This window comes from Clostridium neonatale (assembly GCF_900465025.1).
In the GTDB taxonomy this organism is placed as follows: Bacteria; Bacillota; Clostridia; order Clostridiales; family Clostridiaceae; genus Clostridium; species Clostridium neonatale.
The window spans coordinates 67672-125342 of sequence record NZ_UICR01000001.1 but is presented as its reverse complement, the minus strand read 5'-3'; the positions used below and the strand labels follow the sequence as shown (position 1 = coordinate 125342).

Here is a 57671-nt window from a genome sequence, read left to right as displayed (position 1 = left end):
TACATATTGCATAATTGAAATCACCGAAGAAAATACAATAAGCGCTAAGTTTAAAGAAATTTCTTATGAAGTAAAGAAAATAGTAAAAGATATGACTATGTTAAACTTTCCTCCTACATTAATTCAAAGCTTTGAAACAGGAAATGAATAATCCTATTAAATGCTGAAAAAATTATAACTATAAACTTATATAGAAATATCATTAATAATTGGGAATTGCATTCAATAAGAAAGTATTGTAAAATCTAGTTATTGCTTATTTTAACAATTTTATTTTTAATATTTAATAAAGTAATAATAAACATATTAATTCAAACGTAAAATTTTTTACATCACAATGTAAAAAATTTTACACATGTTATATATTTATTTATAATAACGGAGGTCATATAAATGGCAAAATCAAATTTAATTAGAACTCTTTATAGAAACACTGATGAGTTCTTATCAAAAGAAGTAACTATCTCTGGATGGATAAGAACTTTAAGAGCATCAAATGCTTTTGGCTTCATAGAAATCAATGATGGTTCTTTTTTTAAAAATATTCAAGTAGTTTTTGATAATAAATTAGAAAACTTCAAAGAGATTTCAAAACTTCCTATAAGTTCTTCAGTATCTGTTATTGGTACATTAGTTGCTACACCAGATGCTAAACAACCATTTGAAATTCAAGCAAAAGAAGTTATTGTAGAAGGTATGTCTAATTCTGATTATCCTCTACAAAAGAAAAGACATACATTTGAATACTTAAGAACAATTGCTCACTTAAGACCAAGAAGTAATGCCTTTTCAGCTACATTTAGAGTGCGTTCAGTAGCTGCATACGCTATACACAAGTTCTTTCAAGATCAAGACTTTGTATATACTCACACTCCATTAATTACTGGTAGTGATTGTGAAGGTGCTGGAGAAATGTTTAGAGTATCAACTCTTGATCCTAAGAATCCACCACTAACTGAAGATGGAAATATTGATTATACTCAAGACTTCTTTGGTAAAGAAACTAACCTTACTGTTTCAGGACAATTAAATGGGGAATGTTTTGCTTTAGCTTTTAGAAATATTTACACATTTGGTCCAACATTCAGAGCTGAGAACTCTAACACAACAAGACACGCTGCTGAATTCTGGATGATAGAACCTGAAATAGCTTTTGCAGATTTAGAAGATGATATGGAACTCGCAGAAGCAATGCTTAAGTATGTTATTAAATATGTTATGGATGAATGTCCAGAAGAAATGCAATTCTTCAATCAATTTGTAGATAAAGGATTACTTGAAAGATTAAATCATGTTGTCTCATCAGACTTTGCTAGAGTTACTTATACTGAAGCTGTTGATATACTTCAAAAGTGTGGAAAGGAATTTGATTACCCAGTATCTTGGGGAATCGACCTACAAACTGAACATGAAAGATATCTTACTGAAGAACATTTTAAAAAGCCTTTATTTGTAACTGATTATCCAAAGGATATTAAAGCATTCTATATGAGAATGAATGATGATAATAAAACAGTTGCTGCTACAGATCTTTTGGTTCCTGGTATAGGAGAAATTATCGGTGGTAGCCAAAGAGAAGAAAGACTTGATGTATTAGAAGCTAGAATGGCTGAATTAGGTCTTAACAAAGAAGATTACTGGTGGTACTTAGAACTTAGAAAATATGGAGAAACTAAACATGCTGGATTTGGTTTAGGATTCGAAAGATTAATCATGTATATCACTGGTATGGGTAATATTAGAGATGTTATTCCATTCCCTAGAACAACAGGAAGTAGTGAATTCTAATATAAAAAATAAGAAGTATCCTTTCTACTTTAGGATGCTTCTTTATTTATAACACTGTCTTTTCAATCATTTTTGTATGACGTTTTGTATATTCAATTATCTTGGATAATACCTTATAAGTATTACTTTGGCTGTCCCTAGCATTATTATAAAATCTTCCTTGCAGATCAATAAATAACGACTGCTTATCTCGTGCTAATTCTAAAAATATTTTTAAATATTCTCTAGGTGAAACCTTATTTAAGTTTACAGAATGCATTCTAATATTATACTCATTCATAAGAAATGCTATCTTATCGTAAGTTCTAATATCTATCTCTTCAAGTTCATATTCAAGTATTTCTTCTTTTAATTGATTATAATAATTAATTATTCTATCCGTATCTTTTAAAAATACCTTTACTAATACTTGTAACTTTATAGAGGCATTATCATCATCTAAAAATACTTCAAACATTTTCCTTTGCTCATTTTCTATATATATACACTTATTAATAATATCAATAACATTGTAACTCATAACTTATTTTCTCTTTTCACATTTTGATTTCACGATTTGTACTTATAATTATACTATTATAATAGAATTAATTCTATTAATTTTATCTATGAAATGAGAATAATTTTCTTACATCTACTTGTGACTTAAAAGACTTTTTTTGTCGAAAAACATTGTTTAATATATGTATATAAAGTCATAACTTCTTTGTATAATTATTATATTGTTAAAAATTTATTATTTTTTCTGTATTAATCATTTACCATATTAATATTAATTACAATTAATGATATAATAATCAATTGGAGGCGATTTTATGAACCAAATTTTATACCTTGTAATCCCTTGTTACAATGAGGAAGAGGTACTGCATGAAACAGCTAAAAGATTGTTTAAAAAAATTACCAACATGATTGATAATGAGATAATATCAAAAGAAAGTAAGATAGTATTTGTTAATGACGGTTCTAAAGATAAAACATGGAATATAATTGAAGAGCTTCACAATAAAAATAATATTTTTTCTGGTATAAACTTATCTAGAAACAGAGGGCATCAAAACGCATTGTTAGCAGGTCTTATGACTGCAAAAGATTATGCAGATATGACCATATCCCTTGATGCTGATCTTCAGGATGATATAGATGTTATAGACAAATTTGTAGAAGAATATTATAACGGAAGTGATATTGTTTATGGTGTAAGATCATCAAGGCAAACAGATACATTTTTCAAAAGAACAACTGCTCTTGCTTTTTATAAGTTCATGAGCGGACTAGGAGTTGATATGATTTATAATCATGCTGATTACCGTCTTATGAGCAAACGTGCATTAGAAGGCTTAGCTCAATTTAAAGAAGTTAATTTATTTTTAAGAGGTATGGTTCCTCTAATAGGATATAGATATTCTATAGTTGAATATGAGCGTCACGAAAGATTTGCAGGTGAATCTAAGTATCCTTTAAGAAAGATGATAGCATTTGCACTCGATGGTATAACTTCTTTAAGCATAAAACCTATAAGGATCATTTCTGGACTCGGCTTTACTATATGCTTTATTAGTATTTTAGCATTATTATATTCATTTATTGTCAAATTTTTTGGAGAAACTGTAACAGGTTGGACTTCTTTAACACTTTCTATTTGGATATTAGGTGGAATTCAATTATTATCCCTTGGAGTAATTGGAGAATATATTGGGAAAATATATAATGAGACAAAACAAAGACCTAGATTTATCATAGCTGATAAATTAATCAATAATGAAGAGAAAGACAAATAGGTATTTATTTATGAATAATTTATTTGAAAAATTTAAATCTACATTCTTTTCAAAAGAATTTATTCTATTTGTAGTTATAGGTATTATAAATACTTTTAATGGAGTTATTTTTGCATATATGTATTCTGGTTTCTTAAATGAAAATATGGCATTTGTTGCTGGATATATTTCTGGATTAGTAATTTCATATATATTAAATAGTATAATTACATTTAAAGAAAAACTTGATTTTTCTAAATTTATAAAATTTGCTATTTCATATATTCCAAACTTTATAATTCAAAATATCGTTGTTTATTTAGTATTTAACTTAATGGGATTACATAAACTTATAGCATATTGCTCAGCAGCTATTATAGGAGTTCCTGTTACATTTATTCTGATGAAATTTTTTGCATTTAATAAAAAGCATGATTAAAATACTTTTATGTAATAAAAACAAGGAAATAGACTACTTTTTTGTATGTGATCTATCTCCTTTTATTTTTTTGAAACATATTTGTTGTCCTTTATATAAAATCTCCATAAAAAATCTATTGCTTCTTCAGCATAGTCTATCCCTATTCTTTTAGATTCCACTATTTCAAACAAATTATCTTCATAATTATCCTCTATATATAAGTTTCCCTTTTCATATAGTTTTTTATAATTATCACTTTTATCTATAGAATATGCCAAACAAAGTTTTGATGGACCATTTGTGAGAGCCTTTTCTTTAGCTTTAGTTAATTCATCATAATTTTGATTAAATCTTTTCTCAGCTAAATAATCAAATTCATTAAGTGGTTCAATTGCTCTTATTAAAACTCCTTCCCCTTTATTTTCAATTCCACTTATTACATTGAAGCAAAAATATTTTCCGTAAATAAAATAAACATATGCTATTCCACCTTCTCTAAATAGTGGTTCTGTTCTTTCTGTTCTTCTTCCATTATACGCATGAGATGCCTTATCGATTTCTCCTATATATGCTTCTGTCTCTACAATTTTTCCTTTGAGTATTCTTCCGTCACATTCTCTAACAAGGATTTTTCCTAATAAATCTTTTGCTAAATCTAATGCACCTTGTTTAAAAAAATCTTTTTCTAGAATCATTTCTTATTACCTCTTTTTATTCACTTTTACTTTCTTGATCTTATTTATACACAATTTGATGATAATAATCCACAATTTTATCAATTTTTCATCTTTTTTGTGGATATCTTTTAATATTTTTTCACTATACTGTTTATTCTATACTATATTAAATTGAGAATTTAAGTTCATAAAATTATATTTTTTATTGTTATTTAACAGTAACACTAAAAGTACAAGTAAATTTTTCTCCAACATTCAATGGCATTACACCTTCTTTTTCAGTGAACTCACCATTAAAATCTTCATAATCTGCATGCCCAAACCATGGCTCTATACACACAAATGGAGCACCATCTTTAGGCGCCCATATTCCCATATCAGGAAAACCAGTAAAGTCTACTTCTAAATATTTATCATTATTATTTGATTTTATAGTAATTTTATTAGACTTTAAATCATTAAAAACTAGCGCATCATCCTTAAATAATTCTTTTGATAAGTTTATTTTATTGGTATTTTCTAAGAAATCAATTTTAGTTCGTGAAAGGTATCCTTCATTATTTATAACTATTCTTTTGCTAGTTTCCCTTTCATTAAATTCAATATAGCAATCAATTAAATTATCTTTTCTATCTATAGGACATAAAAATGCCGGATGAGATCCAATAGAAAAATATATTTTTTTATCATCTACATTCTCTACTGTGTATGTAACCTTAACAGTATTTCCTTCTAATTTATAATTAGATTTCAATAAAAATTTATATGGATATACTTTCAAACTTTCGTCAGAGTATTTTAGTTCAAAAGTTATTTCATCTTCTTTCTTTTCTAAAAGGGTAAATTCTGAAGTTCTTGCTAAACCATGTTGTGGTAATTCATATATTTTTCCATCAACCCTATACTTACAGTCAACAACCTTTCCCACTATAGGAAATAATATAGGTGCATGGTATTTCCAATATTCAGGATTTCCATCCCATAAATATTCGCTGCCATTAATTTTATTATGTATGGCTATAAGTTCACCACCATAAGTCCTGGTACCGATTCTTAAATTATCATTTTCTAAAAAGTAATTCATTTTTTCTTCCCCCTCTCGATATATATGACCTATAAAATATTTTTTAAGTTTCTCTTTTAATATTTTATTACACAAATTTAGTATTCCATGATTACTATCATATCTGATTCTAAACTCTTTTTGACATCTATAATTCTTTGATTACTAGATCCTCTATATTTTAAATTTTCATCTTTTTTATTTATATCAAATTTTCCATCTACCAAAACATCAATGTTAGTAATCAACTCCTGCCATCCATTTCGTTCTTTTTTATGTTTTAATATATATTCAAATGTATATCCTGTATAACACCATATATTTAAATTATTTTTTTTAAATGCCTTAGCCATATATGCAAATTCTTCTGCCTGTTCCCATGGATCTCCTCCACTAAATGTTATACCTCTTAACATTGGATTATCTAATACATCTTCTATAAGTTTTTCTATATTTCTTAACTCTCCACCATTAAAGTCATGGGTATCTGGATTAAAGCACCCTTCACAATTATGTCTGCATCCTTGTGCAAAAAATACCCTTCTCATACCTGGTCCATTTACCAAACTCTCATATGCTATTCCTGATAATCTTATATTTTTTTCCATAATAAGCTCTTCTTTCTTTATATTATAATTATCATATATAATTTATTATACATTTTACTTAAAATTTATAAAAGACTAACTTTTTTACATCTAATCCCTTCAATCTTCTGTAACCCTATATGTTTTAAATCCTCTATAAAAATAACTTCTTATAAAATCCATAATTACTTTTTAATAATTTATTTTTTGTTAATATGCTAGATTATAATTTACCCGTTTTACTAATAGTATATAAAAAATATAGTATTAAGAATACTATATTCCTAATACTATACTTTCTATATTATTCACTCATAATATCATTTTATGTTTAGCTGTTTTTCTTTACGTAATTTAATCTTCCACCAGCTTTAATAACTTCAATTTCTTTATCAGTTAAATCCACTAATATATCATATTCAGTTCCTTTAGTTAAATTCTTAACTTTAACAGCTCCTGTATTTAATGCATCTTGAATTCCTTCAATTTTTAATTCATCTAATAAATCAATCTTATTGTAATCATCTGCATTCTTAAATTCCATTGGAATTATTCCATTATTAATTAAATTAGCTTTATGAATTCTAGCAAATGATTTAGCTATTACGCCTTTTACACCTAGATATAATGGTGCTAATGCAGCATGTTCTCTACTTGATCCTTGACCATAGTTATCTCCAGCTATTATAAATCCACCATTATTTTCCTTAGCTCTCTTAGGGAATTCTTCATCGATTGTACTGAAGCAGAATTCTGAAAGATATGGAATATTTGATCTAAATGGTAACAACTTAGAGTTAGAAGGCATAATATGATCTGTTGTAATATTATCTTCTACTTTAATTATTACTTTTCCATCAACTTCACTGCCTAATTCTTTTCCTATTGGGAATGGCTTGATGTTTGGTCCTCTAACCACCTCAACTTCAGCATTTGTTGGTGCTGGTGCTAAAATCATAGAATCATCTATCAAGAATCTTTCTGGCATATCTATTGTTAAATCTATATCCATTTCTGTTGGATCAGTCAATACTCCATTTATTGCCGAAACAGCTGCTGTTTCTGGACTTACAATATATATTTGACCTGTTAATGTTCCACTTCTACCAAAGAAGTTTCTATTTACAGTTCTTAAAGAAATTCCATTAGTTCCTGGCGCTTGTCCCATGCCAATACATGGTCCACAAGAGTTTTCAAGGATTCTTGCTCCTGCACTGATTATATCTGCTAAAGCACCATTTCTAGCTATCATCTCCATAACTTGTCTTGACCCTGGCCCAATTACTAAACTAACATCTGGATGTACCTTATTTCCTTTTAGTATCTTTGCAACCTTCATTAAATCCTCATAAGAGGAATTAGTACAACTACCTATAAATACTTGATCTACTTTAATTTTGCCTACTTCACTAACCTTAGCTACATTATCTGGACTATGTGGCTTAGCTGTAAGTGGAGTTAGTTCATCCAAGTTAATTGTTACTACGTCATCATATACCGCATCAGCATCTGGCTTAAATTCTATCCAGTCTTCTTCTCTTCCTTGTGCCTTAAAGAATTCTAATGTTCTTTCATCACTAGGGAATATTGAAGTTGTAGCTCCAAGTTCAGCTCCCATATTTGTTATTGTAGCTCTTTCTGGAACTGAAAGTGTTTTAACACCTTCTCCTGCATATTCAAATACTTTACCTACTCCGCCTTTAACTGTTAGTTTTCTTAATACTTCAAGAATAACATCTTTGGCAGCTACCATCTTATTTAATTTTCCTGTAAGTTCGATTTTAACAACTTTTGGAGTATTAATATTATATGCCCCACCACCCATGGCAAGAGCAACATCTAATCCACCAGCTCCCATTGCAAGCATACCAACACCACCAGCAGTTGGTGTATGACTATCAGATCCTATTAATGTATCTCCTGGCGTAGCAAATCTTTCTAAGAAAATTTGATGACATATACCATTACCTGGCTTTGAAAAATATACACCATATTTAGACGCTACAGTTTGAATAAACTTATGGTCATCTGCATTTTCAAATCCTTGTTGTAACATATTATGATCTATAAATGCTACTGATTTTTTTGTTTTTACTCTATCTATGCCCATAGCTTCTAATTGAAGATATGCCATAGTTCCAGTTGAATCTTGAGTTAAAGTCTTATCGATCTTTAAACTTATTGGCTCTCCTGCTTTTAATTCTCCTTCTACAACATGTGTTTTTAAAATTTTATAAACTAAATTATCGCCCACCTATAGCTCCCCCTATTTCATCACTTTTTTTATTTTTAAACCTCTGGGATTCCCCTGAGATAATTTTTACTTTTCAGACTTCAATCTTTGATATTCTTTATATAATTGTACTACTTCTTTATCAAAGAGAGTTCTCTTTAATCTAACTGAAGTTGATCTTACAAGTTCTAATATACCTTTTGATTCTTCATCTGTAAGATCTATATTATATTCTTTAAACTTATTAACTATAGCAGCTCGTCCAGAATGTTTTCCTATTAATATTTGTCTTTCAAGTCCGACTATTGCTGGATCAAAAGCTTCATAATTTTTAGGATCTTTTAATGCTCCATCTGCATGTATTCCTGATTCATGAGCAAACATATTTGATCCAACTATAGCTTTCCACTTTGGAAGTTCTCTGCCTGATGCTCTTGATACATATTCTGATACATCTTTAAACATCTTAGTATCTATATTTTCACCTTTATATCCATAAACAAGCATAAGTGCCATTAATACCTCTTCTAGCGCAGCATTTCCAGCTCTTTCTCCCAATCCATTTACAGTTACACCCACATGTGATGCTCCGCCTTTTATACCAGCTATTGCATTTGCTGTTGCCATACCAAAATCATTATGTGTGTGCATTTCTATATCAAAATTAGTTTTATCATGTAAATATTTTATATCATCTCTTATCTTGAATGGCTCCATTATACCTACTGTATCACAATATCTAAATCTATCTGCTCCTGCCTTCTTAGCTTCATTAATAAATTGCACTAAGAAATCTTTGTCTGCTCTAGATGCATCTTCTCCATTTACTGATACATAAAGTCCATTCTTCTTTGCAAATTCTACTGATTTTATCATATGTTCAAGTACCCATTCTCTAGATGTCCTTAACTTATGCTCAATATGAATGTCTGATACTGATATAGATATTGCAACCGCATCTACACCACAATCAATTGATTGCTCTACATCACTTATAACAGCCCTATTCCATGCCATAATACTTGACTTCAGATTTCTCTTAACAATTTCTTTTATAGCCGCTTTTTCGTCTCCGCCCATAGTAGGTATTCCTACTTCAAGTTGATCAACACCTAAGTCGCTCAACATTTCTGCTATTGCTATTTTTTCTTGGTTAGCAAAGACTACTCCTGCTGTTTGTTCGCCGTCTCTAAGAGTAGTATCTACTATAGTGACTTTGCTTCCAGTCTTCAAATCAATAACTGCCATTGTACTTTCCCCCAATTTATAAATATTGCTCATAATATTTCAAAATATTATATATAATCATATAATATCACATTATACATTAACTGCCAATACTTATAATCATATTTTTGCAACAGATGCCTTATCTTCCTTCATGTATTATTTAATTTCATATATTTTAATGAATATTTAATAAAATTATTGCAAGATTTTTTTTTTACATTGCAACATTATATTTATATATCATATTCTAAAATGTAAATTTCTTATTAGTAAGACTACTATTTTTTAATATTAATTCAGCATTATTAAATATTTATTCATATATAAAAAAGAATTGCCATTTAAAATATATTCTTGATGGCAACTCTTCTAAATTTATATATTTTTAATAATTATGTGTATGGTTTTCTGTGTGAGAAATTCTATCTTCTCTTTCGTGACACTTTCCTGGTCCAAATCTCTCATCTAAACTTAAATATCCTGTGACTCTTGATATTCCTTGAATATCCATACTTCCACATTTAGTACATTTACTATCTCCTGCTTGAAGATATGTTCCACATTCTTTACAGTATCTGATATGGAAGTTAACCCCTATATAACTTATATTAGTATGCTTATATGCATAATTAACTATATCCATAACAGTTTCAGCATTTGGATAATCATCTACTTCAATATAACTTATATGACCTCCATTGCATAGTTTATGATAAGGTGCTTCAATATCTATTTTATCTTTTATTGATATAGGATAACCAACAGGTACATGGAAACTATTTGTATAATATTCTTTGTCTGTAACGCCTTTTATTATTCCAAATATCTTTTGATCCTGCTTTATAAACTTTCCTGAAAGGCCTTCTGCAGGAGTAGCATAACAACTCCAATTTAAACTTAGTTCTTCTGATAATCTATCTGTATATTGTCTAATATATTCAACAATCTTTACTCCTAGTTTCCTAGATTCTTCATCTTCACCATGATGCTTTCCAACTAATGCTACTAAGGTTTCTGCAAGACCTATATATCCAATTCCCCAAGTTCCTTGTTTTAATATTGGTTCAATAGAATCATCTGGTTCTAAGCCTTCTGAGCCTTTCATAAGACCCTGCCCAACTACAAATGGTAAATCTTTAACTCTTAGTTTTTTCAACACATCATATCTATGAAGTAGAGAATCCTTTGCTAATTCAAGTCTTGAATCTAATATTTCAAAGAATTTATCTACACTGCCCTTTGCTTGTAGACCTATTCTTGGTAAATTAATAGTTGTTGGAGCAATGTTTCCTCTTCCTTTACAACCAGGCTCCCCATTAACGTTCTTCATTATGTATGTTCTGCATCCCATTGTTGCTGGAACATATCCTTTATCATAGTATTCTTTATTAAAGTCTGCGTCTATATTCATAAAAGTAGGGTTCATTCTTTTTGCTGCAACTCTACATGCTAATTTATATAAATAGAAGTATGGATCATTTTCTTCTCTATTTACGCCTTCTTTAACTCTAAAAATTATATTAGGGAAAATAGGTTGTTCTCCTTTACCTAATCCTTTTTCATATTCTAAAAGGAAAATCTCACATACTAATGCCGCATCTTCACTTGTAGGCAATCCTATGTTTATTGAACTAAACGGAACTTGAGATCCTGCTCTTGAATGCATTGTATTCAAATTATAAACTACACCTTGCATAGCTTGGTGAACTCTTTCCCTTACTTTCTTTTCTAACACTTCATTAATCTTTTCATCTGATAAACCTAATTCTTTAAATTCTTTCCTAATCTCTTCTCTTGTAGGTTCTACAAAGATTGCCATATCATTATCAAAATCTGGATGTGATTGGCCCCCAAACATATCGTTTTGAGTTGATTGAAGTAATATGCAAGATAATTCTGCAGCTGTTTCTATTCTCTTTGGAGCATTTATTGTTCCATATCCAGTGTTGAAACCTTTTTCTAATATTTCTCTTGTAGGTATGTGTAGACAGTTTACAGTTAAATTATAACTATCTAAATCATGATAATATAAGTCTCCAGTTTCATGAGCCTTAGCTAAGAACTTTGGCATTATTGCTAAAGTATTCCACTTATTTGATTCTGATGCTATTCTTAATAACTTTGAGCTAAAGTTATTTCCTACATTTGCATTATCTCTATCTGTTTCTACACCTATACTACGTATAGCTTTCATTAAGTCTGATTTTATTTCTCTAACTTTTGTTCTTTCTTGTCTATATCCAGAATATGCCGCTGCAATTTCCTTAAGACCTTGTTCGCTCAATGCTTTTTCAACTAAATTTTGAATTTCTTCTACACTTATAGTTAATTTTGCTTCTACTTCTATAAATGATATTACCTTTTTTACCGTATCTAGAACTTGACTTTCTTTTAAATCTAAACCGATTTCATTAGCTGAGCCCTTTATAGCTTGAGCTATTTTATCAGAGTTGAAATCCACTTGTCTCCCATCTCTTTTTACAACATATAGCATTAATATTCCTCCCACAACACAATATCTAGTATCATCATTGTTTTATTATACTTTATTAAATATGTGTTAGCAATACTTCTAATTTTTTATTTTTAAACGAAAATATTTCAATTATATCTAGTTAGGTCATATTATCTTCATATTATTCGAATTTTTACCCATATTGGATATTTGACTAATTTAAAGATCATTTAAAATCAGATTACATGTGGATTCAGTATTATTTTAAGGAATAAAAAAAATTTTTTTGTTAAAAATATTTATAAAATAATATAAAAAAAGAGGTTTTAATTATGAAAGGATTTATTCTGGATTCTACATTTAAAGAAAGCTCAATAATTGATAATAATAATAATATCTCAACCATTTCATCTCATAGTTTATTAAATAATACAATTAAGACTTACAATATGCCTTTAAACGAAAATACATCTTCATATATTTCTCATCATAATAATATCGATAAATTAAATGTATATAATGTAATTGACTATATATAGATTTAAATATACAATAAATAATATAGTAATGTGCTAGGGGAGCCTTTGTGCTGAGATTTGAGAAATCATAAACCCTTTAAACCTGATCTAGTTAATTCTAGCGTAGGGAATGCAACCTTATAAAAATAAATATCTATTTATTCGGTTGATATCTCCTGTATAGAGTTGAATCAATTTTCTACTATAATAAAAAAATTTGATTTATACTCTGGCTTACCCAATCCATATAAAATAATATGGACAAGCACACAAAGGAGGTTTTTTATGGAAAATTTTTTTGGATGGAAGGATGAATTCTTTTCATTAACTCAGATTGTTCCTAGTTTAAAGGAACAATTTACAGAAAATCCACAGAATGCGTGGTTAACAGTTGCTACTATAATTGGATGTATTGCATTATTAATTGTATTAATTAAAGCAAAAAAGATAGAATTTACATCTCAATTAATAACAAGAATAGGGATTGCTTTAGCATTAGCAACTATACTAAAACTACTTAGACTTTATCACTTTCCACAAGGAGGTAGTATAACTTTAGGAAGTATGGTTCCTATACTGCTTATTGCATTTATGTACGGACCTCAGGTTGGATGTTTAACAGGATTCCTTTATGGAGTAATTACATTCATTATGGATCCATATATCCTTCATCCAGTCCAAGTACTATTTGATTATCCACTTCCATTTACTGCTTTAGGACTTGCTGGATTCTTTAAGGACAAGAGATTACTCGGTGTAGGTATATCTGTATTCATTAGATTTTTGTGTCACTTTATATCAGGAGTTGCCTTCTTTGGTATGTATGCTCCTGAAGGAATGTCTTCTTGGATTTACTCATTATCTGTTAATGGACCTATGATAGGAATAGAAGGTATCATATGTTTAGTAATAGTATCAGTCCTTCCAGTTAACAGAATAATAAATGCTACATCTAAGTTTGGTACAGTATAATATCATTATTACTTTAAAATAAAAAAATGATTATATTTAAAATAGTTTTACTATTAAATATAATCATTTTTTATTTTCTAAAATATGATTTCTTAATATAAATTAAGACTACAATTATAGAAGAAATAACAAAAATCAAGTTTTCTATTCTTCTACAATTGATATTGCAGCTACTGGGCAGCTGTCTACAGCTTCTTGAACTTCTCCTTCTGTTCCATCTGGTGCTTCATCAACTATGAATCCAGCCTTTCCATCATCCTCTATTTCAAAACATTCTGGACATATAGATGGACATAATCCACATGCTATGCAAGTATCTTTATCAACTGCAGCTTTCATTTTCATACTTCCTCTCTAAAAAATTTCAATTTTATTATTTACCTATAATAAAAGAATTATTCATAATCAAAATAATACTGCCCAAGAATGATTTTCAGATCATTCTTGGGCAGTAAGTTTTATTAATATAATCCTTCGAATATTAATGAATATAATGGATCTTCTTTAACATACTCTTCTAATTTACCTTGCGCTAATGCGTCTGTAAGATTAATATCAATAGGAAGTTCTCCTATTAATGGTATTCCTAAATATTCAGCATTTTCTTCAGATGATTTATTACTAAATACTCTTATCTTTTTGTCACAATCCGGACAATTAATATAAGCCATATTTTCTACGACGCCTTTAATTTTAACACCTATTTTATTAGCCATTATTACAACTTTCTTAACTATCATTGATACCATATCTTGTGGTGTTGAAACAATAACTAGTTCATTTATAGGAAACTCCTGCATAACAGTTAATGCAATATCTCCTGTGCCTGGTGGCATATCTATAAGTAAATAATCAAGTTCTCCCCAGTTAGTATCAACAAATATTTGTTTAAGCACGCCATTTATAATCCCGCCTCTCCAGATAAGAGGTTCTTCTTCTACTGGATTAACAAGATTCATTGATATTACTTTTATACCACAATCAGTTTCAACTGGATCAAATCTAACAACCTCATCATTAATAGGCACTATTCCAGCTCTCTTCTCATTTATACCCAAAACTCTTGGCATAGAAGGTCCTGTAATATCAGCATCAAGTACACCAACCTTATATCCTCTTTTAGCTAACATTGCTGCCATGATACCAGTTACAGTTGATTTACCAACTCCACCTTTACCACTTATTACACCTATAACATTCTTTATCCTTCCGAATCTTGGCTGTAATTTTGAAGATTCTACACCATTACAATCTTCTTTTTTTGTTTGACAAGTGCCCTTACTTGGACAGCTATCACAGTTTCCCATCGCATAGTCCTCCTTGCTCTTTACCAATCTCTTGGCTTTTCATTTGGTTCACTAATGTTAATATTCCAATCCTTATAACTATATTCAGCTTGAATATAGTAATTTTCATAAGAATTGTCTTTTTTATTATCCACAGTTATCAATGTTTTAAATATAGTTGTGCTATACCCTCTATTTTTAACTGTTATTATTGTATCAAATTGATCTGAATTGTTTTTAACTAATTCAGCATTAGGTAGTATTTTCTTTATGCTCTCTTCAAAATCTAATAATTCTACTGAAAATATATATTTCAAGCATTCTGTATCACCTGAAATATCTATTCCGACTTTACTATTAGATGATAATGCATCTTTTTTTAATTCAAGTATATCAAGGATTGATTGATAGTAAATATATTGAAAATCTCTTGGCTTTCTTATAAATGAAAGATTTTGCATTATTGTATTTTCCAAAGTCTTTGGAACTATAAATGACTCTTGATCATTATAAAAATTACCCTTACCTTTTTCATCAGTACCAACTATATAATTATACTTTTTTACTTCGTCTCCAATCTGAACTTCAAATATGTAATCAGGATCAAGAGAAGATTTATCAGAAACGATTTTGCCCTTCTTCAAAATTTTATATATATCATTAATTGCCTGAGGATCATTTACTATAAATCTAAATCCACTATCTCTAAAATTTTGTATTATTATTTGATCTACTTTCTCTTGCTTTATGTAGTCAAAACTTTCATTTCTCAAATTAGCCTTAATAGCTAAATTGTCCAATAAAGTACATCCTGAGAATAAACTACTTATAATAGTAACTATTAATATACTTAAAATTATAAATTTCTTTTTTCTCACTTCCTATACACTCCTTTAATCAACTTATGGAAATTAAAAACCACTATTCCAATGATTAAAGTAAATATAGCAATAAACTGTGATGTAGAAAGAATTCCTACACTACCTCTTGGATCATTTCTCAAGAACTCAATCAAAAATCTACCTATACTATATATGATTAAATAACAACCTACTACTTTTCCAGATTTCTTCTCTTTCTTTGAATAATATAAAAGGAAAAATCCTAATATAAAATCGAAAGCTGATGAGTATAATTGAGTCGGATGAATATGAATTCCAGCTGGTGCAAGAGACCCCTCTGGAAACACAACTCCAATTGGCAAATCCGTTTCAGCCCCATAGCAGCAACCTGCTAGAAAACAACCTATCCTTCCAAATCCCTGTGCTATAGCTACACCTGGAATAGTCATATCTAATAATTCTAACGTATTCCACCCTTTTTTCTTAGAGTATAAATATATAGATAGAGCTCCACCGATTATAGCACCATAAATAACAAACCCATATCCAAAGTTTTTCAATATACTTGGATCTTGTAAAACTTCCTTAAATTCAGTTATTATAAATAATAACTTTCCGCCTAACACTCCACCTATTACAGCAAATATAATTAAATTTAATAATGAATCTTCATCATAGCCTTTCTTCTTAGCTGCTCTGATTAATAAGCTAGAAGCTATAATTATACCAATTGCAATCATCAGTCCATAACTTCTGATTTTTAACCCAAATATCTCAAATAGTGTTATCCTCATTAATTTCCTCCTTACATTAAACAAGTACCAAAGAGAAACAAAACAGCCTCTCATTGGTACTTAAAATTATAATACTAATGCTCATTATTAGCAAATATTATCGCTTAACTAAGCTCTACACTGGAAACAATAGAATTAAATACTGATTTTATATTTTCTTTATAATTTTTTTCTTTTACATTAAATAATATCTTAACTATTTTACCTTTTTCGAATTGTAAATAATAACATTGATTTTTAAAATCATAGCCATTTCTAATGGTAGTTTCATATGTTGATAAAACCCCAATATTACTTTTATATTTATAAGGCATTATTTCTAATTTAGAATACTTTAAAGATTGGTTTTTAGAATCTCTCTCTGCAAAGGTTTCAATCTCATCATTTGTATTAATAATTTGTAATGATCCAGTAAGTTTATTATTTCCATCTGTAAAATTCAATACATTATTTATGTATTGATTATCTCCCATTCTCTCAACTACCGTCCATTCATTTGGCAAAGAAATAATATAGTTACTTTTATCAAAATTATATTCCTTAAATTCATTTATCCCATTATCCGTAAGAGCCACCTTATTAAAGTTTTTATTGAAAAAACCTTGAACTATGGATAGTAACAACATTAAACATATTAATATGGACGTAACAATTAACTGCTTTTTATTCATATCTGTTCAACTTATTTTTATTTCTTCATAGGTATTACAATTGAAGAATTTTTAAAATCATAGAACATTAGCCAATATCCCTGACTTCTATTATTACTATTTGTCCATGTTACGAATCCTGTTTTTCCTCCATACGGTTGATCTTCTTTATCCTTAGAACCTGGTATACCATATACTATATACTGTAATTCTCCTTCTGTATCACACTTATAACCTAATAAGAAATGATTATTTTTGCTTATATATGGATAATAGTTTATCATTGGATAATACGCTAATGTATATTTGTTATAATTTGATTCATTACATAAATCATCTATACTATCTACATTAACTCTATACCATTTACAATTATTGATATCATTTAGTTTGTCCTCATATACATCAAAACCTCTTGCTATTTTTTCAAAGTATTCCCCCACACTTCCGTTCATAGCAAAATCTTTGGAAGTATTCACATTTTCTTTAATATCTCTTTCATATTTATCAAAGTCTGGTGTGTCTAAATCTAAATCCAGCCTTGTGTTTTCTTCTATTCTTTTATTTATATGTGTTTTACAGTACATATCACTCTTACTTCTATTTAATTTAAATTTCTTCCACTCACATTTATTATCATATTTCTTCTTTATAAAACCATAAACCATGTAATCGCAATTCATATCCTGTATATCAAAATCTATTATGTGATTGCACTCTTCTATTTTATCGCAAAGATTATCTATTATTTCTTCAAAGCTCTCTTTTTTATACTCTTCTTTCTTTGCTTCGCCCTTCTCACATTTCTTGCATTCATTTTTATGTTCTTCATCCTTTTTGTGCTCTTCCTTCTTACACTCTTCTTTTTTGCATTCATCCTTCTTATGTTCTTCTTTCTTACATTCCTCTTTTTTATGCTTTTCCTTTTTATCTTCTTCTTTATCACACTTCTTACATTTGTTTCTTTCATCTGAAGATAATATATTTTCTTCTATCTTCTCTTCCACACTTTCTATATTAGTATCAGTTTTCTCTACTGATTCTAATACTTCTACTGTTCCTATTTTTATGTTCTCAATTCTTTCTGCCTTACCTATATCATCTACCTTTGAATTTACTATTTTTTCATTAGCACTTATGATTTTTTCATCAAGCTTTTTAGGTTCTAATACTACATCTTCTTTTTTCGATTCAACTCTTACTAATTTAAATTTTCTCCAATTCTCAGTTGGCTCTTCACCATTCATGAAGCCATGCATTATAAAATTCAAATCATTTCCTGATGCTTTACATATACCTGCGCCAGAAATTTTTTCATATGAGACTCCAAGACCTGCGATATTATTTATATAATATTCTTTGCTGGTATCTCCTTTTCCAACCTCATTTATTGTTAAAGGTCCCAAATCAATTAACTCTTTAAAGTCTCTTTTGCAGCAAATAAGTACCATAGAATAATTATCTTCTTTTCTAAGGTTTTGAGCATAAAAAGATATTTTACACTTATCCCCCTTGGCTTCTACCTTTGCATATCCTGAGAGAGCTTTCCCATTTTCTGATGAGTATCCTCTCTCATCTTCTTGTAATATTATGAAATTTCTATACAATTTATTATGAGACAAATTAATATTCCCTCCACATATATTTATTCCATACATTATATGTTTTAAAATAAGGATTATGATTTTTTAAAATCAAAAAGACAGAAAGCCATACCACTTCCTGTCTTTAATTTCTTCTAATTATTTTTTACATCGTATATAGAATCTGCTAATTTTGCAAACTCTTCTAATGTTAATGTTTCCGCCCTTCTCTTCGGATCTATTCCAGACTTTTCAAACGCAGTTTCTAATTTTTCTTTTTCTACCTTCAATGTCTTAGCTGCATTCCATAAAGTTTTTCTTCTCATATTAAATCCAGCTCTCACTATTTCAAACATAAGATTTTCATCTTTAGTTTCAACTCTTGGTTTTTCTAATCTATCCAATCTTATAACTATTGAATCTACTTTAGGTCTTGGTATAAAGCAAGTTGGTGGAACTCTTCTTACTATACTTGTATTACAATAATATTGAACCAAAACAGATAACGAACCATAGTCTTTACAATTTGGCTCAGCATTAATTCTTTCAGCTACTTCTTTTTGTATCATTATAGTTAGAGATTTAAAATTATACTGTTCTTTTAAAAGTCTTACTATTATTGGTGTTGTAACATAATAAGGTAAATTAGCAACTAATTTAACACTTTTCTCATCACCTATTAGTTCATTAAAATCAACTTTTAATGCATCTTTATGTATTAATGAAAAATTTTCATTTTCTCCAAGCTCAGTTGTAAGTATAGGAATTAAATCATTATCTAATTCTATTGATGTTACCTTTTTAGCTTTTAATAAAAGCTGAGCTGTTAAAGTTCCAACTCCCGGCCCTATTTCAATAACAAAATCATCTTTATTAACTTCTGCGCCTTCTACAATGTCTGTTAATACAGATTCATCTGTTAAGAAGTTTTGGCCTAAACTTTTTGAAAACCTAAAATTATATTTTTTAACCAATTCTTGTGTTTTATAATCATTTAAATCCATCTATCTATTACCTGCTTCCAATTGTTTTTCTATTTCTTCTATAGCTTTACTAAATTCTTCTTTGCTTATTCCATAATTATTTAATCTCGACACCATTTGAGTTGCATTTCCATATCCAATACCTAAAATCTTTCCGAGTGCCTCTCTTCTTTCTCTAGATGTATTATCCCCTGTTAATTTAAAATAAAACATGTCTTGCATTGTATAGAATTCAATCTTTTCTTCTTGAGTAATCTTTGCCATCTCTAATGCTCTTAATATTACTTCTGGTGTAGCATTCTCAACACCTATGTCTCCATCTTTTGTTCCATCTTCTCTTGAAATATAAGCATGCTTTATTCCCTTAACCCTTTTAGAAATTATTCTTCTTATCTTTTCTCCTGCGAAATCAGGGTCAGTTAATACAATTACGCCTTTTCTTTTTTGTGCCTCTTTTATTCTATCAATAACTTTAGCATTTATTCCAAATCCGCCAACAGCTATTATTTCTGCATCTAATGCTTTTTTAACAGCATCCACATCATCTCTGCCTTCAACAACAATAACTTCTTTTATCAAAACCATACTCTCCTTTATCACTATTTAAGAATAAGTGTTTTTAATTATTATTCCTAATTAACTATTAATTTATAAAATTCTTACTACTATTAATAATATTCTAAAATTCTTATGTTTTAAAGAAAAAAATAGAGATAACAATCGTTATCTCTAATCTTCTACTTACCACTCTCCTGGGTAAGCAACAACTAGTACGTCAACTTGTCTTCTTCCCCACCGTCTGCAGTCACTTGCAGAACTAAGGTATAAATCAACAGCATTACCTTTAATTGCTCCACCAGTGTCTGAAGCAATAGCGTATCCATATCCCTCTACATAAACCTTACTTCCTAATGGAATTACAGATGGGTCAACTGCTATAGTGCTTAATCCACCGACATTTCTAACAGGTGTTCTTCCTGTAGCCGTAATGCCTCCGCCAGTATATGCTGTAGATACACTACTTACTTTTTTCTTGTAAGTTATATTTTCTCCACCTCTACTAGCATAAACCTGGCTCGTCCCTTTAATTATTATTTCATTTTGTGGTTCTGAAATGGTTTTAGTACTTTTTATGTCTCTAGAAACCTCTACTCCGTCTTTATAGACTACATTATACGTAATTTCTTTTTCACCATCAATTCCTTCACTCTTAACCTTTTTGACGCTAATATCTAAATCAGCATCATTTTCAACAATTGTATCGAATTTAATGGCTTCTTTTTCAACAATTTCTTTTGTCTCTACTTTTACAATTTGTATATCTAAGTTTTCTTCAATATTCGTATCTAGTCCGGGATTTACTTCATCTATGTCCTTTTCAAAATCAATTCCTTTAGAATTTAATGTATCTTTTTCTGCTTCCAGCATATCTTTAACTGTATTTTCAGCAGTTTGTACATCAAAGCGTGTCCCGTTTGCTGTGATTTGTACTTTAACAGGTGTTTTCAATTTAATAAACTCATTTTCTGATACTTTGGTTTCTAGTGATGGTTGCACTTTATCTTTAGGGCTTACATTTATGCCTCTTTCTTGCAACACATCTTGAACAGTCCCCTTGTATGTGACAATAGTCTCATCTTTACCGTCTATACTTAATGTTAATGTTTTTCTCATATTTGTTATTGTTACTGTCGTAACAATCATAACTACAAATAATGCAGCTATTGCACAAATAATTTTTGCCTTAGGACCGTTTGAAAAACTTTCTTTGATAAAACCTTTTAACCTTTCTATCATTGATTTCCCTCCTTTGGCAAGAGTGTCCTTTGCATTATATATTAATCCTACAAAGTTGTCAAATTATGAATCTCTTGCATTATTATGAAGTATAGTAACAATGCACACTGTGCATAAAATAAATAAAATATTAAATGATAGCGATTTAACCATACTTCTTTGTAAGTAAAACCAAACGATATTAATTTTAAATGTTAGTTCAAACATCCTTTTTAAATATAAGTATTATAGTGATGAAGTGTACGAATTATATTTTACCTTATTTTTCCTTATAAATCAACCTTTTAAAGTTTTCATTAAATACTTTATTGGCCTCAGCTGGCTCTATTTCTTTGATTTCGCTTATTTTATTTATTATATATTCTATATAATCTGATCTATTTCTTTTACCTCGATTTGGTTCTGGAGACATATAAGGACAATCTGTTTCAACTAAAATTCTATCTATTGGAATTTCTTTAGCAACTTGAACTATTTTTTTTGCATTCTTAAATGTTACAACTCCAGTAAATCCAATATAATATCCTAGTTTAATGCACTCCTGTGCAAATTCTACACTGCCTGAAAAGCAATGAACAACACCAGTTACATCTGGATATTCTTTGATTATTTCTAAAGTATCTTGATGTGCATCCCTATCATGTATTACTACTGGTAGCTCTAATTCTTCAGCTAATTTCATTTGACTTCTGAAAACTTCTTTTTGTACTTCTTTAGGTGGATTCTCATCCCAATAATAATCTAGTCCTATTTCTCCAATAGCAACTATCTTATTATTATTTCTAATGTATTCTCTTATTTCATCTAATGTATTTTCTTTAAATTCATCTGCATTTTCAGGATGAATTCCTAATGCACCATTAATAAAATCATAATCTTTAGTTAATTTATCAGTTGTTTTTAAACTCTCATATGAAGCCGCGCAATTTAAAATACCTATAACTCCATTATTTCTTAATTCATTTAAAATTTGATCTCTATCCTCATCATAAGATTCATCATCATAATGAGCATGACTATCTATAATTGAAAATCTCTTTTCCATAATTCACTCCTATTGAAACCTAATTTTTCATATACTCCTTTTTAATTCATTCTTTATATATGATAAATTTATTTTTTATTATTAAATCTTTCTATTAATTTTACTCTTATCTTTATATTTATACAATTTTCATAAAATTATTTTACCTACTAAAAATTTTATTGCATTGATTTTTCTTAAATATTTTAGTAAATTAATTATAATTAATTTCCGTTTTCCAACAAATCATTCATTTATATTCCATATTATTAAACATTAGTAATAATAAGTAATATTTATTTTTTAATATCAATTCTGTCACATAACTGACATATTACTATAGTAAAATTTTAATTGTAAAGTAGTTAAAGCATTATTATTTACCCCTTTAACCATAATTGGTTAAGAAAGCGCCTTGTATCCCCTACAAGAGGCGCTTTCATTTTGTTAAAATTCTTTAGTAACATTTCTCTTTTAAATTTTCAATTTCCTCATCAATATTTTTTCTATCAATTCTATCAAATAAAATCTCTACATCATTTATTTTTCCTTCTTTAAGCTCTATTGGCATCCATATTGAGTTTTCTATATTTAAAATTTTTCTGATTTTTTCTGCTGAATATGGCATAAATGGTTCTATTAGATTAGATATATTAGCTATATATTGAATGCATATATATATGTCTTTTGCACATTTAGCCTTATTTTGCTTTACACTTATCCATGGTGCTGCTGTATCGAAATATTTATTTGCTGTTTTAACTAAAGACATAACCTTATCCAATGCATATTTAAAATTGCCCTCTTCAATATTATCCCCAATTTCACAATAAACTTTAAATAAATCATCTTTAAAATTCTTATCTAAAGTTCCTTTTGGTATTGAGTTATCAAAATTCTTTTTAGCAAAAACTACTATTCTATTGACTAAATTCCCAAATAATCCAACCAAGTCATTATTATTAGCTGTTATAAAAGATTTCCATGAAAAATCAGTATCTTTTGTTTCTGGTCCATTTAATATTAAATAATATCTTATTAAATCAGCATTGTAGTTATCCAATATATCTTTTCCCCATACAGCCCAATTCTTTGCAGCAGAAAAATTCTTTCCTTCAAGTTTTAAGTATTCACTTGATATTTCTCTTATATTAGGATTTTTAAATCCTAATCCTGATAAAATTGCAGGGAAAATCACTGTATGGAATGGAATATTATCTTTTCCATGTACAAAATAAACTCTGCTATCATCTCCATCCCAATATTCCCTATAATCTTCGTGCCTTTCTTCAATGCATTTCATGCTTGCAGTTAAATATCCCATAACCGCTTCTATCCAAACATATATTTTTTTATCTTCATACCCATCTAAAGGTACATCTACTCCCCAATTAAAGTCCCTTGTTACTCCCCTATCTCTAAGACCTTCATCTAAATATCTTTTAGTTATCTTTTGTGCATTTTCTCTCCATCCATCTTGCTTTATATAAATTCTTTTCACATCATTCTCCAATTTAGATAAAGCAAAAAATAAATGCTTAGTTTCTTTTATTATTGGTGTAGATTTGCAAAATGAACATTTTTTATCTAGAAGTTCATCACTTTCAAATATTTTTGAACATTCCTGACACTGATCTCCAACAGCATATCCTCCACAAAATGGGCATACCCCTTCAATATATCTATCTAATAGATATTCTTTACAGTGTTCGCAGTAAGTTTCTTCTACATTCTTTTCATATATATAACCTTTTTCATATAATTCCAATATAAATTCTTTAACTTTTTCTGAATGATATTCTGTATGTGTCTGAGTAAATAAATCAAATGAAAATCCTAATCTTTCAAAGCAATCCTTTATCTTTTCATGATATTTCGCACTCACTTGCTCTGGAGTAAGATTTTCTTCTTTTGCTTTCATAGTAACTGGTGTTCCGTGAGAATCGCTTCCAGATACAAAGACTACATCGTCTCCCATTAATCTATGGTATCTAGCTAATATATCTCCTGGAAGTAGAACCGCTATTCTTCCTAAATGAAGCTCTCCATTTGCATAAGGCCATGCATTTCCTATTATAATGTTCAAAAATCTCTTCACCTCTCTTATTTTGTTATATAACGCTTGGTAAGGTGATATTTATCAGTATAGCCCATCTTTATCTATTTATTAATATTTTTCCTTAAATAATGAAACTATATTAATAAGTATCTTTTGCCTCTATCTACCTCGCATAAAATAAGCATATTCCTATATTCTTATATTCTCAAGAATATAAATTCTTAAATTCTTAAATTCTTAAATTCTTAAATTCTTAAATTCTTAAATTCTTAAATTCTTAAATTCTTAAATTCTTAAATTCTGGCCATTTTTTCATTCTTCAAATATTTAAGCAATAAATTTCTTTTATTTAAAATCTGTCACTTTCATACTTTGGGCTGTCGTAATTTTTACCCATCCACTTTTTAAAGGAAACTCACTATTCACATCCGTTCATAGGAGTAAGTTCGATAAGCCAAATATAAAATTGGGGTTCTCACTTAAATTCTGGGCATTATATCTTATTTTAAAATATTGTTCAAGCTTTTTATTTTCAGAAAACAATTATTTAAACCACTTACTTGGATACAATCAATCTTTTTATAGATGTATAAAATTTATGCGAGACATGTTTAAATTAATTAAGCACGCCTCACATTCATATTAAACTAAATTAAATTTAAATATTATCTTACAATACTTCCTGAAATTATATCTCCTGGATCAACTGCCTTTAATTCTTTATCATCATCAGTAGCAGCACATAAAATCATGCCTTGTGATAATTCTCCTCTCAATTTAACTGGTTTTAAGTTAGCAACTAAAACTACATTCTTTCCAACTAAATCTTCTGGTTTATAGTATGCAGCAATTCCTGAAACCACTTGTCTTTCTTCTCCGCCTAAATCTACTTTTAATTTAAGTAATTTTTTCGCTCCCTTAATTGGTTCACATACTAAAACTTTAACTACTCTTAAATCAATTTTTTCGAAGTCTTCTATTGTGATTTCTTCTTTTATTGGAGTGATTTCTCTCTTCTCTGGAGCTGGATTCATTTTCGCTCTTAATGCTTCTAATTCCTCAAGTTTTTTCTCTACATCAATTCTTGGGAATAAGTTATCGCCTTTTACTACTTTAGTTCCAGCTTTTGTTCCATTAAATAATTTTAATGATTCCCATGATATATTGTCGGTATTTATTTGCTCATTTATCTTCTTAGCTGTATCTGGTAAGAATGCTGAAATCATAACTGAAGCAAATCTTAAACTTTCAACTAAATTATAAAGAACTGTTCCAAGTCTAGCCTTTTTGCTTTCATCTTTAGCTAAAATCCAAGGAGTTGTTTCATCTATATATTTATTTGCTCTTCCTATTAATTCAAATACATGTTCTAATGCAAGTGGAAGATTTAAGCTATTAACTGCATCTTCTACTTTATCAGGAGTACCTAATGCTAAAGCTATTAGCTCTCCATCAAAATCGCCACTTTCAGCTTGAGCAGGAATTTCACCATCAAAATATTTTTCTATCATAGCAACTGTTCTAGATAAAAGATTACCTAAATCATTACATAAATCTGAATTTATTTTCTTTATGAATATTTCATTATTGAATAATCCATCTGCTCCAAATGGAATTTCTCTCAATAAATAATATCTTACAGGATCTGTACCAAATTCATTTACAAGAACTACTGGATCTACAACATTTCCTTTAGATTTAGACATCTTTCCACCATCAACAAGTAACCATCCATGACCGAATACTTGTTTTGGAAGTGGTTCACCTAAAGCCATTAACATAATTGGCCAATAAATTGTATGGAATCTTAAAATATCTTTTCCTATTAAATGTACATCTGCTGGCCAATATTTATCATACATTTCTTTATTTTCTTGACCATATCCAAGTGCAGTAATATAGTTTGATAAAGCATCAATCCATACATAAACAACATGATCTTCATCAAATGTTACTGGAACTCCCCAGTTAAAGCTAGTTCTTGAAACGCATAAGTCTTGAAGCCCTGGTCTTAAAAAATTATTTAACATTTCATTTTTTCTTGATTCTGGTTGAATGAAATGTGGATTTTCTTCAATATGCTTAATTAATCTGTCTGCATATTTGCTCATTTTAAAGAAGTAAGCTTCTTCTTTAGACTTTTCAACTGGTCTTCCACAATCAGGGCAGTTTCCATCAACTAATTGAGTATCAGTCCAAAAAGATTCACATGGTGTACAATACCATCCTTCATAGGAGCTCTTATAAATATCGCCTTGATCATATAATTTTTTAAATATATCTTGAACAGCTTTTACATGATAATCATCAGTAGTTCTGATAAATTTATCATAGCTTACATTCATCATCTTCCAAAGATCTTTAATTCCTGCAACAATTTCATCTACATGTTCTTTTGGAGTTATTCCTTTTTCTTCTGCAATTCTTTGGATCTTTTGACCATGTTCATCTGTTCCTGTTAAGAACATTACATCATATCCTGTTAATCTCTTAAATCTCGCTATAGCATCAGCAGCCACTGTTGTATATGTATTTCCTATATGTAGCTTTGTTGATGGATAGTAAATTGGGGTAGTTATATAGTATGTTTTTTTACAATCTGTACACATTTTTTGTGTTCCTCCCTTTTTATAAATTCATAATTCACAATTAGATTTAGCCTTTTTTTATTGTCTCTTATGAATAATTTTATAAATATAAAAAAAGCTCTATATAGGTATATTAAAACCTATATAGAGACGTATTATACGTGTTACCACTCTATTTCTTATTTATTTCACAATAAATAACTCATTAGGTGACCATCATCACCCTGCAACATAACGGTTGCCACCGTATTCCCCTAACTCAAATACTTTAGCTCAGGAAATCTGCTCTAAGACCATCTTCATAAAATTCACAAACACTGACTTTCAGCAAATGTCAGCTCTCTTGTGGAATGTTTACTTTACTACTCTTCTTTTCATTGCATTTATATTTTTACAACAATATTTTATATTATTTTCTTGGTATAATCAAATATTATTTTCACACAATATATCTTGTATACTTTATTTCAAATTATATACATTATACTCTTAGTTTTACTTATGTGCAATACTTGCTTATTTTTAGATATAGTTTGTTTCTTACATTTTTAAACTTATGCTATAATATCGCTGCTAAAAAACTTTTGTTATTGATCTTATCTTGGAGGTGAATCAATATAAATATTAATCTACCTAGAATCGGTCTTAGAAACTTAAAGACTGCTATTGCAGTTACATTATGTATGCTCATTTTTCAGCTATTTAACCGAGATAATCCCTTCTTTGCATGTATTGCTGCTGTATTTTGTATGAAAGATACTGTTTCTAGCAGCATTTCTATGGGATTAAATAGAACAATAGGTACTATTATTGGAGGAGTAGTTGGAATAATTATTATTTATTTAAATTCTGTATTCCCATTTTTCAATTTAATTACTCCTATAATGACAGGTTTAGGTATCTCTATTTCTATATATATATGTACTATTATAAAAAAACCTGAAGCAGTTGTAGTTTCTTGCATTGTTCTTGTAGCAATTATGATAAATTCTGCATCACAAGCTAATGCTTATATTTATGCAATTAATAGAAGCTTTGATACAATAATCGGAATTATTATAGCTGTTTTAATAAATAAACATATAAATCCTCCGAGTGAAGAGGGATACTTAACATAAAATATTTAATAAATAATGCAGCGGGTATATCAGATTTAAGTCATTCTTTTGATATACCCACTGTATTATTTAAAGAATTTAATATTATTAAATGGATAAAATCTAACTCTAGCTTCTCCTTTAATTTGAGAAGCATCTATATATGGGTTAATCCACCTTCTAGCATCCCACGAATCCGCCCTATTATCACCTAAAAAGAAAAACTTACCTTCTGGTACATCAAAAGTTCCATTATAATCATCATTGTTTTTTACATAGCCTTCATTCAGAATATCTCCATTTACTTTTACTTGTCCATTATTGATTTCTATATGATCTCCTGGTAGTCCTATAGCTCTCTTTATTAATAATTTTTGTAATTCATCTGAATAAAATACAATAATATCCCCTCTTTCAATATTATTTGTATTGTATATTCTAGTAACCATAAACCTATCATCCTTATTTATAGTAGGTATCATTGACCCTGTTGGTACCGTTACATTAAAAAAAATAAATTTATTAATAAGTACTGCTATAAATATAGCAGCTATAATTGGTACTATCCATTCCCTAAAAAAGCTTTCTTTTTCTTTTAAAAAAGACTCATTTTCCATATTACTTCATCTCTTTTCTAAATATTATCTTTTTTACCCAATACTGCATTATATAATTTTTTAGCTTTAATCGCCCATATACTATAAAGAATAGTTGCTATAATTAATGCAATTGGAGGAATTATTCTTAACATAACAAATGGAACCTCAAACCAAAAAGCCCTCCAAAATTCACTTCCTTGCTTTTCCCATAACCCTGGTGTTAAAAATGTTAATTCTGATAAATTAAAATTAACACTAACTAATATAATAATTAAAGCAATTATAAATGATATTGAACAAAGACGAGCTGCTTGTATGAATCTTAGATATCTTCCTGCTTTTGATTCAATATCTGAGAATATATCTTCAGTTGAATCTGATGAATTAGGTAAAAAGTATTGACTTCCTGATTGATATGTTCCGTAAACATGCGTCCAGCCTGCATCTTCAAACAATGATACATAATCATCAAAATCATCTTTTTTCTTAAACACTCTATAATCTACTCTATAGTGTAAATCTTCAGGTTTACTTTCTATGAAATGATATCTCCCCAAAGAAGAATATTTCTTTAGAAAATACCCCTTGTTAGCCATCTCATTTAAATATTTTTCTTCTTCACTTATATCTACAAATACCCTGAACTTCTTCATATAATCATCTCCCCTTTATAAATTTTAAAATTCCAGTTCTTCACTAACTCTAACTAAATGCCTTAATCTCTCAATTTCAAGCTTTATTACTTCTAGCCCTGTATCTGATAATTTATAAACTTTCCTACGTTTATCTTCTGTCTTTACATTCTCAATCAATTTCTGTTTTAATAAATTTTCAATTGCACCATACATTGTTCCTGCTGCAATTCGCACTCTTCCGTTACTTAATTCTTCTACTTTTTGCATAATTGCATATCCATGACTAGGTTCTTTTAATGAAAGTAATATATAAAAAGTAGTTTCTGTTAATGGTAAATATTTATTTAAATTCATATGAATTACCTCGCATTAAATATATATAGTTAAACTATATAGTCTAACTATATAGTTATAATATACAGTTAGACTGTATAAGTCAATATATTTTTCCAAATAATACAAGACATTCAATAATATTATCAAAATAAAAATAAGGTTAAAAGCTATTTATCAGCCTTTAACCTTAGCATATCAGTTATATAATTATAAAAAATTTTATTTATATAGTTCTAGTTTCTTTTCTAAGGAATTCTTTTTCCTCATCATTTAAGTATGGACTTAATTTTTCATAAGTTTCTTTATGATAACTATTAATCCATTCTCTTTCTTTATCTGTTAACATACTTACTTCAATACCGTCTAAATCTATTGGACAATATGATAAGGGTTCAAATTTATAGAACTGTCCACCATATTCTGTCTTACTATCTTCTACTATAAGCATAACATTTTCTATTCTTATTCCATGCTTACCTTCTTTATATACTCCTGGCTCATTTGTTAATATCATTCCTGGTTTTAATTCCACATAATTTATTGGACGTATTTGTTGAGGCCCTTCATGTACACTTAAACAGAATCCTATACCATGACCTGTTCCACATTTATAATCTATTCCTTCTTCCCATAATGGTTTTCTTGCCATTATATCTAAGCTAGATCCTATTGAGCCTTGTAAGAACTTACATGTCATAAGATTAATATGTCCTTTTAATACTAATGTGAAATCTTTTTTCTCTTCTTCTGTAATTTTTCCAAGTACAAAAGTTCTTGTTATATCAGTAGTTCCATCTAAATATTGCCCACCACAGTCTACTAATACCATACCTTCTTCCTTCAATTCATAAGCACTTTCTTCTGTGGCAGAATAATGCATCATAGCTGCATGTTCTTTATATCCAGCTATAGTTTTAAAACTCTCTTCTATGAATAAATCTCCCATAGATCTGAATTCTAATAATTTTTCTGATAAAGTAACTTCTGTTATTTTTTCTTTACCAACATGTTCTTTAAGCCATTTTGTAAATCTAACCATGGCTACTCCATCTTTTATATGAGAATTTTTAAAACATTCTATCTCAACATTATTTTTTATCGCTTTAAGATTAGTAGTTATATTTATAGATTCTATCACTCTAACATCTTCATTTAAATTAGTTAATATAAATGCACTAACCTTACTTGGATCTAATAGTACGTTTCCTTTTATTAATTTTACATCTTCAAATATATCCTCATAATTCTTTAAGGTTATTCCATCTCTATTTTCTAATATACTCTTATCTTCACAACTAATCTTATCTTTATCTATATATAATACAGCTGCTTTATCATTTATAAGTGCATATGCTAATGTTACAGGCGTACACTCTACATCATTTCCTCTGATATTAAATAGCCAAGCGATATCATCTAAAGATGATAAAATATATGATTTACATCCTAATGTTTTCATTTGTTCACGTACTTCTTCTACTTTCTCATTAACTGTTTTACCACAATATTTTACATCATGTAAAAATACTTTTTCTTTAGGCATAGAAGGTTTATCTGCCCATATTTCTGCAATCAAATCCTTATCCATTGCAATTTTAATATTCTTGCTTTGTTGCATTTTCTTGAATTCTTTATATTCATTTATAGAGAACACCCTTCCATCGAATCCAAGACATTCTCCTTCTTTCATATTTGTACTTAAATATTCTTCTAAGCTTGGCCATCCTGGTATTCTCATTTTATAGAGTTCTATTCCTAAACCTGCTAATTGTTGTTCTGCTTGAATAAAGTATCTTCCATCTGTCCACAATATTGCTTTATCCATTCCAATTAATGCAGTTCCAGCAGACCCTGTAAATCCTGTAATATATGCTCTTGATTTAAAACATTCAGAAACATATTCACTTTGGTGAAAATCTGCACTTGGCACTATATAATAATCTATATTTTCTCTTTTCATTATCTTTCTTAGTTTTTCTATTCTTTCACTTACTCTCATTGATTATTACCTCTTTCTAAAAACTTCAAATTTCTATTATAAGTCAAATTATATCACTCATTTAGATAATTAAGCATCCAGAATTTTAAAATTATACTTATAAATTAAAAAATTCTTATGAAATAGATTTTTAATTCTATTTCATAAGAATAATTTTAATAAGTCAGTGTTCCATCACTATTTAGTACAACATTAATTTCATTTTCAATTTTTTGTGATTTTACATTCATAAGTCCAATTTCAAAACTTGTATTTATCATAGGATTTTCTTTAAATTCATAATTATATGTCTTTCCATTTTCCCATTTATAATTATAAGTCTCATCTTCAAATGCATGGAAAACCACAGGGCCATCCTTCCTTTGTTCATGTCCACTTATATGAATGAACCATTTATATCCTTCTGGAATTTTTTCTGGTAGTGTAAAATTCATATTTTTGTTTTGTGAATTATATGCTATTGTTCCTACAAGCCCATAAACAGCCTCAGATACAGCTGCTTTATTTTGAACTGTTCTTCCTTCCTTATCTATGCTTACTATAGTATCTCCTTTAATTTCTCCTGAATTATCACTTTTTAATAGTCCAACTTCAAAACTACTTTGTATTAATGGATATTCTTTGAAAGTATATGAATATGATTTTCCGTCTTTCCACTCATAATTATAACTTTCATCTTCAAATATATGAAAAGTTACTGGACCATCCTTTCTTTGTTCGTGTCCATCAATATGAACAAACCATTTATATCCTTCTGGCTTTGTCTTTGGAACTGTAAATGATAATGTTTGATTATCTTTGTTAAACTTAATTGAATTTGTAAAATTACTAACTATATTATAGTAGTCTTCTAAAGATTTATCTTCATTAATTAAAACAGATGATTTATTTTCTATAGTAGATGCTTGAACCCTTGGCACAATCATACTTCCTCCACAGCTAATCAAAACAGTTGTCATTATTAAAACTTTATATAATTTTCTGATCTTTTTAGAATTTGACATAAAAACAATCCTTTCTTTAATTTCACTCTTTCCACTTTGAATGCATAAGCTTATGGAATTAAAGTGGTATTCATTATTTATTGATTTCATAAGTAATGTTGCATATTCTTTTTTATCTTTTATTAAATTAATTACCCGCTCATCACATAATATCTCTGTATCTCTTTTAAATGTAAAAAATCCAATCCAAACTATTGGATTATACCAATTAATACTTAAAAATATTAATGCAAATAAATTAATCATTGTATCTTTATTTTTTAGGTGATACAATTCGTGGATTAAAACTTTCTCCAACTCTTTCTCATCATAACCTTTATTTAAAAATATAGTTGGTGATATTACACCTGTAATCATTGAATTTCCATCATATATTTTTATATTTACTGAGCACTTTATTCCAACTCGTTGCTTACACTTTTCTAAAATATCTTGAATCTTTTTATCTTCACATATTGGAATTCTTCCAAATTTAATATAAAAATAGTTTAATATAAAAATAATATAACCCATCATAATGGTAAAACCTATTTTCCATATTATCACTATAATCTTTTTACTGTTTGCTACTATGTCCTTTTTTACGATTGAAATCTTTCCTATATTCTTTGAATTTATTATTATATTTGTTGTATTAGAATTAGATTTAATATTTTCTATGCCTTCAATATGACTAGCTTGATTTTCTATTCTATTAATATTCCCTATAAAATCTGGCATAATAGGTATTAGAATCAGCCTAGCAATTAAAATTAACCATATATAATAATGGGCTTTAGCTGACATTTTATGCTTAAATATAGTTTTTATTAATAAAATGCAAGCTGTCATTATTGTAGTAATAATCGCTATATTTAATAGCATAAACATCTAATCATCTTCTTCCATTTTATTTATTATATTCATTAATTCTTCTTCTTCCTTTTTGGATAAATTACTTTCTTTTACTAATGTAGATACAAACATAGATAACGAATTATCAAATACTTTTGCTAAAAAATTTTTAGTTTCATTAATTTTACATTCTTGTTCTTTTACTGCACATTTATATAAAAAATTTTTCCCTTGACTCTTATCTGCTACTACAAATTCTTTATCCGTCAGTCTCTTAACCAATGTTTTTATAGTTGAATAACTCCAGCCTCTTCCTTCTAATTGCTCTACTATAAAACTCATTGTACTATTAGGATTTTTCCATAACACTTTCATAACTTCCCATTCTGATTCACTTATAGAGTACTCTTTTTCCAATTCCGCACTTCCTTTCTAAGCTACAGGTGTAACCCTGCTTATAGGTTACACCTGTAGCCTATAAATGTCAATATGTTATTCTTATCTTTTTTAATTAATATTTAAGTAAAAAAACTACCACAGAATAACTTTTTAAATCATTCTGTGGTAGTTTTTAATATAATTTATAGCTTATTCTTAAATCACTTCTACATTATCAACTGGCTTACCTACGAAATAAACTAGTGCAAATATCGCAGCTGTTGCTAATGGTAATACAAGCCATATAGAAAGTCCTAATCCTACTGGAATATATCCAAATAGTATTGTAATTGCTGCTACAGATAACGCATATGGCATTTGAGTTCTAACATGACTAATATGATCACATCCTGCTCCCATTGATGACATAATTGTCGTATCTGAAATTGGAGAACAGTGATCCCCAAAAATAGCTCCAGTTAAAACAGCACTCGTACCTACTATAACGTATCCCATTTCAGGCGATATTGAGTATGAAAGAGGGATCGCAAGTGGCATTAATATTCCCATAGTCCCATATGCTGTACCTGTTGCAAATGATATAACTGCTCCTAAAATGAATATTATACTTGGTAATAAAAATTGAGGTATTGAACTTGAAAGCAATTTAACTAAATATGCTGCAGTTCCTAACTCTTTTATCACTGAACTTAATGACCATGCAAGTATTAATATAACTCCTGTTATGATTAATCCTTTCATTCCATCTATCCAGACTTCTACTGCTTCTGAGAATGTAAATATTTTTTTACATACAGCCATAAATATGGCAACAATAGATGCAAATAATGCTGATTGGAATAATGCTACCGATGCATCTGATGCACTAAAAGCTTCTCTTATAGCTGTAAATGAAGCTGGTGATGTTGTCATTAAATTTTGAAGTACAACATCTTCACCACCCATAATTGCAGTATATCCACTATAATAAAAACTTATCAGAGCTGATATCATTAACGCTCCAATTGGAATAATTGCATTCCATACGCTTAGTTTAACACCTTCTTTAGGTGCCATTTCATCTTCTACATCTTTATCAAGAGTAATTTCTTTACTTGCATCTGATATGTATCCTTTTCTTGCATTTATTTCCGCTTTTCTCATGGGACCAAAATCTCTTAATAAAAGTGATGTAGCAACAACAAAAATTAAAATTAATATGTTATAGAATCTATATGGAATCGTACTTAAAAATACTCCAAATGCATCTACTTCCTGACCTATTAATGTGAAACCATCTTTTATTAATCCAACTTCTAACCCAATCCATGTAGATACAATCATAATTCCTGCAATTGGTGCTGCTGTAGCATCAATTATAAAAGATAATCTTTCTCTTGAAATTTTCATCTTATCTGCTACCGGCTTCATTATTGGTCCGACAATTAATGAATTTGCATAATCATCAAAGAATACCAATACTCCCAAGAACCATGTTATTAATTGAGCACTTCTTGGAGTTTTTGCCTTTTTAGCAAGAGACTCTGCAATTGCTTTTGCTCCGCCCATTTTACTGACTAAGCTTATAACTCCTCCAATTACCATAACTTGAAGAACAATACCTGCATTCCATGGATCTGCTAATGAGTTTAATGCTCTTTGTACAAAATCTAAAAATGCTTGAATAATAGCCATAAATGGATTACTTCCTATAATCTGTAATAAAAAACATCCTGATAGAGTTCCTATAAATAGTGATATTACAACATTTTTTGTTATAAATGCTAATGCGATTGCTATAATTGGTGGAAGTATAGTCCAAAGTCCAAATTTTTCTGCATTAACCTCTGCAACGTCAGCTGCAAAAACTGCTGTCGATGCCATTATTAACATAATTAATGTCAATAAAAACACACGGTAGCTTCTTGAATTTTTCATGTTAATGATCCTCCTAATCTTTATTGTGATAAATTTAAAGATAGAAATTAAGTAATTAACTTATAAAATACAATTATGGCTCTAAGAAATTTATTTTCTAAATTTAAAATAAATTCTTAATCAAAAAAATAAGACCTTGAGATAACACCCAAGGTCTTTAAAAACATAATATGTTTTACATAACCACGAATGATAGCTCACCACAAAGTACTTGTGACAGTTTTGCATATATTCTATGCAACCCCAGCTCTATAACCTTAAAGCATTAGTTATAGACTTCGGCAATATTTCCTTTCATATTACTTCAAAGTGCTTAGCTCCATAATATTACTATTAAATATTGCGCCTCTATCTCTTACTTTATTCACTTTTATATGATATAGAATACCTTATTTTTAATTTTATTTCAATATTTTTTGATTTTATTGTTAGTTTTATTTCTTCTTTCGACATTCATTTGCTCTGCTCATAGATATTAGAACTTTTATAGCTAACATAAAAGCAATTGCGTATCCACCAATCCCTATTATTGATATTCCTCTATATAAAGGCTTAACATCATTACTGATAATTAATGATGAAGATAATATTAACGCAGCAATAACAACACCTTCTGTTAATCTATTTACCATTTTATTAGCTTGCTTAATTATTTCATCTATCTCATTAATTCGTATATCTAGTGTAAGCTTTCCATCTGATAATTTATTCAAAACCTCTACAGTCTTTGTAGGAATTTTCATAGAATCTCTTGTAAAACAATATAGTGAAATTATTAATTCTTCTTTCTCTAAACATCTTAAAATCGTAGTTCTATTATTTGATTTCATAAAATTAGCAATTACATTTACTATTTCTCGATCTGGGTCAAGATAAGCAATTACTCCTTCTAACAAAATTAAGCTCCTTGTCAAGGAAACCAATTCTCTAGGTAACTGTATATTATTTTCCCTTGTAATATTCCATATTTCTTGAACAAGTTCTGATATTTTTATATTTTTTATAGATGTTTCTAAATAAACATCGAAAATATATGAAACTGAATCGTATATATCTACTTTATTGACCTTTCCTTTCTTTATAGCTATTGCTAAAATGCAGTTAACCAGTTTTTCTTTATCATGAGTAGCTATATTAAGCCATTTTTTCATGTTATCACTTAGTTGTCCTACTATGCCAAAATCTATAAAACATATTTTCCCTTCTGAAATCAATAAATTTCCGGGATGTGGATCTCCATGAAAAAAGCCATCTTCAAATATATGTTTACAGAATGCTAATGTCAATTTATCAGCAATATCATTTATATCATATCCATTCTGCTCAAGCTCTTTTATATCATTTATTTTTATACCATCAATATTTTCTAATACTAAAACCTTATCACTTAACAACTCTCTAACTACATAAGGTGCATAAATAGGTGCAGTATTTTTATTTAACTCGCTAAATTTCTCTATATTACCAGCTTCTGATATAAAATCAAGTTCTTGAATTGTTGTGAATTTTATTTCTTCCAGCGCTTCTATAGGATCAATTATAGGTATATTTATTCTTCCTTCAGCAATCTTCAATATCTTCATCAGAATAGCAATATCTTTTATTATTTTTTCATATATTTTAGGCCTTTGAATTTTTAAAACGACCTCTCTGCCATCTTTTAATATTCCTTCATATACTTGTGCTATAGATGCTGATGCTATTGGAGCCCTATTAAGATATTGAAAACTTTCATCTATAGTTGTGTTCAGTGATTTTTCAAAAACTAACTTCATATCGTCAAAATTTTCCACTATCGCTGAATCTTGTAACTTAACTAACTCATCTATGTATTCTTTTGGCAATAAATCTGGTCTGGTGCTTAATATTTGACCTATCTTAATAAATGTTGGACCTAAATCTTCAAAAGCTTTTCTTAAATTAGCAGGAGATTTTTTTTGTTCTTCATCTTTTCTATCGAAAATATATCCAAATCCATATTTAGCAAATACCATTATTATTTCTCTAAATCTACTTGATGGCTTTTCTTTCATAAATAATATCCTCTTTCAAATAATAACCCATTCAAAGGCAACATATAAATTATTAATTAAAATCTTCACTTTTAAAAAGTATATACTAATTTTATATAAACAGAAGATGTAAAATTCATATAAAACTTACACCTTCTGTTTCTCTTTTACTTATTATTAATTTTTTCTTCAAGTTCATTAATTCTAATTTTTAAGCTCTCTATATCACTTTTAGTAGCTAAGTTTAAATTTTCCAAGACATCTTGAACGCTATCTTTTGTTAATGGCTTCATATCAATTGCTTTATTTTTTGCTACTTCTGCCTTAGTAGTAATATTTTTCTTTAGTTCTTCTGATAATTCTTTTCCTTCCTCTACTGTTATTTTTCCTTTTTCAACCAAATCATTTATAATATCAATTGTTTTATCATAGGTAATTGCTGCTGCACCAACAGCTGCCAGACATAATTTTTTCATTTCTTCTAACATATAAATCATCTCCTAACTACAATATAACTTAAATATATTATTCTGGTTTATAATTATTTATATTCAAATTTTTAAAGATTATCTATTCTTCATAAATTCTTCTATGTCTTTTACTTCTTTTATCATGTCCTTAGTTAAAACTTCACATCCATCTTCAGTTACTAAAACATCATCTTCTATTCTAATTCCAATCCCTTCTTCTGAAATATAAATTCCAGGTTCAACTGTAAATACCATTCCTTTTTCAAATACAAATTCTCTTCCTTGAGGTTCTAAATCATGAGTGTCTAATCCTAAATTATGTCCAATGCTATGCCAATAATATTTGCTTACTTCTTCTTTTTCTTTAATTATTCCAAGCTTAATACACTCTTCTGCAATTAAATCTTTAGACCATGCATTTAATTCTTTATAAACAACCCCTGGCTTTATTTTTTCTATTACAGCTTTGTTCACTCTTAAAACTGCTTCATAAACTTCTCTTTGCCTGTCAGTAAACTTACCATTTGCAGGGAATGTCCTCGTAATATCTGCATTGTATAAATTCCATTGTGCCCCTAAATCAAATAATATTAAATCATTTTCCTTTATCTCACTATCATTAGATACATAATGAAGTATAGTAGCATTTTTTCCAGCTGCTGCTATAGTTGAAAATGCAAAATCTTTTGCTCCACTTCTTTTACATTCAAAATCAAAATAAGCTTCAAGCTCATATTCTTTAAGACCAGGCTTAGCATTATTCATAAGAGATTTAACTCCTCTTATAGTTATTTCAATTGCTTTTTTCATTTCATTTATTTCTTCATCACTTTTTATCATTCTTAAAGGAATAATTTTATTTGAAAAATTCTTTATAACTATTTGAGGATATTTATTTCTCATTTCTTTTGAAAATTTTAATGCTTCCGAATCATCTTCTTCTATATTTTCCTTATCTAAATCTAAGTATAAATTAATTTGCTCTGTACCTTTAATTTGTGAATTCAAATATGAATAAAAGTCATTCATATAGACTACTTCTTTAATTCCCGAAATATCTTTTCCTTCTGTATCTCTTAATGTTTTTCCATTCCACATTTCTTCATCCAAGTTTATTTCCTTTAAAAATAACTTTTCTGTTACTTTTCCTTTTATTTTAGATAACACAACTATATGATGTGGCTCTACTATACCAGTTAAGTAATAAAAATTTCTATTTTGAGTAAACTGATATAGTTCATCGCCTGTCTTCTTAGGCGCATGACCTGCAAAAGCTATTAATATTGAATCATCATCTATTTGATTAATTAAGTTTTCTCTATTTTTAATAAACACACTATTATTCATCGCGCATTCTCCTTAGTTTCTTATATCCTTTTTAGAAAGAAGTTATTGACTTTTTATAGCTGGTCTTAAATAAAATGAGTAGTATACTACTATTATTATACTACTCACCATATTTTATGAAAATCAAATTATTAATTTATATTTAGTATATCTTACAATTATATCGTGTAATACTTCTACTGCATTTTCTCCTAGTTTATCATTATAGTATTTTGAAAATCTTTCATCAGCTATATACATTTCTGCAAGTCCAGCATAAGCTTCCTTTGAATATGATGGCCATGAAAACTCTAGCCATTTCTTATGCTTTTCATATACCTTTTGGGCTTCATCACATTCTAAATCTTTTGTTTTAATAACTTTTGACAATAATTCAAACATTTCATCTTCAGTCTTCTGCATTTCATTAAAATTTTCTTCGCTCATATTTAATAATTTATTATTTGAAGCTTCAACTACATCTTCTCCATATTTATTTCTAATTTCCTTGCCATACATAGCTTCATTTTTAGCTATCTTTTCCTTCTTTAATCCTTCAAATTTCTCTTTATCAGACATTTCTATCTCTCCCTTTTTATATGCTAATGTTTTTTCAACCGTCAATATTAATTGATCAAGTTGCTTTCGTCTGGAGATAAGCTTTTCGTAATGTTCCTCTAAAGCTTTTTTAGTATCAAAATCTGGATTAGAAATAATTTTTTGAATTTCTTCTAACTTCATATCCATAGATTTATAAAATAATATTTGTTGTAATAAATCTACTTCTCTTTCTCCATAAATTCTGTAACCAGCTGAATTTATTCTACATGGCCTTAATAAACCAATTTCATCATAATATCTGAGTGTTCGTGCACTAACACCAGCAAGTTCAGCTAATCTTTTTATTGTATATTCCATGACTTTGTACCTCCTGACAATTTCATCATAAGGGATTACGTTGCGTTAATGTCAACATTTAATTTTAATTTTTTTATTTTCTATATTTAAGTTTAACTCTGCTTATTTAATAATCAATAAGTTAACCATTAAAATAGCCATTATCATTGCAGTTATATCAGCAATTACAGCTGCCCATAAAGTATGTCTAATTTTTTTTACCTTAACTGCACCAAAGTAGACTGTTATTGTATAAAAAATAGTTTCTGTAGTACCCATGATTACAGATGCTATAAGTCCTATCTTTGTATCTGGTCCAAAATTTTTAATTATTTCAGTAAACACACCTATTGCCCCACTGCCTGATAAAGGCTTTATAATAACAAGTGGCAGTAACTCTTTTGGCAATCCTATAAGATTTACAATAGGTCCTGCTATGTTGTTTAATGCATCCATGAGTTTTGCTTCTCTAAAAATCTGTACAGCTATTATCATTGCTAAAATATATGGGAAGATTCTCATCACTACACCAAGACCTTCTTTTGCACCTTCTATGAACCACTCATAAACCTTCCTTTCTTTCAGCATTCCATAAGTTATAATTATAAGCAGTATTATTGGTATTATACTTTTACTTAAATAATTAATCATAATCAAAAGTACCTCTCTAAAAGTTTACACGAACATACTCCAACTATTGCCGCCACAGTTGTTGATATAATTGCTGGTACTATAATTATTCCTGGATTAACTGAATTACAGGCTGCTCTGATTGATATTATTGTTGTAGGCACTAGCTGAATACATGCTGCATTTAATACTAAAAAAAGTGACATATCATTTGTTGTAGTCCCTTTATTAGGATTCAGCCTGTCCATTTCTTCCATAGCTCTAATTCCAAATGGAGTTGCTGCATTTGATAATCCCATCATATTTGCTGTAAGATTCATAACTATTGCTCCAAGAGCTTTCTCATCCTTTGCAGCATCTTTAAATATAAGCTTTAATACAGGTTTTAGTATTTTGGATAATTTTTCTGTAAATCCACTTTTTTCTGCAATTTTCATAACCCCACACCAAAAACACATTATTCCTGCAAGCTCTATCATAAACGTTACTGTATTTCCACAAGAATTAACTATAGATTTTGATATCACTTCACCATTTCCATTAATTAAGCCAACAATTCCCCCTAGAAAAATTAACAAAAACCAAATATAATTTATCATTATACTTATACAGTTAATAATTGATAATTGATACTGAACAATTAATTAAATATGTATTATTCTTTTTAATTAATTACCAACTGTCAACTCCCAGCTATCAACTGTACCCTTCCCTCCTAAAATATTATTACTCTTTAAATTTATATTCCTTGAACTTACATTTTAGTAGTGATACCATATAATTATTAAACATAATATAAAAATATAAGGAGAAGTAACTTTATGAAAGATTCCAATTTAAAATTAGCTCAAAACGATGTAGAAGAGGCTTTAAAAGCTGTTGAAGAAATGGAAGCTTGCATTACTAGTGATACTGGATCTTCAAAGGAAGAATTAAAAGAAAAATTTGTTCAATTAACAAGTAAAGTTCAAAGACTGGAAGACATTCTTAAAAGTGAAGGTATACTTTAATTTATCATTATTGAATTTATGTCTATAAAGAATATTGATTAAAATACGGCATAAAATAGCCCCATTAAGAAATTTATATTTTCTTAATGGGGCTCTATTATTCATTTAAATCAACTATTTAAAAATAAAAAATCCTAAAGGAATTTAATTATATAAAATTCCTTTAGGTTAAATATTAAAAACTAAATTGTACTGTCTCTTTCAATCAATTGATGTTCCAAAACATATTGAGATTCCTCTAAAGGTTTTTGGCTTAACATCTTTATTAATATTCTCATAGCTACAGAACCCATATCATATGTTGGTTGTGAAATAGTTGTTATCTTAGGATAGAAAATAGATGCTGCAAAATTATCATTAAATCCAACAACACTTACATCCTTAGGAACTTCAAGTCCATTATCTCTCAATGCGTTTATAGCACCCATAGCAATATCATCAGATGCACAAACTATACCATCAAATTTCTTTCCTGATTTAATAAAGCTAATAACGCCTTCATAACCAGTCTTAATTTTTATTGAGTTAAGATACACTAAATCAGAATCTATATTAAGCTTTGCATCTTTCATCGCAGACTCATATCCTGTATATCTATCGCCCCATGCATTCATACTATCTTTTTCAGTTCCTATAAATGCAATATTTTTTAATCCTTTACTTATTAAGAAATTAGTACTATCAAAAGAAGCCTTTACATTATCAATTGTTACACTTGGAAGTGCTCCATCTTTATCACGTGTTTCAACAAGGACTGTTTTTAAGTCTAATTCATTAATTAAATCTAATATTTCTTCATTAAGAGAACTACTCATGTATAATACACCGTCAACCATTTTCTCTTTTAGCACTCTTAAATATTCTTTTTCCTTTTGTATATCTAAGTCAGAGTTGCATAATATTATATTATAATCATAAATATTGGAAACGTCTTCAGCTCCTCTAACTATCTCTGGGTAAAATTGATTTGATATATCTGGAAGTAGTATTCCTATTGTTTTTGTTCTTTGAGTTTTTAAACTTCTTGCTACTATATTAGGTCTATAACCTAATTTTTTTATTGCATCTAAGACTTTTTTCTTAGTATCTTCATTTACTACATCGATATCATTTAAAACTCTAGAAACTGTTGCAATCGATACACCTGCTTCTCTTGCAACATCTTTAATAGAAGTAGCCATTTTTTATTCCTCCTTTGAATTTTCTAGATACTTTAATTATACTAATATATTGCATAATAAATCAATAATAGTATGCACAAATAATCTCTATTTCTATTATAAAGTTTCACAAAAATTTACTTTTATAATAATTATAGTATATTTGTTATGATAATCATAGCTTAAAACTTATTTTAATTTATTATGCAGTTTTTTTCTTTAAAGTATACTAGGAATCTAAATCTCTTAGATCCCTAGTGCACTCATAAGGCAATTACTATTTTATAACTTCAACTGTCATATTTAACTTTTCACCATTTATAGTTACTTCTGTATAATCAGCTTCTAAAGAATATATAACTTCTTCTGTTAAAGTTTCTTTCTTAATTGTATCTTCAAACTTCTTAATTACGTTAATTAACATATCATTATCAGAAACATAAAGTTTTATCTTATCAGCCACTTCAAATCCTTTATCTTTTCTCATGTTTTGAATCTTTGAAATCATTTCTCTTACATGGCCTTCTTCTTGAAGTTCTGGAGTGATTGTAGTATCTAACACAACTCCAATTTCACCTTCACCAGCAAATGCATATCCTTCTAAGCCTTGCATTGTTACTAGAAGATTTTCATTAGTAAGAACTATTTCAGTTCCATTAACATCTATAGTTTCTTCTCCACCATTTTGAATCTTTTGAGCTAGTTCCATTTGATTCTTTTCTGAAATAGCTTTTCTGATTTGTGGTATTAACTTACCATATGCTTTACCAAGTACAGGTAAGTTAGGCTTAATTTCAAAATTAACATGTTCAGATAAATCTGCACCTAATTCAACAGCTTTGATATTTAATTCTTCTTTAACTATATCTCCATAATATTCTGGTAAAGATTTAGTTGAAACAAGCATTGTTGAAAGCGGCTGTCTGTTCTTGATATTAGCTGAATTTCTTGCACTTCTTCCAAGTTTAACAAGAGTATATGCTAAATCCATTTCTTTTTCTAATTCTACATTTATAGCAGCCTTATCAGCTTCTGGGAACTTACATAAATGAACGCTTTCTACAGCATCCTTATCTAAACTTACAACTAAGTTTTGATAAATTTCTTCTGATATAAATGGTACAAATGGTGCTGCAACTGTAACTAAAGTAGTTAATACTTTATATAAAGTTACATAGGCTCCAATCTTATCATCACTTAAGTCTTGAGCCCAGAATCTAGCTCTGTTTCTTCTTACATACCAGTTTGATAATTCATCTGTAAAGTCTTCAATAGCTAAAGCAGCTTGAGTAATCTTATATCCACTTAAGTTTTCATCTACAGTTTCAATTAATGTATTTAATTTAGATATAATCCACTTATCCATTACATTCCCTGAAACGAAATCTGGATATTTAGTTGAATCAAATTTATCTATATCCGCATATAGAACATAGAATGAGTATACGTTCCATAATGTTCCTAAGAATTTTCTTTGAGTTTCAGCAACATCATCTATAGAGAATCTTGTTGGTAGCCATGGTGCACTTGCAGTATAGAAGTGCCATCTTGTAGCATCAGCTCCTTGGCTTCCTAATACTTCAAATGGATCTACAACATTTCCCTTAGACTTAGACATCTTAAGTCCTTTTTTATCTAAAACGTGACCTAATACTATACAGTTTTCAAATGGATTTGTATCAAATAAACATGTTGATATAGCCATTAATGTATAGAACCATCCTCTAGTTTGGTCAACTGCTTCTGAAATAAATTGTGCTGGGAAGTTCTTTTCAAAAGTTTCTTTATTTTCAAATGGATAGTGCCATTGTGCAAAAGGCATTGATCCTGAATCAAACCAGCAGTCAATTACTTCATGAGTTCTAGTCATTTCCTTACCACATTCAGGACATTTTAACTTGATTCCATCAACATATGGTTTGTGTAATTCTATTCCCTTGCAGTCTGTAGTAGCTTTTGATTCCAATTCTTCTCTGCTTCCTATACATTCTCTGTGACCACATTCACATTGCCATATTGGAAGTGGAGTTCCCCAGTATCTATCTCTTGAAATACCCCAGTCAATAACATTTTCAAGGAACTTACCAAATCTACCTGTTCTAATGTTATCAGGATACCAATTTACTTTATTATTATTTTCAAGTAATTTATCTCTCATTTGAGTCATGGCAACAAACCAGCTGTCTTTTGGATAGTAAAGAAGTGGTGTATCACATCTCCAACAATGTGGATATGAATGTAGATGTTTATGTTTATCAAATAATTGATTATGCTCTTCTAAGTAATTACAAATGCTTTCATCACATTTCTTAACGAATTTTCCTGCCCATGGAGTTACTTCATCTACGAAGTTACCACTTGCGTCAACCATGTTTACAAATGCGATGCCATTTTGTTTTGCAACAAAGCTATCATCTTCACCATAAGCTGGGGCTATATGAACTATACCAGTACCATCTGTTAATGTTACATAGTCTCCATGAATTACAACAAATGCTTTACCTTCAACCTTAGCAAAAGGTAATAATTGTTCATATTCAGTTCCTAATAGTTCTTCACCTTTATATTCTTTTATTACTTCATATTCTCTATCGCCAAGCACTTTTTCAATTAAGTCTTTAGCTAATACATAAACTTCATCTCCAACTTTAACATCTGCATATGTATAAGCTTTGTTTATACATAATGCTAAATTTGATGGTAATGTCCAAGGAGTTGTTGTCCAGGCAAGTATATACTTGTTATCTTCTCCTTTAACCTTAAATTTAGCAGTGGCAGTTAAATCTTTAACATCTTTATATCCTTGAGCAACTTCATGAGATGATAAAGCTGTTCCACATCTTGGACAGTAAGGCATTACCTTATGACCTTTATATAATAAACCTTTATCCCATAGCTTCTTTAATGCCCACCATTCTGATTCTATATAATCATCATGATAAGTTACATATGGATCATCCATATCAACCCAGAATCCAATTTGTTCAGACATATCTTTCCATAAGCTAACATATGAGAATACGCTGTCCTTACATTCAGTAATGAATTTTTCAACACCGTAATCTTCTATTTGTTCTTTCCCTGAGATTCCTAGTTTCTTTTCTATTTCAAGCTCAACTGGAAGGCCATGAGTATCCCATCCAGCTTTTCTTAAAACTTTATATCCCTTCATAACTTTAAATCTTGGAATTATGTCCTTCATAACTCTTGTTAAGATATGACCAACATGTGGCTTTCCATTTGCAGTTGGAGGACCATCATAAAAAGTAAAATACTCTCCATCTTGATTTGAATCAAAACTTTTTTGAATTACATCTTTTTCCTTCCAAAACTTAGCGATTTCTTTTTCCATATCTACAGTACTTTTAGAAGAATCAACTTTTTTGTACATTAAATTTTCCCCTTTCCATGCGTATAAAATTATCTATTAATTGTTATTATTGCCTAAAACATAAAAAAAACTCCATCCTAAAGGACGAAGTTGAATTCGCAAACCACCTAAGGTCATTGCATCATAATAAATGCTTTAGTTCAAGTACATACATACTCTATCCTTTAACGCAGGTCAACGTGATAACTTATTCAGCGTATAAGCTTTTCAGTCTCCAACTCCTAGGTGATTTTCTCATAGATTTATTATAGCTTTCCACCAAACAGCTACTCTCTAAAAATAAATTCTAAGATACTTTTCCTAATCACAGTCTTTCATTATTTTCTAATTATATATTACCAAATTTTAATTGTCAATTCATGACTATATAATTACTTAGTATTCTTAAAATTTATCAATATGTTCTTAATGCTGATAAATAATCATAACAAAAGAATACTAGTAAATGACTTTGTTAAAAATAAACTTTTGTTGATTTGATTCTTTATATATTTTATTTGTTGCTTATGTGTAAAGCGGCTCATTATTTATATATTGTCCTTATCATTTCTAATGCTGATATCATCAATAACTTCATTCAAAAGATTATTTTCTTCTGAGATCCCATCAGAGCTATCTAAATTACGTTTATCATTATTATCCATGTTTTCCCCCTTGAACATTATTTCAAAATTATTATACCAAACTTTTCATTTTCCCATTATATATTATATTTAACCTTAATAAACTTTAATTACAATTATAACCATGATATAATAAATTGAAATTATTTTAAATTATTAATTAGGGGGATAAATAATTATGGAAAATTCAAACAATATGGGTATTAATCAATACTCAAGTTCAGAAGTTCCTTCTGAAATAAAAAAATGGAATTGGGGAGCTTTTATGATGAATATTATGTGGGGCATAGGTAATAAATCTTATCTTACTCTACTTTGTCTAATTCCACTATTCAATATAATTTGGATATTTGTATGTGGTGCAAAAGGAAATGAATGGGCTTGGAAAAATGGTAATTATTCTAGTCCAGAAGAATTTTTCTTAGTTCAAAATACTTGGAATAGAGCTGGATTTGTTTCATTCATAATAACAATATGTATTTTGGCAGTATATATTCTTTTAGCTGTTGTATTTGCTGCAGCATTCATAGGTTCATTTAATAACTATTAATAGGTTTAATCTTTAAAAGAGGTTTCATGCTAACTGAAACCTCTTTTCTAATTTCTATAATTATAACCTCTTCTATCTAATAACCAATTCCAACCATCTTCTATTTATAAATTAAGACATGTAATCTCCGTTATAACTTACTAAAACAACATTCGAAATACCTTCTAATTTTGATATGGCATTTACAAATTTTGTAGTATTTTTCTTTAATCCAACCTCAACTGTAATTTCAACTCCATTTACAGGTGAAACAGTCTTTGATTTAACATTATACTTTTCAACACTTTTTGAAAGTAAATTTAATGCATTATTTTCTGAATCATCATCTGAACAGTTTATAACTAATATATATGGATTATTTGCAGTTTTCTTATTAACAAATAATATCATTACTATACCTATGAATATTGATGCTATTATTGCAAGTGGTATTAATCCAGCTCCAATTACTATTCCTGAACTAATTGACCAAAAAAGATATGCTATATCAATAGGTTCCTTAATTGCACTTCTGAAACGTACAATAGAAAGAGCACCTACCATACCTAGTGATAATACAATATTAGATGTTACCGCTAATATGATTAAAGTAGTAATTAAACAAAGTGCTAAAAGTGATATTGCAAAACTTTCTGAATACATTACACCTTTAAAAGTTTTTTTGTAAACTTGCATTATAAACAGCCCAACCACAAAAGCTAATAACAACGCTATAGCCATGTCTAAATATGAAATTGAACTTAATTTTTCTACAAAACTAGATTTTAAAATATCGCTAAAATTAATTGCTGAATCAGACATTCTTTTTCCTCCTAAAATTATATGTATTTCGTCTATCCATAAATTCTTGCAGCTTCATATTTTGAAATTGAAGTTGCTCTACGTTCTTTTACTTGTATAATATCTCTTATTATTTGTGGTAAAAACTCATCAAATTTTACCTCTAAAACAATATATTTATTATCTATGGTTTCTATAGTTGCTAGATTATCATCAAACATATTTATATTATTTAAACCTGTTCTTACCGATTTATCAAAAGTTATCCTCACATTTCCTATTGGATATATATATGCTTCTCTTGTATAGTCAACTATGGTTTTCGGTCTTAATAGATTTCCCTTCATTTCACTATACAAATCAATAAATAACTTTTTATTAGAATCTCTCAAAAATTCTATGTCTCCATTTATTATTTTCTCACATTCTTCTTTTGTGATTTTCTCACTATCTTTAAGACACAATCCTCTTATCTTTGATTTTTTTTCTAGTCTTATAAATTCATGATTATCATTATAAAACCTAATACGAAACTTGTGCCTCTTAGGAACTCCTATAACCTTTTCCATTAATGCCTTATCATAAACATTATCAAAGTATAAGCTTCTTATTTTATATTCATTATTTTCATTAGCATTCTTATCTATGTGCATTATAGATCTTAATCTACTTTTAATTGATATATAATCAGAGAAATTAATATAATGCTTTAGCTCATGTCTAAATTTAACCTCTTCCATCTATACACCTCCGTTTCTTTATCTTATATACTTATTTTAAATGACACGTCTTAACAGTAGCTTAACAAAGTTAAATTTTATATAAACAGAAAAACACCTACATATATTTTCAAAAATAGATGTAGGTGTTCTTACTTTTCTTTAATATTAATCAAATGTTTTAGGGATCATCATTGTAAATTCTGATCCTTCTCCATATGTTGAATTTACATTTAATTTAATGCCAAAATTTTTAGAAATAGACTTTAGTAAGCTAAGGCCTATTCCAGTTCCACTAATATTTTTTCCTCTAACTATATCACTTCTATAAAATCTATCAAAGATACGTTCTTGATCCTCTTCTCTGATTCCTATACCATTATCACGTACTGAAATTCTAATATTTTTATTAAACTCTTCTATGATAAATTCTATCTTTCCATTATCATCAGTATATTTAAAAGCATTTTCTATCAATATAATTACAGCTCTTCTTATTTTGCTATAATCCCATAGAACTTCTACATCGTATGCAGGTTTAATCACTTTAAATTCTTTTCCTTGTATATCCGCTAAATCAATATAAAATTCACCTATATCATTTATAAATTCATACAAAGAAAATTTAGTAATATTTATGCCTAAGTCTAAATCTTCTTTAGACAATAATAATAAGTCAGTATTCAATTTTTCTAATCCACGTATTTCACTCATTATCTTCGAAATATGCTCAAAATGACTATCTATAGTATCTTTCGATGAGTTTGCCAACAGTTCTAACTTTCCTTTTATTACAGCTAATGGAGTTCTCATTTCATGAGATGCATCCTGAACAAAATGAATCTGTTTTTCATATGCTTCTCTCACTGGTTTTATAACTTTTGATGCTAAATAAGCAGATAATACTATAGCAACTATTATTAAAATGATCAAACTTATAATTAAAGTTTTAGTTAGCCTATGTATTGAATTCACTTCTGAATCTATATTAGATAATACTTGTATTTTATATGAATCTTTAGAAATAATTATACCTCTAAACTTATATCCATTATCATCAATTGTAACTATTGTGTTTTCTGACTCTTTGGAGAAATCAGGCAAATTATTTTCAGTGAAATATTGGTTTCTACTTATATTTTTTAGCTCATCATCTTTATATACGATCACAATCAAATTAGGTGGAATACGTATAAAATCCTCCTCATGCATACCTGGTTTTCCATGAAAATTTTTAGGAAATGGATTATTCATTTGATTTAAATATCTTTCAAAATCAAATACATCCATATTTATTATATCTCGTTGTTCCAAAAGCTGTTTATCAATATTATCCATTACTTTTGCAGAATATAGTGTCTGTGTTATTACTGCAAATACTATCAAACAAGCAAATACTATTATTGTACTAATAGCAATAATATTTCTTCTTGTAGCTAAAAAGATATCCTTTTTCATTATTTACTCCCCTATACTTTCATCTAATACATATCCCATCCCACGTTTAGTTATTAAATACTTATCATATCCAAAGCTAGCTAACTGTTTTCTTAATCTACTTATATATACTTCTATTATTTCAGTAGAAGCATCACTATTATAGCCACATACATTATCAAAAATTTGCTCTTTAAATAATAATACACCTTTATTTAAAACTAGATATTCTAACAATTTATATAGCTTCTCATTTAATTCTAATTCCATTCCTTCTATATAGGCCTTTTTTATCTTCATATCAATGCTTAGCCCTTTAAATTCAAGAGTATTAGCGTCTTTTATCTTTCCCATGCTTTTTAAAATTGCATTTATTCTTGCTTTAAGCTCTTCCATGAAAAAAGGCTTAGTAAGATAATCATTCGCCCCTAGATTAAAAGCTCTAAGTTTATCACCTAATTCTTCTTTTGCAGTTAATATTATTACTCCTGTATTCAAACATTTTTTTGATATATTATTTAATACAGTCATTCCATCTGCCCCTGGCAACATTAAATCTAAAATAACAATATCATAATCATATAAGCCCAATAAATGAATTGCATCTGTTCCATTATATACAGGCTCAATTTCTAAATCTTTACTTAAATATTCAACTATATTTTCACTTATTTTAATATTATCTTCTACCAAAAGCACTTTTATCATTATTATTCGCCTCCATTTGATTTTAATTATCTTTTTCCCCTATACTTTAAATTTTATAAATATTATATACCTATTTTCTTAACAGAAGCTAAATTATTTTAATAATTTCAGATAATTATTGTCCTCTTGACTCTTTATTAATTTAGTGCTTAAATTATGTAAAATACTTTAAATTTTAGGAGAATAAATATGGATAGTAATGATAATAATTTAAACGAAGCTATTTTAGATAAATTAACCAAAACATGTCGTTGCCGAGCAATTTCAAGAGCTAAAATAAAAGAGGCAATAAGGAATGGTGCTGATACTTTTGAAAAAGTTAAGGCAGCTACCGGTGCAGGCACAGGTTCTTGCAAAGGCAAAACTTGTTCTTATATAATAAATAATTTAATTGAAGAATATAAGAATAGCTAGTTATTTTTAATTATAAAGTAGAGCGCCTCAAATGAGACGCTCTATTTTTTTAAATTTCTATCTTCGAATTTTTATATTCTGGAACAATATCAATTATGCTTTTCTTAGTACAATATGATATATCATCATCTAGCCCTAAACTTTTCATAACCGAATAATGGGTAGCATCTTTAATATAATTCATTACATTTTCATTTGATTTATATATTTGATGTGCTGTTTTAGCTATATCAGTTAAATCTAATTTTGATGATTTTTTTGTCATTTCATCTATTATGTATCCGCTACATATGAAGTCATCCATAGAGAAATTTCCATTAGTTCCCGCATTTATGATTACAACATCTTCATTTATTTCAAGTAATTTTTCTGCAACAGCTTTTGCATTGATCATAGCTGCTATAAAAATTTTCTTTGCAGATAAAGACCTTGTTAGTGTTTTTGTTCCATTAGTTGTTGTCATAAGAACACTTTTTCCACCTACAAGTTCTTTGGTATATTCTAAAGGTGAATTTGAAACATCAAAGCCATCTATCTTTACAGCTTTTCTTTCCCCGCCTAAAATACAATTCTCTCTTTTAAGCTCTTCTGCCTTTTCAAAAGTCTCTTCTATAGTTAAGAAAGGTATTACTTCCTTACATCCATTATTTAAAGCAGTGACTATTACCGAAGTTGCTCTAAACATATCTATAACAATCGCTATTTTATTTTCTATTTTACCTTCTTTGATATCATCCCCACTAATAATTATATCAACTTTCATAGTTATTAAATCCTCTCTTCCATATATAATGTATTTTTAAAATCAAACTTATGTTGTTCTTATTCAATTGACTTTTTAAGAATAAAGTATTTCTTTATCTTCATCAATCCGCATAAAATAAGCAAATTCGTAAGAATTTATATTCTTGTATTCTTAAATTCTTAAATTCTTAAATTCTTAAATTCTTAAATTCTTAAATTCTTAAATTCTTAAATTCTGGGCATTTTTTCATTCTCCAAATGCTTACGCAATAAATTTTTTATTTAAAGTCTGTCTCTTTTATACTTTTAACTGTAGTAATTTCTATCTATTCACATTTTAAAGGAAACTCACTATTCACATTCGTTCATAGGAATAAGTTCGAGCAGCCAAATATATTCGGAAACTTCTACTTACATTCGTTCATAGAAGGGCTATACCACTAAACTCGTTCCTCGCCAAGTGTTATATGCCAATTTGGGATCTCACTTAAATTCTGGGTATTTTTTCATTCTTCAAATATTTGCACAACTATTTTTTTAATTATTAACCTTTTTATTTAATCACTATTTTTAGATAATTAAATAATCTATCTCTTAAAATTCATCCCCTGATATATATTATTATCCTCAAAGGCCTTGTCTATTGCATTTAATACTTCCCATTTTTTTAAACTCCACATTGGACCAATAAGTTCATTTCTTGGAGCATCTCCGGTTAATCTATGAACTATCATCTCTTCTGGAATTCTAGAAACACTTTCTGTTATTAAATTAATATATTCTTCTTGAGATAAAAATTTTAGATTTCCTTTTTCATATTCTTTTACAAGTGCAGTATTTTTCATAAGATGCAGAAGATGTATCTTAATTCCTTGAGCTCCACTATGAGCTATATGATCTACTGTATTAATCATGTCTTCTTTTGTTTCACCTGGTAATCCAAATATAGCATGAACTACTGTATCAATATTTCTCTTATTTAATCTCTCCATTGCATCATCAAATGTACTTAACATATATCCTCTATTTATTATCTTTGCTGTCTCATCATTTGAAGTTTGTAATCCAAGTTCTACCCATACATATAACTTTTTACTGATTTCCTCTAATAAATCTAAAACATCATCATCAAGACAATCTGGTCTAGTGGCAATAGCTAAAGCTACAACACCTTCTTTTTCTATTGCTTCATTATACTTTTTTCTTAATTCATCTACAGGTGCATATGTATTTGTGTATGCCTGAAAATATGCTATATACTTCCCGCTCTTCCATTTGTGCTCCATCATTAATTTAACATCATCAAATTGCTTAGATATTGAAAAATCTCTATCTCCTGCAAAGTCACCTGAACCTCTTGCACTGCAAAATACGCAACCTCCTCTTCCTGCTTTTCCATCTCTATTAGGACATGTAAAACCACCATCTAGTGATATTTTAAATACCTTCTCTCCAAATTTTTCTCTTAAAAAATGATTTAATGTATGATATCTTTTCCCATTCCATTCTTTCATTTTTACTTTTCTCCAATCTATTTTAAATTAACATAAATTCTTTAATTTATTTACTATAATGATTATTGCATATTAATTTAAAAATTCCAACCTTATGCTGATAGTACATATATTCATGATTTATTCTTAATATATAAAATATTATTTTTATTATTGTAACAATTATTTACTTGTTTAAAGAATAAATAAAAAGTCTCCCTTATATATTTAATACTAGGAAGAATTTTAAGGGGGAACGATAAATTGAAAGATGAATTAATCAAAATATTCCAGATAGCCACAGTATTTATTGGTACTATTGTTGGTGCAGGACTTGCTTCAGGAAAAGAAATAACAGAGTTTTTTACCAAATACGGATTAAAAAGTTTTTTAGGAATATTCATTTGTGGCATATTCTATATAATAATGAGCTCAATAATTTCAAAGATAAGTATAAATCACAACCTTGATTCTTATAGTGATGTAATAAATCTAATAAGTCCTAATATACTTGGAAAATTTACTGGACTTGTAACTACTTTTTTTCTTATTTCAAGTGCATCCATAATTCTTGCTGGAAGTGGTGCTTTAATAAATCAGTTTTTTGGTATTCCAAAAGTAATTGGTTCATTAATTATGATTTGCATTGCTGTTTTTTTCTTACTTCGTGGTACTGACGGATTAATAGAGATAAATTCCTTTATAGTTCCTGCACTTGTTTTTACCATAAGTTTAATTACGATTCTCTATTCTTTATTTTGTAAAGATGCAGTATCCTACTCAAATATTTCAAGCTTCGAGCCACAAAAGGACGGCATAGCAATATCAACACTTCTATATGCTGGATATAATACTTTATCTGCATCTGGAGTTATCGTTCCTTTAAGCACAACTATGAAAAAACCAAAAACCATGTTTATAGGCATAATCTGTGGTGCTTTAGGCCTTACAATCCTTTGCTCAATGATTAACTTATTATTAACTATAAATCAACCTTATATATATAAGTATGAAATTCCTCTTTTATTTGTTGCTAATAGATTTGGGACAATAATTCAAGCCCTCCTTCTTGTTATAATATGGCTTGAAATGTTCTCAACAGAAGTATCAGACGTATATTCCATAAGTAAAACTTTAGAAAATACATTCAATATAAGCTTTAAAAAAGCTATTTTCCCTGTTTTAGGAGTAGCATTTATAATTTCTCAATTTGGGTTTGGAAATCTTATAAATAAGCTTTATCCTTTATTCGGATTACTAAGTTTAGTGTTTATTTCACAATGTATTTACTTCTTTTTTAAGGATAGAATTATTGGCTTTTTCTATAGAAGTAAACACAAGCTTTAATATATTTTGCGTTATATATTTAAAGCTAAGTAATTATAGTTAATTTTCAAATATGCTATACTTTAATTATTATTAAAATTTTAAGGAAGTATAGTCAATGAAAAATTTAGATTTATTAAACGAATGTACTCTTTGCAGTAGAAACTGCAAAGTTAATAGAAATAATAATAGTATTGGCTTTTGCAAAGCCTCTAACACAGTTAAGGTAGCTAGAGCTGCCCTTCATCTTTGGGAAGAGCCACCAATCTCTATGGGAAACGGTTCTGGAACTGTGTTCTTCTCACATTGCAATTTAAATTGTGTTTTTTGTCAAAACCATGATATAAGTCAAGAATTCAATGGTAAAGAAATATCAATCGAAAGATTAATTGAAATCTTTTTAGAGCTTCAAGAAAAAGGAGCAAACAACATTAACTTAGTCACTCCTACTCATTATGTACCTCAAATTATAGAAGCATTAAAGATTTCAAAATCCAATGGATTAAATATACCTATTCTTTATAACACTAATAGTTATGATTCTCTGGAAACAATAAAATTATTAGATGGCTATATTGATGTTTATCTACCTGATTTTAAATATTTTAATGATAAATATGCATTAAAATATTCTAAAGTGAATAACTACGCATCTAATGCTATTTCAGTAATAGATGAAATGTTAAAACAAGTTGGTACACCCAAATTTGATTCAGAAGGAAAAATAATTAAAGGTGTTATAGTAAGACATCTAATGCTTCCCGGACTTTTATTTGATTCAAAAAAAGTCGTTGATACTTTGTACAACAGGTATGGTGATAGTATATACCTCAGCTTAATGAATCAATATGTTCCTATGTTTAACGCTTGTAATTACCCCGAAATAAATAAACCACTAAATCCTAAGCATTACAGTGCATTAATACAATATGCTCTTGATTTAGGTGTTAAAAATGGATTTATACAAGATGAAGGAACTAACAATACTTCTTATATTCCAGCTTTTAACCTTGAAGGAGTATAAATATAAATTTCACTTGCTGTGAATTAATTTTGTATATTTTACCCTCAAATTTACCCTTATATATTTTTATGTTTTATTACTAATATATATTTTTTATTTAACTAACCAAAAATAGCGTCACTTTTGTCACTACTCCTCTAAGCCTTAATTGGTGAGGGTTAGAGGGGACATTTCACATTGTCACCGTGACAAAAAAGTGTCACCTAATATTGTCACATAAAAAAGAGGTCGATTATTCGACCCCATTAAATTCATTAAATAAATTATTCAATTTTGAAATAGCTTGCGATTCAACATCATTTAATACATAAGTATATATATCCAATGTTATTGATATATTACTATGTCCGAGTAGCTTTTGCACTGTCTTCGGATTTTCTCCTAGCTCAAATAGTCTAGTAGCATATGTGTGTCTTAAATCATGAAATTTTTTATCATACACTTTTATGCTCTCTAAAACCTTTCTGAAATTCTTCCTCAATTGTGCTTGGTTTATATGTTTCCCGTATCTACTACTAAAAACCAAATTATTCTCTTTATATCTTGTTGTATATCTAAATATATTATTTTTCTGCTTTTCCTTATGATTCTTCAATACTTCAATTAAAAGGTCGGGAATAACTACTTTTCTGATACTTCCTTGTGTCTTCGGTGTCTGTGTTATAATTTTAATTTTGTCTCGACCTTCTTCTGATACCTCTGCAACCTCTACAATGTTTTTATTAACATCAATATAACCTTTCTTAAAACTAATATCGTCCCATGTTAAAGCTAATAGCTCTCCCATTCTAAGCCCACTATATAAAGCAGTTAAATACAATGCCTCA

The 57671-nt window shown here is 28.6% G+C and carries 53 protein-coding genes, 2 riboswitches and 2 other annotated features (2 of these 57 only partly in view); of the genes, 12 read left to right on the top strand and 41 right to left on the bottom strand.

Going from position 1 to position 57671, the window contains the following annotated elements; translation table 11 throughout:
* On the top strand, positions 1–151 hold the 3' portion of the coding sequence (locus CNEONATNEC86_RS00560) for a metallophosphoesterase family protein (RefSeq protein WP_058293139.1). It extends 548 nt beyond the left edge of the window; the window shows 151 of its 699 coding nt (coding positions 549–699); its start codon lies off the left edge, out of view; the stop codon is at positions 149–151.
* A gap of 242 nt (positions 152–393) precedes the next feature.
* Entirely contained in the window at positions 394–1788 is a 1395-nt protein-coding gene (gene asnS, locus CNEONATNEC86_RS00555) for an asparagine--tRNA ligase (protein WP_058293140.1), read from the top strand.
* A gap of 46 nt (positions 1789–1834) precedes the next feature.
* Here asnS and CNEONATNEC86_RS00550 read toward each other — a convergent pair whose 3' ends face one another.
* Positions 1835–2308, bottom strand: coding sequence for a hypothetical protein (locus CNEONATNEC86_RS00550; RefSeq protein ID WP_125147964.1), 474 nt, complete (start codon positions 2306–2308; stop codon positions 1835–1837).
* Positions 2309–2603: 295 nt separating this feature from the next.
* Here CNEONATNEC86_RS00550 and CNEONATNEC86_RS00545 point away from each other — a divergent pair, with 295 nt between their 5' ends.
* Both CNEONATNEC86_RS00545 and CNEONATNEC86_RS00540 read left to right on the top strand, forming a co-directional pair.
* Positions 2604–3569, top strand: coding sequence for a glycosyltransferase family 2 protein (locus tag CNEONATNEC86_RS00545; protein WP_159115437.1), 966 nt, complete (start codon positions 2604–2606; stop codon positions 3567–3569).
* Between the two features lie 10 nt (positions 3570–3579).
* On the top strand, positions 3580–3987 hold the full coding sequence (locus CNEONATNEC86_RS00540; protein WP_125147962.1) for a GtrA family protein: 408 nt from the start codon (positions 3580–3582) through the stop codon (positions 3985–3987).
* A gap of 62 nt (positions 3988–4049) precedes the next feature.
* On the opposite strand, the gene CNEONATNEC86_RS00535 is transcribed toward CNEONATNEC86_RS00540, so the two are convergent.
* The 6 genes from CNEONATNEC86_RS00535 to CNEONATNEC86_RS00510 form a co-directional block, all read right to left on the bottom strand.
* Complete coding sequence (locus tag CNEONATNEC86_RS00535; RefSeq protein ID WP_058293144.1) at positions 4050–4664, bottom strand: DNA-3-methyladenine glycosylase; 615 nt, start codon at positions 4662–4664, stop codon at positions 4050–4052.
* Between the two features lie 190 nt (positions 4665–4854).
* The gene (locus CNEONATNEC86_RS00530; protein ID WP_159135399.1) at positions 4855–5730 is read right to left on the bottom strand and encodes an aldose 1-epimerase family protein; all 876 of its coding nucleotides are present in this window, start codon (positions 5728–5730) and stop codon (positions 4855–4857) included.
* 77 nt (positions 5731–5807) lie between these two features.
* Positions 5808–6317: an anaerobic ribonucleoside-triphosphate reductase activating protein gene (nrdG, locus tag CNEONATNEC86_RS00525; RefSeq protein WP_058293146.1), complete on the bottom strand. Its 510-nt coding sequence runs from the start codon at positions 6315–6317 to the stop codon at positions 5808–5810.
* Between the two features lie 310 nt (positions 6318–6627).
* Positions 6628–8550 (bottom strand): aconitate hydratase, encoded by a 1923-nt coding sequence (locus CNEONATNEC86_RS00520; protein WP_125147961.1) that lies wholly within the window; start codon positions 8548–8550, stop codon positions 6628–6630.
* Positions 8551–8616: 66 nt separating this feature from the next.
* Entirely contained in the window at positions 8617–9777 is a 1161-nt protein-coding gene (nifV, locus tag CNEONATNEC86_RS00515) for a homocitrate synthase (protein ID WP_125147960.1), read from the bottom strand.
* Between the two features lie 367 nt (positions 9778–10144).
* The gene (locus CNEONATNEC86_RS00510) at positions 10145–12253 is read right to left on the bottom strand and encodes an anaerobic ribonucleoside triphosphate reductase (protein WP_058293149.1); all 2109 of its coding nucleotides are present in this window, start codon (positions 12251–12253) and stop codon (positions 10145–10147) included.
* A gap of 293 nt (positions 12254–12546) precedes the next feature.
* Here CNEONATNEC86_RS00510 and CNEONATNEC86_RS00505 point away from each other — a divergent pair, with 293 nt between their 5' ends.
* Both CNEONATNEC86_RS00505 and thiT read left to right on the top strand, forming a co-directional pair.
* The gene (locus CNEONATNEC86_RS00505; protein ID WP_058293150.1) at positions 12547–12753 is read left to right on the top strand and encodes a hypothetical protein; all 207 of its coding nucleotides are present in this window, start codon (positions 12547–12549) and stop codon (positions 12751–12753) included.
* A gap of 25 nt (positions 12754–12778) precedes the next feature.
* Positions 12779–12880: riboswitch (TPP riboswitch) on the top strand.
* 137 nt (positions 12881–13017) lie between these two features.
* Entirely contained in the window at positions 13018–13704 is a 687-nt protein-coding gene (gene thiT, locus CNEONATNEC86_RS00500; RefSeq protein ID WP_058293151.1) for an energy-coupled thiamine transporter ThiT, read from the top strand.
* A gap of 144 nt (positions 13705–13848) precedes the next feature.
* On the opposite strand, the gene CNEONATNEC86_RS00495 is transcribed toward thiT, so the two are convergent.
* The 12 genes from CNEONATNEC86_RS00495 to metG (CNEONATNEC86_RS00440) form a co-directional block, all read right to left on the bottom strand.
* Positions 13849–14043 (bottom strand): ferredoxin, encoded by a 195-nt coding sequence (locus CNEONATNEC86_RS00495; RefSeq protein ID WP_058293152.1) that lies wholly within the window; start codon positions 14041–14043, stop codon positions 13849–13851.
* A gap of 122 nt (positions 14044–14165) precedes the next feature.
* Positions 14166–15011 carry an Mrp/NBP35 family ATP-binding protein gene (locus tag CNEONATNEC86_RS00490; protein WP_058293153.1) on the bottom strand — a complete coding sequence of 282 codons (846 nt, stop codon included), beginning with the start codon at positions 15009–15011 and terminating at the stop codon, positions 14166–14168.
* Between the two features lie 20 nt (positions 15012–15031).
* The gene (locus tag CNEONATNEC86_RS00485) at positions 15032–15868 is read right to left on the bottom strand and encodes a YhfM domain-containing protein (RefSeq protein ID WP_058293154.1); all 837 of its coding nucleotides are present in this window, start codon (positions 15866–15868) and stop codon (positions 15032–15034) included.
* On the bottom strand, positions 15865–16626 hold the full coding sequence (locus CNEONATNEC86_RS00480) for a prolipoprotein diacylglyceryl transferase (protein WP_058293155.1): 762 nt from the start codon (positions 16624–16626) through the stop codon (positions 15865–15867). The genes CNEONATNEC86_RS00485 and CNEONATNEC86_RS00480 overlap by 4 nt, the downstream gene beginning before the upstream one ends.
* A gap of 104 nt (positions 16627–16730) precedes the next feature.
* Positions 16731–17297, bottom strand: coding sequence for a hypothetical protein (locus CNEONATNEC86_RS00475; protein WP_159115433.1), 567 nt, complete (start codon positions 17295–17297; stop codon positions 16731–16733).
* A 17-nt stretch (positions 17298–17314) separates the two neighbouring features.
* Positions 17315–18898, bottom strand: coding sequence for a DUF7922 domain-containing protein (locus CNEONATNEC86_RS00470; RefSeq protein ID WP_200847537.1), 1584 nt, complete (start codon positions 18896–18898; stop codon positions 17315–17317).
* Positions 18899–19014: 116 nt separating this feature from the next.
* Positions 19015–19863: a 16S rRNA (adenine(1518)-N(6)/adenine(1519)-N(6))-dimethyltransferase RsmA gene (gene rsmA, locus CNEONATNEC86_RS00465; RefSeq protein ID WP_058293158.1), complete on the bottom strand. Its 849-nt coding sequence runs from the start codon at positions 19861–19863 to the stop codon at positions 19015–19017.
* Positions 19864–20421, bottom strand: coding sequence for a ribonuclease M5 (rnmV, locus tag CNEONATNEC86_RS00460; RefSeq protein ID WP_058293159.1), 558 nt, complete (start codon positions 20419–20421; stop codon positions 19864–19866).
* A gap of 162 nt (positions 20422–20583) precedes the next feature.
* Positions 20584–21639, bottom strand: coding sequence for a 3D domain-containing protein (locus CNEONATNEC86_RS00455; RefSeq protein WP_058293160.1), 1056 nt, complete (start codon positions 21637–21639; stop codon positions 20584–20586).
* 259 nt (positions 21640–21898) lie between these two features.
* Complete coding sequence (locus tag CNEONATNEC86_RS00450; protein ID WP_058293161.1) at positions 21899–22684, bottom strand: TatD family hydrolase; 786 nt, start codon at positions 22682–22684, stop codon at positions 21899–21901.
* A 436-nt stretch (positions 22685–23120) separates the two neighbouring features.
* A complete protein-coding gene (gene metG, locus CNEONATNEC86_RS00445) occupies positions 23121–24749 on the bottom strand; it encodes a methionine--tRNA ligase (RefSeq protein WP_058293162.1) in 1629 nt (542 codons plus the stop codon).
* Positions 24750–25387: 638 nt separating this feature from the next.
* Complete coding sequence (metG, locus tag CNEONATNEC86_RS00440) at positions 25388–27331, bottom strand: methionine--tRNA ligase (protein ID WP_159135398.1); 1944 nt, start codon at positions 27329–27331, stop codon at positions 25388–25390.
* Between the two features lie 122 nt (positions 27332–27453).
* Positions 27454–27697: a binding site (T-box leader), on the bottom strand.
* 224 nt (positions 27698–27921) lie between these two features.
* Between metG (CNEONATNEC86_RS00440) and CNEONATNEC86_RS00435 the strand changes: the two genes are divergently transcribed.
* Entirely contained in the window at positions 27922–28428 is a 507-nt protein-coding gene (locus tag CNEONATNEC86_RS00435) for an FUSC family protein (protein ID WP_316372237.1), read from the top strand.
* 65 nt (positions 28429–28493) lie between these two features.
* On the opposite strand, the gene lepB is transcribed toward CNEONATNEC86_RS00435, so the two are convergent.
* The 13 genes from lepB to CNEONATNEC86_RS00370 all read right to left on the bottom strand — a co-directional run bounded on the left by lepB (position 28494) and on the right by CNEONATNEC86_RS00370 (position 42064).
* Complete coding sequence (gene lepB, locus CNEONATNEC86_RS00430) at positions 28494–29024, bottom strand: signal peptidase I (RefSeq protein ID WP_058293165.1); 531 nt, start codon at positions 29022–29024, stop codon at positions 28494–28496.
* A 17-nt stretch (positions 29025–29041) separates the two neighbouring features.
* On the bottom strand, positions 29042–29659 hold the full coding sequence (locus CNEONATNEC86_RS00425) for a DUF2812 domain-containing protein (protein ID WP_125147957.1): 618 nt from the start codon (positions 29657–29659) through the stop codon (positions 29042–29044).
* Between the two features lie 24 nt (positions 29660–29683).
* Positions 29684–29995, bottom strand: coding sequence for a PadR family transcriptional regulator (locus tag CNEONATNEC86_RS00420; RefSeq protein ID WP_058293167.1), 312 nt, complete (start codon positions 29993–29995; stop codon positions 29684–29686).
* Positions 29996–30200: 205 nt separating this feature from the next.
* Positions 30201–31976: an aminopeptidase P family protein gene (locus CNEONATNEC86_RS00415; RefSeq protein WP_159135397.1), complete on the bottom strand. Its 1776-nt coding sequence runs from the start codon at positions 31974–31976 to the stop codon at positions 30201–30203.
* A gap of 155 nt (positions 31977–32131) precedes the next feature.
* Positions 32132–33850, bottom strand: coding sequence for a M56 family metallopeptidase (locus tag CNEONATNEC86_RS00410; RefSeq protein WP_159135396.1), 1719 nt, complete (start codon positions 33848–33850; stop codon positions 32132–32134).
* Positions 33851–34231 carry a BlaI/MecI/CopY family transcriptional regulator gene (locus tag CNEONATNEC86_RS00405; protein WP_159135395.1) on the bottom strand — a complete coding sequence of 127 codons (381 nt, stop codon included), beginning with the start codon at positions 34229–34231 and terminating at the stop codon, positions 33851–33853. It lies immediately after the preceding gene.
* 177 nt (positions 34232–34408) lie between these two features.
* The gene (locus tag CNEONATNEC86_RS00400; RefSeq protein WP_479680455.1) at positions 34409–36136 is read right to left on the bottom strand and encodes a Na+/H+ antiporter NhaC family protein; all 1728 of its coding nucleotides are present in this window, start codon (positions 36134–36136) and stop codon (positions 34409–34411) included.
* Positions 36137–36315: 179 nt separating this feature from the next.
* Positions 36316–36489, bottom strand: a riboswitch (Lysine riboswitch).
* A 75-nt stretch (positions 36490–36564) separates the two neighbouring features.
* Positions 36565–38163 (bottom strand): ABC1 kinase family protein, encoded by a 1599-nt coding sequence (locus CNEONATNEC86_RS00395; RefSeq protein WP_159135394.1) that lies wholly within the window; start codon positions 38161–38163, stop codon positions 36565–36567.
* A 146-nt stretch (positions 38164–38309) separates the two neighbouring features.
* Complete coding sequence (locus tag CNEONATNEC86_RS00390; protein WP_125147954.1) at positions 38310–38630, bottom strand: phasin family protein; 321 nt, start codon at positions 38628–38630, stop codon at positions 38310–38312.
* A gap of 78 nt (positions 38631–38708) precedes the next feature.
* Entirely contained in the window at positions 38709–39959 is a 1251-nt protein-coding gene (locus tag CNEONATNEC86_RS00385) for an aminopeptidase P family protein (RefSeq protein WP_159135393.1), read from the bottom strand.
* 123 nt (positions 39960–40082) lie between these two features.
* Positions 40083–40856: a MerR family transcriptional regulator gene (locus tag CNEONATNEC86_RS00380; protein WP_159135392.1), complete on the bottom strand. Its 774-nt coding sequence runs from the start codon at positions 40854–40856 to the stop codon at positions 40083–40085.
* 102 nt (positions 40857–40958) lie between these two features.
* The gene (locus CNEONATNEC86_RS00375; RefSeq protein ID WP_058293174.1) at positions 40959–41486 is read right to left on the bottom strand and encodes a spore maturation protein; all 528 of its coding nucleotides are present in this window, start codon (positions 41484–41486) and stop codon (positions 40959–40961) included.
* 2 nt (positions 41487–41488) lie between these two features.
* Positions 41489–42064, bottom strand: coding sequence for a nucleoside recognition domain-containing protein (locus CNEONATNEC86_RS00370; RefSeq protein ID WP_058293175.1), 576 nt, complete (start codon positions 42062–42064; stop codon positions 41489–41491).
* 222 nt (positions 42065–42286) lie between these two features.
* On the opposite strand from CNEONATNEC86_RS00370, the gene CNEONATNEC86_RS00365 reads away from it, so the two are divergent.
* On the top strand, positions 42287–42475 hold the full coding sequence (locus CNEONATNEC86_RS00365; protein WP_058293176.1) for a hypothetical protein: 189 nt from the start codon (positions 42287–42289) through the stop codon (positions 42473–42475).
* A gap of 182 nt (positions 42476–42657) precedes the next feature.
* On the opposite strand, the gene CNEONATNEC86_RS00360 is transcribed toward CNEONATNEC86_RS00365, so the two are convergent.
* Together CNEONATNEC86_RS00360 and ileS are read right to left on the bottom strand one after the other, a co-directional pair.
* Positions 42658–43656 (bottom strand): LacI family DNA-binding transcriptional regulator, encoded by a 999-nt coding sequence (locus tag CNEONATNEC86_RS00360; protein WP_159115422.1) that lies wholly within the window; start codon positions 43654–43656, stop codon positions 42658–42660.
* 256 nt (positions 43657–43912) lie between these two features.
* Entirely contained in the window at positions 43913–47026 is a 3114-nt protein-coding gene (gene ileS, locus CNEONATNEC86_RS00355; RefSeq protein WP_159135391.1) for an isoleucine--tRNA ligase, read from the bottom strand.
* 77 nt (positions 47027–47103) lie between these two features.
* Positions 47104–47343 (bottom strand) — a binding site (T-box leader).
* Positions 47344–47827: 484 nt separating this feature from the next.
* Here ileS and CNEONATNEC86_RS00350 point away from each other — a divergent pair.
* Entirely contained in the window at positions 47828–48199 is a 372-nt protein-coding gene (locus CNEONATNEC86_RS00350) for a hypothetical protein (RefSeq protein ID WP_058293179.1), read from the top strand.
* Between the two features lie 111 nt (positions 48200–48310).
* Here the strand turns inward: CNEONATNEC86_RS00350 and CNEONATNEC86_RS00345 are convergent, their stop codons facing one another.
* The 4 genes from CNEONATNEC86_RS00345 to CNEONATNEC86_RS00330 all read right to left on the bottom strand — a co-directional run bounded on the left by CNEONATNEC86_RS00345 (position 48311) and on the right by CNEONATNEC86_RS00330 (position 51843).
* Positions 48311–49000, bottom strand: a complete 690-nt coding sequence (locus CNEONATNEC86_RS00345; protein ID WP_058293180.1) for a DUF4956 domain-containing protein — start codon at positions 48998–49000, stop codon at positions 48311–48313.
* Between the two features lie 32 nt (positions 49001–49032).
* Positions 49033–49719, bottom strand: a complete 687-nt coding sequence (locus tag CNEONATNEC86_RS00340; protein ID WP_058293181.1) for a polyphosphate polymerase domain-containing protein — start codon at positions 49717–49719, stop codon at positions 49033–49035.
* Positions 49720–49866: 147 nt separating this feature from the next.
* Positions 49867–51156 carry a sensor histidine kinase gene (locus CNEONATNEC86_RS00335; RefSeq protein ID WP_058293182.1) on the bottom strand — a complete coding sequence of 430 codons (1290 nt, stop codon included), beginning with the start codon at positions 51154–51156 and terminating at the stop codon, positions 49867–49869.
* A 3-nt stretch (positions 51157–51159) separates the two neighbouring features.
* The gene (locus tag CNEONATNEC86_RS00330) at positions 51160–51843 is read right to left on the bottom strand and encodes a response regulator transcription factor (protein WP_058293183.1); all 684 of its coding nucleotides are present in this window, start codon (positions 51841–51843) and stop codon (positions 51160–51162) included.
* A 189-nt stretch (positions 51844–52032) separates the two neighbouring features.
* Between CNEONATNEC86_RS00330 and CNEONATNEC86_RS00325 the strand changes: the two genes are divergently transcribed.
* On the top strand, positions 52033–52257 hold the full coding sequence (locus CNEONATNEC86_RS00325; RefSeq protein WP_058293184.1) for a (2Fe-2S)-binding protein: 225 nt from the start codon (positions 52033–52035) through the stop codon (positions 52255–52257).
* 49 nt (positions 52258–52306) lie between these two features.
* Here CNEONATNEC86_RS00325 and CNEONATNEC86_RS00320 read toward each other — a convergent pair whose 3' ends face one another.
* Both CNEONATNEC86_RS00320 and mnmL read right to left on the bottom strand, forming a co-directional pair.
* A complete protein-coding gene (locus CNEONATNEC86_RS00320; protein WP_125147951.1) occupies positions 52307–53020 on the bottom strand; it encodes a 2-phosphosulfolactate phosphatase family protein in 714 nt (237 codons plus the stop codon).
* A gap of 568 nt (positions 53021–53588) precedes the next feature.
* Complete coding sequence (mnmL, locus tag CNEONATNEC86_RS00315; protein ID WP_125147950.1) at positions 53589–54515, bottom strand: tRNA modification radical SAM protein MnmL/YtqA; 927 nt, start codon at positions 54513–54515, stop codon at positions 53589–53591.
* A 243-nt stretch (positions 54516–54758) separates the two neighbouring features.
* Between mnmL and CNEONATNEC86_RS00310 the strand changes: the two genes are divergently transcribed.
* Together CNEONATNEC86_RS00310 and CNEONATNEC86_RS00305 are read left to right on the top strand one after the other, a co-directional pair.
* On the top strand, positions 54759–55841 hold the full coding sequence (locus CNEONATNEC86_RS00310; protein WP_159135390.1) for a YkvI family membrane protein: 1083 nt from the start codon (positions 54759–54761) through the stop codon (positions 55839–55841).
* Between the two features lie 97 nt (positions 55842–55938).
* Positions 55939–56844: a radical SAM protein gene (locus tag CNEONATNEC86_RS00305; protein WP_159135389.1), complete on the top strand. Its 906-nt coding sequence runs from the start codon at positions 55939–55941 to the stop codon at positions 56842–56844.
* A 232-nt stretch (positions 56845–57076) separates the two neighbouring features.
* Here CNEONATNEC86_RS00305 and CNEONATNEC86_RS00300 read toward each other — a convergent pair whose 3' ends face one another.
* Positions 57077–57671 carry the 3' portion of a tyrosine-type recombinase/integrase gene (locus CNEONATNEC86_RS00300; RefSeq protein WP_159135388.1) on the bottom strand. The gene runs 581 nt beyond the window's last position, so only the last 595 of its 1176 coding nucleotides appear in the window; the start codon falls outside the window, past its right edge — the gene reads right to left on this strand; it ends in the stop codon at positions 57077–57079.

Coding starts and splice junctions, on each gene's coding strand:
- asnS (WP_058293140.1), top strand. CDS start 394: ATGGCAAAATCAAATTTAATTAGAACTCTTTATAGAAACACTGATGAG.
- CNEONATNEC86_RS00550 (WP_125147964.1), bottom strand. CDS start 2,308: ATGAGTTACAATGTTATTGATATTATTAATAAGTGTATATATATAGAA.
- CNEONATNEC86_RS00545 (WP_159115437.1), top strand. CDS start 2,604: ATGAACCAAATTTTATACCTTGTAATCCCTTGTTACAATGAGGAAGAG.
- CNEONATNEC86_RS00540 (WP_125147962.1), top strand. CDS start 3,580: ATGAATAATTTATTTGAAAAATTTAAATCTACATTCTTTTCAAAAGAA.
- CNEONATNEC86_RS00535 (WP_058293144.1), bottom strand. CDS start 4,664: ATGATTCTAGAAAAAGATTTTTTTAAACAAGGTGCATTAGATTTAGCA.
- CNEONATNEC86_RS00530 (WP_159135399.1), bottom strand. CDS start 5,730: ATGAATTACTTTTTAGAAAATGATAATTTAAGAATCGGTACCAGGACT.
- nrdG (WP_058293146.1), bottom strand. CDS start 6,317: ATGGAAAAAAATATAAGATTATCAGGAATAGCATATGAGAGTTTGGTA.
- nifV (WP_125147960.1), bottom strand. CDS start 9,777: ATGGCAGTTATTGATTTGAAGACTGGAAGCAAAGTCACTATAGTAGAT.
- CNEONATNEC86_RS00510 (WP_058293149.1), bottom strand. CDS start 12,253: ATGCTATATGTTGTAAAAAGAGATGGGAGACAAGTGGATTTCAACTCT.
- CNEONATNEC86_RS00505 (WP_058293150.1), top strand. CDS start 12,547: ATGAAAGGATTTATTCTGGATTCTACATTTAAAGAAAGCTCAATAATT.
- thiT (WP_058293151.1), top strand. CDS start 13,018: ATGGAAAATTTTTTTGGATGGAAGGATGAATTCTTTTCATTAACTCAG.
- CNEONATNEC86_RS00495 (WP_058293152.1), bottom strand. CDS start 14,043: ATGAAAGCTGCAGTTGATAAAGATACTTGCATAGCATGTGGATTATGT.
- CNEONATNEC86_RS00490 (WP_058293153.1), bottom strand. CDS start 15,011: ATGGGAAACTGTGATAGCTGTCCAAGTAAGGGCACTTGTCAAACAAAA.
- CNEONATNEC86_RS00480 (WP_058293155.1), bottom strand. CDS start 16,626: ATGAGGATAACACTATTTGAGATATTTGGGTTAAAAATCAGAAGTTAT.
- CNEONATNEC86_RS00475 (WP_159115433.1), bottom strand. CDS start 17,297: ATGAATAAAAAGCAGTTAATTGTTACGTCCATATTAATATGTTTAATG.
- rsmA (WP_058293158.1), bottom strand. CDS start 19,863: ATGGATTTAAATGATTATAAAACACAAGAATTGGTTAAAAAATATAAT.
- CNEONATNEC86_RS00455 (WP_058293160.1), bottom strand. CDS start 21,639: ATGATAGAAAGGTTAAAAGGTTTTATCAAAGAAAGTTTTTCAAACGGT.
- CNEONATNEC86_RS00450 (WP_058293161.1), bottom strand. CDS start 22,684: ATGGAAAAGAGATTTTCAATTATAGATAGTCATGCTCATTATGATGAT.
- metG (WP_159135398.1), bottom strand. CDS start 27,331: ATGTGTACAGATTGTAAAAAAACATACTATATAACTACCCCAATTTAC.
- lepB (WP_058293165.1), bottom strand. CDS start 29,024: ATGGAAAATGAGTCTTTTTTAAAAGAAAAAGAAAGCTTTTTTAGGGAA.
- CNEONATNEC86_RS00425 (WP_125147957.1), bottom strand. CDS start 29,659: ATGAAGAAGTTCAGGGTATTTGTAGATATAAGTGAAGAAGAAAAATAT.
- CNEONATNEC86_RS00420 (WP_058293167.1), bottom strand. CDS start 29,995: ATGAATTTAAATAAATATTTACCATTAACAGAAACTACTTTTTATATA.
- CNEONATNEC86_RS00415 (WP_159135397.1), bottom strand. CDS start 31,976: ATGAGAGTAAGTGAAAGAATAGAAAAACTAAGAAAGATAATGAAAAGA.
- CNEONATNEC86_RS00410 (WP_159135396.1), bottom strand. CDS start 33,850: ATGTTTATGCTATTAAATATAGCGATTATTACTACAATAATGACAGCT.
- CNEONATNEC86_RS00395 (WP_159135394.1), bottom strand. CDS start 38,163: ATGAAAGAAAAGCCATCAAGTAGATTTAGAGAAATAATAATGGTATTT.
- CNEONATNEC86_RS00390 (WP_125147954.1), bottom strand. CDS start 38,630: ATGTTAGAAGAAATGAAAAAATTATGTCTGGCAGCTGTTGGTGCAGCA.
- CNEONATNEC86_RS00385 (WP_159135393.1), bottom strand. CDS start 39,959: ATGAATAATAGTGTGTTTATTAAAAATAGAGAAAACTTAATTAATCAA.
- CNEONATNEC86_RS00380 (WP_159135392.1), bottom strand. CDS start 40,856: ATGGAATATACAATAAAAAGATTAGCTGAACTTGCTGGTGTTAGTGCA.
- CNEONATNEC86_RS00375 (WP_058293174.1), bottom strand. CDS start 41,486: ATGATTAATTATTTAAGTAAAAGTATAATACCAATAATACTGCTTATA.
- CNEONATNEC86_RS00370 (WP_058293175.1), bottom strand. CDS start 42,064: ATGATAAATTATATTTGGTTTTTGTTAATTTTTCTAGGGGGAATTGTT.
- CNEONATNEC86_RS00365 (WP_058293176.1), top strand. CDS start 42,287: ATGAAAGATTCCAATTTAAAATTAGCTCAAAACGATGTAGAAGAGGCT.
- CNEONATNEC86_RS00360 (WP_159115422.1), bottom strand. CDS start 43,656: ATGGCTACTTCTATTAAAGATGTTGCAAGAGAAGCAGGTGTATCGATT.
- ileS (WP_159135391.1), bottom strand. CDS start 47,026: ATGTACAAAAAAGTTGATTCTTCTAAAAGTACTGTAGATATGGAAAAA.
- CNEONATNEC86_RS00350 (WP_058293179.1), top strand. CDS start 47,828: ATGGAAAATTCAAACAATATGGGTATTAATCAATACTCAAGTTCAGAA.
- CNEONATNEC86_RS00345 (WP_058293180.1), bottom strand. CDS start 49,000: ATGTCTGATTCAGCAATTAATTTTAGCGATATTTTAAAATCTAGTTTT.
- CNEONATNEC86_RS00340 (WP_058293181.1), bottom strand. CDS start 49,719: ATGGAAGAGGTTAAATTTAGACATGAGCTAAAGCATTATATTAATTTC.
- CNEONATNEC86_RS00335 (WP_058293182.1), bottom strand. CDS start 51,156: ATGAAAAAGGATATCTTTTTAGCTACAAGAAGAAATATTATTGCTATT.
- CNEONATNEC86_RS00330 (WP_058293183.1), bottom strand. CDS start 51,843: ATGATAAAAGTGCTTTTGGTAGAAGATAATATTAAAATAAGTGAAAAT.
- CNEONATNEC86_RS00325 (WP_058293184.1), top strand. CDS start 52,033: ATGGATAGTAATGATAATAATTTAAACGAAGCTATTTTAGATAAATTA.
- CNEONATNEC86_RS00320 (WP_125147951.1), bottom strand. CDS start 53,020: ATGAAAGTTGATATAATTATTAGTGGGGATGATATCAAAGAAGGTAAA.
- mnmL (WP_125147950.1), bottom strand. CDS start 54,515: ATGAAAGAATGGAATGGGAAAAGATATCATACATTAAATCATTTTTTA.
- CNEONATNEC86_RS00305 (WP_159135389.1), top strand. CDS start 55,939: ATGAAAAATTTAGATTTATTAAACGAATGTACTCTTTGCAGTAGAAAC.